A 55825-nucleotide genomic window follows, 5' to 3' on the forward strand; every position below is an offset into this window, starting at 1 on the left:
GGTGATGTGGATACATGGGTCTTGAAGCCACAGGTTGCATCGAGGAAATATGTAAACTCACCTGAAGGGTACATGCGAGATATGGATACGGAATTCAAGATTCTTGAAACAGTAATGCAACGGCTCGGTGATAACAAAGGTGCAGTTGGGAGGATAGACTTGATCTGCGAGAAGGCTGTCTGCCCTAACTGTACGGATGTGATCACCCAGTTCCATGATCGCTATCCAAAAATTCAATTGAATGTATTTACAGCGGAAAATTGAATATGCCAGTCGATAGTATGTTTAATCAGGCTAGAGCTATGGTTGCAGGGAACTATAGCTACGCGATTGATGAACTTGGTTTTCGTTCGGAACAAGCGTTTGCGTATACTCAAGATGAATCGGAGCGCCTTATGCGAAAGGACGCTCCTGGCGCTAACGCAGTTCTTCAGACTGCTATTTATATGGAAGGCATTCGTCGTGGGCTAAGGTTGTCAAGGGGAAGTCAATACGCGATTGATATGTTGGAGGTTTTGGCAGATACGTACGAAAAGTGCAGCGTTGAGCGTCTTATAGAAATCGGTGTTGATGATAAAGAATTAGAAATTATCCAGTCTGATATGGACACTGTTAGAAAAGTTTTTTTGTGATTGAAATTATCAGGCCGGGTTCAATTGATTTTATGAAGGTGGATATGTGAAAAATGGGGACAGACCCTGAGGGATCCCCACAAATCTACTCAAGGCCCAGCGCCAGATGATGCACCTCATCACGCAGGGAATTCTTTCCAACAGCGTGCGAGCAGTGTAAACGCAAAATGATTGTGTTCAACGAGGTCAGCACTCAGGGGTAAATGGGGACAGACCGCGTTTAGAAAGCACACCGAACATGTGTTCTGTCCCCGTTAATCCTGTTTGGCCGGAGAGAAAGTGATGTCTTTAAATATAGATTGGCAGCCAGGTTTTGGCGAAATAATTACGTGGTTTGCCATGGATAAAAACGGATTTGTAGCCGTTATGGTAAATAACTGTTTTGGAAAACTTCCCATGATTTTACTACAAGTGTCGGAGTTAGAGGGGAAACTTGACCGATTAAATGAATATATGTGGGAAGAATCGTCGGGGGTTGTCAGTTATCCAGAAAACAAAAGAGGACTTGCAATCCTTGATTTGTATTCAGTCTGTAGATTTGGGAGCGATAAGTCTCGGGAAGAGGTCGAGTCAGTAATTGCGGAGAGATCTGCATTTGATAAAAAGTTATCAGAGTGCTCGATTCCTTCGATAAAGGGTTTTTACGTTTATCATGCAGTGGAGGGTAGTATTCAAGGTGAGGATTACCCTGTTGGTTATAGTGGGAAAACTGAAATGGGTGATTATTTCCGCTACCTAATGCCAACTGTGTATGCGAGTATTGATGATTTTCCCGAGGAGCTAAGAGGGGTTTTGGTCGTGTCGGATGTATTGGATTTTACGTCTGATCAGATTGCTAGAAGTTGTGAGGTGGATTTATTTTTTAATCGGCTTTATAGTTGACTTTATGACAATTTAAAGGTGGTTGATCAATATCCGATAGAGGTTATGGGTGTGGCTAAAAGAGGGTGATAGTGAAAAATTTGTTTTTGAGTTTTTGATAAGGGTTTCAGGTCTGATTTTAAAAATCAATTCGCTCCCATTCTTTTGGTTATGATATTTATAGTTTGAGGTTGTTGAAGTGATTGACCTGGTTGCGCGTATAAGAAATGGGATTAAAGGTGAGGGTGTTATTTTTGAGAAATAGATCTGTCCCCATTTTTCAAACTTTGGTGAGTAAAAAGTGAAGCCCGAAAAAATAGGAGTGGGAACCTTCATTCGGGTTTCCATCCTCTGTTATCTGCTGTTTGTTGCAGTGGGTTTACTCTCCGTGTCGTTCGGAGCCATTTTCGGTTACCTGAAAGACGGAGTTTGGTTGTACAGTTATGCGAGCGTATGGCGTGTACTGAAAGGAGCTGGAGTTTACGCGATGGCGGCAGTCCTTTACCTGTTGATCAAAACGATCCACGGGATATGGATAGCCAGGCAACAGAACAAGCCTTGTGGTTAGCCGCAATCCTCTCCATGTTGATCGGGTTGGAGTAAGGTAAAGGTGACAAGTAAGGTAAAGGGAAAGGTAACAGATTTATTTTTGGCGGTAAAAGATCACAAATCTAACTGAAAATAATCTGTCACTTTTTTTATTCCCTTTTTTGTATTGTGGTGTGGTCGTCTCACATTATGTGCAGCTCATTTTTATGGAGCTAACAGAAGGGCTTTAATTATGTCATTGTCGGCAGCGATCATATCATCAGAAAAGTTGAGCACGGACGATTTTAAAACTGTGCTCCTAGAACACGGCGGGTTCGTGAGTGCCGGAATACCTTCTCGCGGTGGCGTTGTTGAGGGTGATTCAGATATTTGGCTGGCCTTGCATTCAAAAGATATTCTTGATGAGTTTTATGATGCCGAAGACCAGCAAGAATGGCAGGATGCCCTCGGGGCTACTCTGCAGACAATCATTGAAATTAACCTGGATCTTCCTGAGCACGCGAAATTAATGTGTTGAAGGTTTTCTTGAGTTTTGCGAAAGCTTGTTCCTGTATCTTGTATGACGTGGATGATGATGTACTTTCCAGTAGCTCGGTTTATGAGAAAAGCAAGAGTCTTTTTGGGTGGCTGTGAGAAAAATGTAGCGATAGAGGTCGCGCGTCCCGAAAGTGAGGTTCCATTTGCAGTTGAATGAGTATTTATGAAGTGTTCACGAATAATTAATATTTTGAGGTCAGTGTTTTCGGTAGACGTCGGGCTGAGTGAGTCGGATGCTCAGCGCATGTTGAAAAGGATGTTGAGTGATCCAGAGCAACGATTGAATATCGAAAGGGAACTCGTGTACCTTTACCAAAACGACTCTGTATCCTGGATGCTTCTACTGGATAATGAAGAGTATGTTGTCTACCCGGCAGATGACGAGACAGATGCCAAGGGATATCTGACGTCTATTCTCTGGGACCAGGTTTTCCCGGGTAATGAGATGACTGAGGAAAAATAAGCTTGCAGGTGTTATTTAACGGTTGCCGTTACGAGGCGGATTTATTGAGCGCGATACATCTCACCACTGTATCTTCATGAGGTAATCAGGAGCAGAGGTGACAGGGGTAAAAGTTACAGATCTAACCAGAGATGTAAATTTGTTCTTTCCTCCCTTTATTCATGAGCATCGATGAGTTATTGCTGAAAGGGTATATCAAGCTCATAACGTAACCTCCAAAGTTGGATTCGTGAAGATTGATAAGGTAGGCGATTTTTTAAGTAGACCGCTAAAGGTGGCAGATTTGTTTTTAGTGGAGGTTATAACTGACAGGTCAAAACTTTCTGGATTAAAATATGACTCCAATAAAGGTCACGTTTCGTTTATACCCAGTGCTGGTTCTGAAGGCGGTGGTGTTTTTTTACCTCGTCGGATTGCTTGGAAGTTTGATAGGCGGGGTTATTATCTATTGTAAACATGGAGTTTGGGATTTTAGTGGTGAGGACCTGTTGGTTTCTTTGAGGTTTTCGCTGGTCTACGGCTTTTTTGGTGGAAGCGGTATCTGGATTTTCGCAAAAATGGAGGAGATCAAAAGGCGAAAGAAGGAGAAGGTTTAAGCCTTACCGATCCGCGAGCACGATCCGAGGCTTTGCGCCTGATAATGACGCCCGTCACGCAGAGCTTTTTGAGTAAATGGGGACAGACCGCGTTTAGAAACCACTCGGGAAATATGGTCTGTCCCCTTTAACCTCTCAGGCGGTTCTGCATAGCTTAAGGTTGAAGTGATGAAAATTTTTAAGGGTAATATTGCTAAAGAGTCATTGAATTTATTTGCTTCGAACATCGGTTCCGGGGAGTTTTTTTCGTATGTAGGAAATCTTGTTTCGTTGGAGCAAACCATTTCTGTTCTAGGTTTGCTTTCTCCTGATTTTATTGAGTTTGAAGGCCATGTTTTTTGGTTGCCTAATGCTGAGCAGTTCGACACGCAAAAGTTTTCTTTAAAGGGGCTGGTTGAGATAGAAGCTGGCGTGTTGGAAAAAAGTGAATTGCGTAGAGACGTTGAGCGATACAGAAATAATTTTTCAATAAATCATTTCTTTTCAAAATGGGAAGATGCGCCGGACCGCCCCGTGTTTAAGGTCGGTCTGTCGGAAGAAGACTATCGTCTTTGTCACATGTTTGCCGAGCAGCTCACTGGATATTGGAAACGCGCATTATCAGATTTCTTTCCAGACAAGGTGTTTCAGTTTGAAATTGCTGACGATCTTCTCGATGAATATGGCGTTTGTCTGACATTCTGGCAGTTGTAGTTGTAGTTGTAGTTGTAGTTGTAGTTGTAGCCTCCAACAATTAATGGTGCGGATCACGTTTATAAAAATACTTCGAATACATTTTCTGCCACTTTTTTGTGCGGTGGGCAGGTACTTCTAGGTATTTAGAAGTGAAAGATTTTTCTTACTATGATTCGTGCCAGGAAATAAAGGAAAATGGGGGCAAAAGGTAAATGGGGACAGACCACGTTTAGAAAGCACTCGGAAAATGTGGTCTGTCCCCGTTAACCCCCGTTAACTTCAGATATAATCGAAAATAAATTCGTCCCCATTTTCGCGGAAGGACTATTGAGTGATGTGAATATGATGGTTCGAGAAATTGGGCGAGAAGAGCCTGTGCAGGTGTTTGGTATTTACTGGATAGAGAGCCAGCGCTTTTACTGGGTCATTCCTTATGATGGTTACGGTGGCCTGATGGCGCTCAGTGATAGAGAGGTCAATGTCGTTGACTCTTCTTTATCAAGTGATCTCATCCTCTGCAAGGATGGGGAGGGAGGGGACATGATTCTGCATTGGGCAGCGGAAGATTTGATTGAAGAGCTTGTCGGCCGTGATCCAGGGGCAATGGCCGAGTTCTTGGAGCGCATGAAAGGCTGATGGAAGGTAAATGGGGACAGACCACGTTTAGTAGGGCGCGGGGATGGAGCGGATCTATTTTTTGATCTGTAATGAAGTTGATTCGCAGGATGACGATCCAGTCAAGGCTCGCATCTGGAGCGACCAGATAAGGTCATAAAGGAGCTTTTATGGACTCAAAAACATACAGGCTTTTAAACGATATCCCGGAACATGCTGATTATGCTGTAGAAGCCGGAGACCTGGATCCAGAGGATATTCCTCAGGAGCGAGTTGACGCAGTGGAGAATTTGCTTTGCCGGACTCAGGACGATAATGAACGGTTTCTCGCTGCGAAGCTTTTTACCAATTGGGGATACCCAAGCGGTTTGATGGCTCTCGAGAAGTGCTTGGAAAAGCATGAAAGTATTGAGTGGACGTATAGCCATCGATTGCACGGTTATGACGATACTTATTGCCATATACTTTTTGCACTGACTCAATATTATGCCAATATGGCCGATCGGGGCCAGGCGGAGCTCGCGAGAGCTGAAGTATTTCCACTTGTTTCGAAAATAATTGTGTTAGCGAGTAGCCAACCATTTGAAATCACTGGTGCACTTGATTTTGCGAGGAGAACAGGATCTCAAGAATATCTACCTTTCATAAAAGGCCATCTTCTCTCGATAGTCGATCACTTTGATTTGCATCGATGGAAGATTTACGATGCTTTCGTATTTCTTCTAGAGTTTGACGCCGATTTTGTAGTCTCTGTATTGAAACAAAAAAACAAAATAATTGAAGACTTCAAGCCGATGCACGGTGCATAGTTACTGCAGGTCCACACGAAGAAGCAAGTCTGGAGATTATTGATTGTGGTTGCCGCTAATGAATGAATCCTATGGAGTGAAGTGCGAGCAGTGTGGAGGCAATTTGATCGTCTTCAAAGAAGGTAGTACACAGGGAGCCCGCTGTGATCAGTGTGACTGGTCGGTGGTGACAACGAATATGCCCGGCATCCAGTTGGATAGGTGCAGGTATGAACTTCGCTGTCGCGGCGACTATCGGAATCAGGCCCAGGTGAATGCTGTCTCCGAGGTGACAGGTCAAAACTATTTACTGTCGAGGATTACACTCCAGCAAGGCGATGCTCTGGTATTCAGCGGTCAGGCGCAGGAGGTTTTACAGGCTAGAAATATTCTTGTGTCGGCTGGGGTTGTTTGTGAAATTACGCCTGATTTTCCCTGGATATGAATGAATCTGGCGATGACAGCGGTTTTTCGGAGGCGGGCTATGAATCAACAACAGCAGGACTTGATGATTGACCTGGTGTCGCATCGGATCTCAACAGACAGATTTCTTGAGTCTCTATTTAAGGGTGGGGAAATTCCTGAAGATTACCTGCGTGCTGAACTGGAAACCGCGCTTGAGATGAAAGACGCTGACAGTGTGGAATGCTTGCTGATATTCGGTGCGGTGTTCGGTTTCACTCAGGATTGTGCGGATGTGTTATGCCGCTTACTCGTTGAAGACTGGCATATCAGTCACGAGAGCATCGCAAGGGAATTGAAGGTTTTCAAATTTCCTGCGGCCGTTGATTATTTATTCAGGGCAGCACTTACTTGTTATCCTTATATCGTATCCGAGCATGCACTAGGTGTTAAATGCATTCATGCTCTGCATGAGATCGGCACCGATAATGCTAAAGAGAAGTTGTGTCTGTTGGCTAAGGTTGGAAATGCTGAAATGTCAAAACTTGCGACCCGTTTGTTGGCGCGGGGATGACGTTGGTTTAAAAGTGATTGATTTCTCACGTAGGAATATACAATTTTCCAATTTGGAGTAAAACGCCCCAAATTGCTTGGGGCTTTTTTGTCATGTCAGAGAGCGGGTGTCGGTTCAGCGAAACGTCAGCACCACATCCTGATGACACGACAACGTTGACAGATTGTTTTTTTGGCGGTAAAGGTCATCGTAAATAAATCTGTCCCTTTTTACGTGAGAGACTGATCGATGTCAGCGATTTTAAGTTATAAAGAAATAATGCAGCGAATGTTTTACTACTATCCCAATTACTGCAGAACTAAAATCAGGAAGAACAAAAAGTCGGGTTTTTCCTGGGTTGAAGGGGAACTTGAAGTCGGGTATGCATTAAATGAGATGGAAGAAAGCTTTGTTACTCCAGTTGAAAATCTGATGCTCCAGACTGCCGGACTTGTGTTGTCGGCGGGAAGAGAGCCTAAGGTCGCCTTTGATTTTGCGGTTGCCCATATCAAAGGAATTATTGAGGTGTATGGGCTAGCGTTTCTTATGTCGCAGTTACCTGAACAGGATGCTTTGCAGGTCCAGTCGGACTTACAACTTTTGGACATTATTTAACGGTGCTTCAGGGCAGGTTTATTGAGGTCGATAAATTTGCCCACTTTGGAAGTGGTAATAAAAATTGATTAAAACCGCACTTTTGCTTCCGTTGATTTTCCTCATTGCAGGCTGCCATTCCAATGTCAGAGACTCTTCCCCCAGTCTTTTGAGGGATGGTGTCCAACTTCAGCAAAAAACGGCAACGCCAGATACACAACACGCCAAAGTCATCATGAAAGCGACAGGCTACACATACCCTGTCGAGTTCTCGGTTCGCCGTGCTACAGATCCCGATCGGCGAATGGAAGTGCTGGGTACTGTGGTGGATTCCGGGCGAGGCAAGGTGTTCGGCTGGATCGCCAAGCTTAACGAAGCGGCCAATAGCGCCACGTTCAAGCACTTCCCTCAGCTGGAAACTCAAGCCAATGCTGACGAACCCTTTGAGGTATCGGGGCGTTCCAACGGTATGGGCACCGGCAATACATACAGCTGCGGGCCGCTGATCAGTACCTTTACGCCGGAACGAAGCAAGGTCTACCTGGTGGAGTTTCAGTTTGGCGGGCAGGGTTGCGAGCAGCATGTTTACGATGTTAGCCGGCCGGATCAACGTGTTCTCATCGGAGCCCCACCCGTTTGAAATTAACCATTGATTTCCCTGAAAACCTGATCACTTATGATTTGCTCAAACAGCGACGAATTTCGTGCCTTTGCAAAGTTTCAACGCAATTCGAAATCTCCTTCTCGGATACAGTTCCTGAATCGTCCGGGGATCGTATCTGGCTGGAATCGTGAGGAGCTGGAACGACATGCGGTCGCCGGGGCGGGTGGTCAATACACCCACTATGCCAATAGTCTGATTACCTTAAGTAAAATTGGTGAAGACCTTTACCAGATCATTGATCTTGAAATGTTCTGCCGAAGCTTTGGTTGGTGCGCTGTTTTTCGAGGTGGACAATATGCGCCCGCCGGAAATTTCTGGACGATGAGTCCACGTAAAACTAAAACGCCCCGAACTCTATCGGGGCGTTTTCATTTACCGGGCTGAACCGGCTAAGTGTTTATCGAAACGCCGGCACCACGTCCCTGATAAACAACTCCAACGACTTCTTCTTCTCCGCATGCGGCAGACTGTTGTCACACCAGAAACTGAACTCATCCACCCCAAGTTCCTGGTAATACTTGATCCGCGGAATAATCTCCTCCGGCGTACCAATCATCGCCGTCTTGTGCAGGCTCTCCAGTTCAAACTCCGGACGCCCGGCAAACTTCTCTTCAGGGCTTGGGGCGAGGAAGCCGTTGACCGGTACTTCCTTGTTGCCAAACCACGCATCGAAGGTGCGGTAGAAACGCGAGATCGCCTTGGCGCCAACTTTCCAGCCTTCTGGGTCGTCAGCCGAGTGCACGTGGGTGTGCCGTAGCACCATCAATTGCGGACGCGGGACGTTGGGGTTGTTGTCGAGTGCGGTCTGGAACTTGTTCTTCAGGTCGACGACTTCTTCGTCACCTTTCATCAATGGCGTGACCATCACATTGCAGCCGTTGGCCACGGCGAAGTTGTGCGAGTCGGGGTCGCGGGCGGCGATCCACATCGGTGGGTTGGGCTTTTGGATCGGTTTCGGCACGCTGGTGGAGGTCGGGAATTTCCAGATGTCGCCGTCGTGGGCGTAGTCGCCTTGCCACAGGGCGCGGACCACCGGGACCATTTCGCGCAGGGCCTGGCCGCCGCTGGAGGCGGGCATGCCGCCGGCCATGCGATCGAATTCGACCTGATAGGCGCCGCGCGCCAGGCCGACTTCCATGCGTCCGTTGCTGATGACGTCGAGTAGCGCGCATTCACCGGCCACCCGCAGCGGGTGCCAGAACGGCGCGATGATGGTGCCTGCGCCCAGATGAATGGTGGTGGTTTTGGCGGCGAGGTAGGCCAGCAGCGGCATCGGGCTGGGCGAGATGGTGTATTCCATCGCGTGGTGTTCGCCGATCCACACGGTGCTGAAACCGCCGGCCTCGGCCATCAGGGTCAGTTCGGTCAGGTCTTCGAACAGTTGGCGGTGGCTGACGCTTTCGTCCCAGCGTTCCATGTGGATGAACAGGGAAAATTTCATGACGCTTCCTCGGGTCTTTTATTGTTGAGGCTACAAAACTGTGCGGGAGGGGCTTGCTCCCGAAAGCGCTGGGTCAATCGACATCTCTGGTGGCTGACACATCGCCTTCGGGAGCAAGCCCCCTCCCACGTGGATTTGTGTGGGGTTGAAGTTTTGCTCAGGCCAGAACGGGCAGGGCGCCCATCTTGCCGTGGCAGTAAACCAGCGGCCCGGTGTGCTGCTCCGGGACGATCAGGTTCTTCACCGCGCCGACCATGATCGCGTGGTCACCACCTTCGTATTCGCGCCACAACTCACATTCGATGATAGCCGTCGCGTTGGCCAGGATCGGGTTGCCCAGCTCGCTCAACGTCCACTCGATGCCCTGCGCCTTGTCCTTTCCTTTACGGGCGAAGGCATAGGCTTCGCTTTGCTGGCCGCCGGACAGGACGTGGATCGCGAAGCGCTTGTTCTTGATCAGCACAGGGTAGGAGTCGGAGCTGTAGTTGGGGCAGAACAGCACCAGGGCCGGGTCCATCGACAGTGAACTGAAGGCGCTGGCGGTGAGGCCGACGATCTGGCCGTCATCGTCCAGCGTGGTGATGACAGTGACGCCGGACGGAAACGAGCCCATGACTTGTTTGTAGATGGCAGCATCGATCATTGGACGGTCCTCGGGTGTTGTGACGCGATTTTTATGTATTTGTTGGTCTGATGGTATACCAGTATTTTTTCTTTGCAAGGGCTTTTAGGCTGAACCGATAAACGTGGTGCTTTCGTCGGAAACTCAGCATTTATTGGGCTTGTGGCTGGCCTGAAGGCCGCAGTATCAGTGAGGATGGCGGATCAGCTAGCGCCGTAAACTACGGATCAGTCTTGTGAAATGTTTGGAATACCATAATATGGTCTGCATCTGAGGGGCGGCCGCAGAGTCCCCCCGGTTTGGCTTCATACAAAGATAAGAACAGACAAACTCGAGTTCATGCATATGTCCCAGATGTCCCGGCAAGATCCGTTGATCGAGAATCACACGGTCGACTACGTCCCACTCGCGGAACGCCACGGGAAGGCCCGCGACCTTTTCACCTTATGGTTCAGCACCAACATCGCGCCACTGCCCATCGTCACCGGCGCCATGGTGGTTCAGGTGTTCCATCTCGACTTGCTTTGGGGGCTGCTGGCGATTGCGCTGGGGCACCTGATCGGCGGGGTGGTGATCGCTCTGGCGTCGGCGCAAGGCCCGCGCATGGGCATTCCGCAAATGGTCCAGAGTCGTGGCCAGTTCGGGCGTTACGGCGCACTGCTGATCGTGTTTTTTGCGGCGCTGATCTACATCGGTTTCTTCATTTCCAACATCGTGCTTGCCGGGAAATCGATTGTCGGTATTGCGCCATCGGTGCCGGCACCGCTGAGCATTTTGATCGGTGCGCTGGCGGCCACGGCGATTGGTGTGATCGGCTACAACTTCATTCACACGCTGAACCGCATCGGCACCTGGGTGATGGGCAGCGCGCTGCTCGCCGGTTTCATTTACATCTTCGCTCACGACTTGCCGGCAGACTTCCTGACGCGCGGCAGTTTCAACCTGTCGGGCTGGCTGGCAACGGTGTCGCTGGGGATCATCTGGCAGATCAGCTTCTCGCCGTACGTGTCCGACTATTCGCGTTATCTGCCGGCGGATATCGGTATCGCCAAACCGTTCTGGGCCACTTATCTGGGGGCGACGCTGGGGACGATTCTGTCGTTCAGCTTTGGCGCCGTGGCAGTACTGGCGACCCCGGAAGGCACCGAGGCGATGGCTGCGGTCAAGCAATCCACCGGGTGGCTGGGGCCGATTCTGATGGTGTTGTTTCTGCTCAACATCATCAGCCACAACGCGCTGAATCTGTACGGCGCGGTGCTGTCGATCATCACCTCGATCCAGACCTTTGCCAGTCAGTGGACGCCGAGCATCAAGCTGCGTGTGGTGTTGTCGAGCGTGGTGCTGGCGGGGTGCTGCGTGGTGGCGCTGGGTGCCTCGGCGAATTTCATTACGCAGTTCATCGGGCTGATTCTGGCGTTGCTGCTGGTGTTGGTGCCGTGGGCGTCGATCAACCTGATCGACTTCTACCTGATCAAGCGCGGCGCGTATGACATCAGCTCGATTTTTCGCGCGGACGGCGGCATTTACGGGCGCTTCAATCTGCACGCGATCATTGCCTACTTCATCGGGATCATTGTGCAGCTGCCGTTCGCCAATACCTCGTTGTATGTCGGGCCGTACGCCAATCTGGTCGATGGCGCCGACCTGTCGTGGCTGTTCGGCCTGGTGGTGACAGTGCCGTTGTATTACTGCCTCGCCACACGTGGGCAGACCCGGCAGAGCAGGGCGGCGCGGTTGAGTTATACCGACTGACCGATCATCAATAATACTGTGGCGAGGGAGCTTGCTCCCGCTGGACTGCGCAGCAGGCCCTGCTTTTCTAAATCGAAGAGCGAGGTCCGCTGCGCGGCCCGGCGGGAGCAAGCTCCCTCGTCACAAATGATGTTTCCTTAGCCCTTGTGCATTTGTGCGGTCATTCAAATTGGCCATTTCGATCCCCTTTTGGCCCATCCCCCACTGTGCCGCGACCCCGCGGTCGGCAAGAATCAAATCACAACAAAACGCTGGACCTTCCTTGCCCTTGGCTACCTTTACAGCCGCTGCCGTGTACAGAACATAAAAACCATCGATCTCACGTCGCATTCTGGGGAAACAACCATGGTCACGATGAAACGCATTCTGGGTGCCACCGTGTGTGGGCTGACGCTGCTGGCCAGCGCGGTACACGCCGAACAGCGCGAGCTGCGGGTCTACAACTGGGCGGATTACATCCTGCCGTCGGTGCCCAAGGATTTCGCCGCGAAGACCGGCATCAAAGTGACCTGGGACACCTTCGACACCAATGAATCGCTGGAGGCCAAGTTGCTCACCGGCAACTCCGGCTACGACCTGGTGGTGCCGTCGAACCAGTTCATCGACACCCAGATCAAGGCCGGCGTGTTCCAGAAACTCGACAAGTCGAAACTGCCGAACTGGAGCCACCAGGATCCGGCGCTGCTCAAGTTGCTCGACGCCAACGACCCCGGTAACCAGTACGGCGTGCCCTACATGTACGGCACGGTACTGATCGGTTTCAACCCGGCCAAAGTCAAGGCAGCGCTCGGCGACAACGCGCCGGTGGACAGCTGGGATCTGGTGTTCAAGCCGGAGAACATGGAGAAGCTCAAATCCTGCGGCGTGGCGATGCTCGATTCGCCGTCGGAAATCCTCCCGCTGGCCCTGCATTACCTCGGTCTCGATCCGAACAGCCAGAACCCGGCCGACTATGAAAAGGCCAAGGATCTGATGCTGAAGATTCGCCCGTACGTGACCTACTTCAACTCGGCCAAGTACATGACCGACATCGCCAACGGCGACATCTGCGTGGCCATTGGTTATTCCGGCAGCTTCTACCAGTTCGGTAACCGCGCGAAAGAGGCGGGCAACGGTGTGGTGGTTGACTGGCGCCTGCCGAAGGAGGGCGCGCCGATCTGGTTCGATACTTTTGCGATTCCGAAGAGCGCGAAGAATGTCGAAGAGGCGCATGAATTCCTCAACACCTTGCTCGATCCGAAAGTCATTGCGCCGATCAGCGACTTCCTCGGCTACCCGAACGTGAACAAGGATTCGATGCCGCTGGTGAACAAAGACATCACCGGCAACCCGAACCTGACGCCGACCAGCGAAGCGCTGAAAACCCTGTATGTGGTCCAGCCACTGCCGCAAAAACTCGAACGCGTACGCACGCGGGTGTGGACCAGCATCAAATCCGACAAGTAGCCGCACACCCTCTGGAGGAGTGAGCCTGCTCGCAAAGGCGCCGGACCAACATGGATGCTGAATGTGCCGGCCCCTTCGTGAGCAAGCCCACTCCCACCCTTTGATCTCGGCCAGCCCCGGATCCTCCATCCACTGACAATCACCTGTGGGAGCGGGCTTGCTCGCGAAGGCGTCGGGTCAGGCAACATGGATGCTGAATGTGCCGGCCCCTTCGTGAGCAAGCCCACTCCCACCCTTTGATCTCGGCCAGCCCCGGATCCTCCATCCACCGACTATCACCTGTGGGAGCGGGCTTGCTCGCGAAGGCGTCGGGTCAGTCAACATTGATGCTGAATGTGCCGGCCCCTTCGTGAGCAAGCCCACTCCCACCTTTTGATCTCGGCCAGCCCCGATCCTCCATCCACCGACTATCACCTGTGGGAGCGGGCTTGCTCGCGAAGGCGTCGGGTCAGTCAACATTGATGCTGAATGTGCCGGCCCCTTCGTGAGCAAGCCCACTCCCACCCTTTGATCTCGGCCAGCCCCGGATCCCCCATCCACTGACGATCACCTGTGGGAGCGGGCTTGCTCGCGAAGGCGTCGGGGCAGCCGACACCTTTATTGAATGCCGCACCGCATTGTGAGCAGGCTCACTCCTACAGGTTTTGTGGCGCGTTTTTACTCATCACCAGACTCAACAACACCGACCCCAGAATCACCCCGCCCACCACCGCCAGTGACCATTCCACCGGCATGTGAAACCAAGGCATCAGCGTCATCTTGCCGCCGATGAACACCAGCACAATCGCCAGTCCGTACTTGAGTAGATGAAAGCGGTCGGCCATGTCTGCCAGCAGGAAGTACAGCGCGCGCAGACCCATGATCGCGAAGATGTTCGAGGTGAACACGATGAAAGGGTCGGTAGTGACGGCGAAGATCGCCGGGATGCTGTCGACCGCGAACATCAGGTCGCTGGCTTCGATCAGCACCAGCACCAGGAACATCGGCGTCGCCCAGCGCACGCCGTTCTGCCGCACGAAAAAGCGTTCGCCATGAAAGCCCTGAGTGATCCGCAAATGCCCGCGCACCCAGCGCAGCAACGGGTTTTTATCGAGGTCCGGTTGTTGCTCGGCGAACATCAGCATCTTGATCCCGGTAAAGATCAGAAATGCGCCGAAGGCATACAGCAGCCACTCGAACTGCGACACCAGCCACACCCCGGCGAAGATCATCGCCGCGCGCATCACGATCGCTCCGAGCACGCCGTAGAGCAGCACCCGGCGTTGCAGTTCCGGTGGTACCGCGAAATAGCTGAAGATCATCACGAAGACGAACATGTTGTCGATCGACAGCGACTGCTCGATCAAATAACCGGTGAGGAATTCCAATGTCTTGCGCTGGGCAATCTCGGCGCCGAACTCGCCGTGCAGATACCGCCAGAGCAAACCGGCGAAGGCCATGGCCAATGCGCACCAGGCGATCACCCAACAGGACGCTTCCCGCACTGAAACGCGGTGCGCCTTGCGTCCGCCGAAGACGAACAGGTCCAGCGCAAGCATGGCGAGGACGAAGACGATAAACGCGCCCCACATCCATGGTTCGCCGATATTGATGTTGGTGGTTGGCATGGCTGGCTCCCTGGTTTTTTTTGAATTAGGGTCAGGCAGGGCCATGCTAGCGGCGAGTTTGGTTGTAAGAAAAATCGCTTATTTCTGATGGATAGTTCGGGAAAAACGAAGTGTCGTGATCAGGTAGGGGAATAGCCGCGGCGGGGATTGAGACCTTTTGCGGCCTCAATCCCGTCCGTGTTCGCTTACTTGCCGGCAGTCAGCGCCGGAGTGCGCGGTGGCACCAAGCGCTTCGAGCCAGTCGCCTCGAACGCCGAGGCCAGACGCAACAGGTTCGAGTCATCGTAGGCACGACCGGCGAAGGTCAGGCCGACCGGCATGCCGATGTCGGCCATGATGCCCATCGGCACGGTGACGGTCGGAACGCCGAGGTGACGGATCGCCAGGTTGCCGTTGGCGACCCAGATGCCGTTGCTCCAGGCGATGTCTGCCGATTCCGGATTGATATCGGCATCCGCTGGGCCAACGTCGGCGTTGGTCGGGAACAGCACCGCGTCGAGTTTCAGCGTATCCATCCAGTCTTCCAGATCGAGCTTGCGGGTCTTTTCCAGGCCGCGCAGGCCGTCTGGCAGGGTCGGGATCTGGTCCCACGGGGTGATGCCGCGTTGGGCCATGCGTACGTATTCGTCCATGCCGGCGGCCAGGTCGCCCTCACGGTTGGGCAGGGTGCCCGGGTCGTGCGGGAAGATCTTCGGTCCGTCGACATCGGCCAGGCGATTGAGCTTCGGATCGCCGTTGGCGCGCAGGAAATCATCGAAGGCCCAGGCCGACAAGTCCCACAGTTCATGATGCAGGAACTCCTTGGAGACGATGCCGCGATTGAACACGGTCGGTGCGCCCGGACGATCGCCTTCGCAGTTGGAAACCAGCGGGAAGTCTACTTCGATGACTTCGGCGCCGGCCGCTTCCAGCGCGGCGCGGGCCTGTTTCCACAAGTCGATCACCGAAGCGCGGGTGTTGATCCGCTGCCCGGTCGGTCCGCCAATACCCGGCGCTTCGCTGGTGCCAGCTTCAGGATCGGCGTTGATGTACATCTTCGGCACGCCGAGGCGTTTGCCGGCCAGTGCATCGGACTTCACGGCCAGCTCGGCGTAGGAGGCCGGGCGCACCGAGTCAACGCTCGGGATCGGCACCCACGGCTGCAGGCGCCACAGATCGCCACGGGTGTCAGGGTCTTCAGCGACTACCACGTCGAGCACTTCGAGCAGGTCGGCCATGGTTCGGGCGTACGGCACCACCACGTCCATGGTCGGCGTCAGCGGCCAGTTGCCGCGCACCGAAATCACCCCGCGTGACGGCGTGTAGGCGCACAAACCGTTGTTCGACGCCGGGCCGCGACCACTCGACCAGGTTTCTTCCGCCAGACCGAAGGCCGAGAAGCTCGCAGCGGTGGCGGTGCCGGCACCGTTGGACGAGCCGGAGGCAAACGGCGCGGTCAGGTAGGCCGCGTTGTACGGACTTTCGGCACGGCCATAGACGCCACGTTGCATGCCGCCATTGGCCATCGGCGGCATATTGGTCTTGCCCAGGCAGATCGCTCCGGCGGCACGCAGGCGTTCGATGGTGAAGGCGTCGCGATGCGCCACCAGATCGGCGAATGCCGGGCTGCCGGAAGCCGCGGTCAGACCCTTGACCAGATAGCTGTCCTTGGCGGTGTAAGGGATGCCGTCGAGCGGGCCGAGGGTTTCGCCCTTGGCGCGGCGTGCATCGGACGCCTGGGCCTCTGCCAGTGCTTCGGGATTGCGTACGACCACGGCGTTCAGTGCAGTGGCGGTGTTCGGGCCGTCATAGGCGTCGATCCGGGCCAGATAGGCCTGCACCAGTTCAACCGCGGTGGTCTGGCCGGCTTCGAGCGCCGCGCGTAATTGAGCAATGGAGACTTCAGTGACTTCGATCATGCTGTTACCGCCGACAGGTTCGCTAAAGGGGTGGGTCATTATGGTTATGGTCGAAACGCATAGAGAATTTCGTATGGACGAAACTGTACCCTGAACTTTGCCGAATGGCATGTGCTAATTCGATAAATATCGACAAAACTCAACGAAAAAATTCTCCCGGTGTCTCGCCAAACTGTTGCCGGAACGCAGCGATGAAGGCCGAGGTCGAGTCATAACCGCAGGCCAGAGCCACGTCGGTGACCCGTTCGCCACGTTCCAGCGGGGTCAGTGCGCCGAGCAACCGCAAGCGCTGACGCCAGGCACGGAAGGTCAGGCCGGTGTCACGTAAAAACAGGCGGCTGAGGGTTTTTTCGGTGACGCCGAATTTGTCGCTCCAATGGTGCAGCGTGGTCTGCTGTTCCGGATGTTGCTCCAGGCTTTGATAGATCTGTCGCAGACGGCTGTCCTGGGGCAGTGGCAGCATCAGGTCGATCTGCGGCGCCTCGGCCAGTTGATCGAGGATCACCTGGGCCAACCGGCCATGCGCGCCGCGCTCGTCGTACTCCACCGGGACCAGACTGAACGCGCGAATCAGCTCGCGCAACAGGTCGCTGACGCCCAACACATGACAACGTTCAAGCGCCCAGCCGGCCACGCTGCAGTCGATGTACAGGCTGCGCATTTCCGTGTGCGGCGAGCTGAACACACGGTGCGGTACGCCCGCCGGAATCCACACCGCGCGCTCCGGTGGGGCAACGAAGCGTCCAGCGCCGGTCTGCACTTCGAGCACGCCCTGAATCGCGTACGACAATTGCACCCACGGGTGACTGTGGCGCCGGGTCAGTGCACGATTGGGCAGCGATTCGGTGCGCCCGTATAGCGGACGCGGCAGGCTGGGCAGTCCGGGAATGCTGCGCCGGAAGCTTTTCTCATGTCCTTTAGGCGGCATCTGTTGGCTCTTCGGCGTTAGTCGGTAATTCCCACTCACGTTAGAGTCGCAATCACGTACTGGCAACCCCCGGATGAGCAAACCATGACCCGCCCAAGATTCCTGCCCGACAACTTCACCCTGACCCTGATCAGCGTCGTGCTGCTGGCCAGTTTCCTGCCGGCCAGCGGGCAGGTCGCGGTGGGGTTTGGCTGGCTGACCAACATTGCCATCGCGCTGCTGTTCTTCCTCCACGGCGCCAAACTGTCGCGTGAATCAATCATCGCCGGTGCCGGCCACTGGCGCCTGCATCTGCTGGTGTTCGGCCTGACCTTTGTGCTGTTCCCGATCCTCGGCCTGGCATTGAAACCGCTGCTGTCTCCGCTGATCGGCGACAAGCTGTACATGGGCATGCTCTACCTCTGCGCGTTGCCCGCCACCGTGCAGTCGGCGATTGCCTTCACCTCGCTGGCCCGGGGCAATATTCCGGCAGCGATCTGCAGTGCGGCGGCCTCGAGCCTGTTCGGGATCTTCCTCACGCCGTTACTGGTCACCCTGCTGTTGAACGTACACGGCGATGGTGGCTCGACCCTCGATGCGATCCTGAAGATCAGCGTGCAACTGCTGCTGCCGTTCATTGCCGGGCAGATCGCTCGCCGCTGGATCGGTGCGTGGGTCGGACGCAACAAGAACTGGCTGAAGTTTGTCGATCAGGGTTCGATTTTGCTGGTGGTTTACAGCGCGTTCAGCGAGGCGGTCAACGAAGGCATCTGGCATCAGATTCCGGTGGTCGATCTGCTGGGGTTGGTGGTGGTCTGCTGCATCCTGCTGGCGCTGGTGCTGCTGGCGTCGACCCTGCTGGGCAAGGCATTCGGCTTCAGTCAGGAGGATCGCATAACCATTCTGTTCTGCGGCTCGAAGAAGAGTCTGGCCACCGGCGTGCCGATGGCGCAGGTGTTGTTTGCCGGCAGCACCATCGGCGTGTTGATTCTGCCGCTGATGCTGTTCCACCAGATTCAGCTGATGGTCTGTGCGGTGCTGGCGCAGCGTTATGCCAAGCGGCCGGAATCGGTGCCGGAGTTGATGGCACAAGTTGATCCATAAACACTGCTTCCCTGTAGGAGCTGCCGAAGGCTGCGATCTTTTGACTTTCAAGATCAAAAGATCGCAGCCTTCGGCAGCTCCTACAGTGGATTTTGTTGTGTCAATCCTGCGTAACGTGTTTCGGCCCGGCCAGTGCCCAGGCAATCAGGCCAAACAACGGCACGAACACGATGGCGATAATCCACACGCCTTTGTTGCTGCCTTTACCGGCGCTTTTGCGCACCCGGTTGATCGCCCACAATTCAATGAGCACAAGAACGACGGCGAGTACGATCCAGACGGGTTCAATTTGCATGGGCTACCTCCTGATGGTCTTTCAGTTAGGTGAGCCTCGGCGCGCAGGGTTCATTTAAATTGCGCCACTGCCTCCCGAATACTTCACCGCCGCGGCTGCCCGCGACGGCACATTGAGTGTGCGCAACAACGACGACACATGGATGCGCACGGTGAACGGCGAAATATCCAGTTCCCGAGCGATTTCCTTGTTGGTCTTGCCTTGGGCGATCAGCCGCAACACATCCTGCTGACGCGGGGTGAGGGCGGTGCCGGTCTCCAGCGGCAACAGCCCGGAAGGCGCAAACCTGACCAGCACTTCGCCTTCACGAATCGCCAGAATCGCCTGGCCGATCTCATCCGGGGCGATGTTCTTGCCGATGAAACCGTCGATGCCGGCCGCCATCACTTCACCGATCAGCGCCTCGTCGTCGACCATCGACACCACGATCAGCGTGGTGCGCGGCAGTTTTCGGCGCAGGTCGGCGAGTTGGCTGATGCAGGTCAGGCCAGGGAAGCGCAGGTCGAGAATCAACGTGTCCGGCTCGTTGCCACCGGGCAGCAAGGCCAGCACGGCGTCGAGGTCCCCGGCTTCTTCGATAGTCGCTTCGGGCAGCAGGCGCTGCACGGTGCGCAGCATGGCCTCGCGAAACATCGGGTGATCGTCGGCTATGATGATGCGGCATGTCATGGCGTGACCCTCCCTGGATCAGTGTTGTTTATGGCATGCACCATAGCACCGCGCGCCAGGGTCGCCTGTCGATTGGTGTTGAATCTGACGACTGTTGCACAAGGACGTTGCCCATGAAGTTCGAGAAAAACACCGAACTCGACCAGGCCAATCTGCGGATCATCATCGCCAGCATTGCCATGGTTTACATCGGCGTGCTCGGTGTTTTGCCGGGTCAGCGCTTCGATACTTATCTGCCGGTAGTGACTTACATCTTCGTGTTTCTGCTGGTGTCGGTCGGCTTGCGCCAAGCCATTGCGCGCTGGCCCGGGCATTACCCGGCGCGGCGGATTTTCGGCATGGTCCACGATTACACCGGCACCTGTTTCGGCCTGGTGCTCGGCGGTGAAGCGGCGTTGCCGCTGTATGCAGTAATCATCTGGGTCAATCTGGGCAACGGCATGCGCTACGGCTCGCGCTATCTGGCGATTGCCACCGGTCTGGCGCTGGTGGCGCTGCTGGCGGTGTATCGCTTGACGCCGGTGTGGCAGGCGCAACCGTTCATGGTGTTGATGTTGATGCTCACCAGCACGGTGATCCCGTTCTACGCGCACTTGCTGCTGGAGCGCACGCGCAAGGCGTCGGAAGAAGCCGTCGCGGCCAATCTGGAAAAGTCGCGGTTTCTCGCCCAGGCCAGTCACGATCTGCGTCAACCGATTCACTCCATCGGTCTGTTCACGGCGTGCCTGCGCGAGTCGCGGCTGGGCGAGCAGGAGCGGCAACTGGTCGACAACATCGACCGTTCGTTGCTCAACGTCTCGCAGTTGTTCCGTTCGATTCTCGACCTTTACACCCTCGACAACGGGCGCATCCTGCCGAGATTGCAGGTGTTCAATCTCGGCGAGTGGCTGGCCGATCTGATCCGCCAGAACGCCGAGGCCGCGCGCTGGGCCGGCGTGGAGTTGCGCCTGCGCCCTTGCAAACACTGGGTGCAGAGCGATCCGGCGGTGCTCGCGACCCTGGTGCAAAACGTGCTCTCCAACTGCTTCAAGTACGGCGCGCAACGCCCGGTGCTGATCGGCGTGCGCAAACGCGGCGCCGGGCTGGCCATCGTGATTTATGACCGCGGCAACGGCATTGCCGAGGAGCACCTGCCGAGGGTCTTCGAGGAGTTTTATCGGGTGCGTCAGGTGCGCGACAAAGACGTGGAAGGCGTCGGCCTCGGGCTGTCGATCGTCAAGCGTCTGGGGCAGTTGATCGGCGTCGATGTTGCGTTGCGCTCGCAGCTTGGGCGCGGCACGGCGGTCACGCTGTATGGCTTGCCGCTGGCCATGGCACCCCAGTTGCCGGTCAATCGTGACGATGTGCGGCAGGTCGGCCTGTTGACCGGGCTGAAGGTGTGTCTGGTGGAAGATGACCGCAACGTGCTGCTGGCGACGTCCGCGCTGCTGGAGCGCTGGGGCTGCGTGGTGCAGGGCGAGTTGAGCGGACAGGGTCTGGTCACCGATTGCGACATCATCGTCGCCGATTACGATCTGGGAACGCATTCCACGGGTATCGAGTGCATTGACGCTGTGCGGCGCCAGCGTGGTTTTGCGGTGCCGGCGATGATCATCACCGGGCACGACATCGAGAAAATACAGGCGGCCTTGCACGACCGCCAAATTGCCATCCTGTCCAAACCGGTACGCCCGGCCGAGCTGCGCGCGACCTTGCGAACCCTGCGCGACCGGCAAACCGAGCCGGTCGCGCAGGTCTGATTTCAACGCTTGCAGAGGTAGTCCTGAGTGATGGTGGTTTGCAGGCAGTTGAACTGGCCCATGGTGCGGCAGATATTTTTCTCCGAACCGGTCACCTCGGCGTTCTTGTAGCCCCAGGTCTTGCAGCGCTCCATCGCGACAGTCAGGCCTTGCGCGGCGTTGGTCTGGCCGCTTTCAAACTGGCCCAATTCATAGGAGACCTGGACGACACCGTCGTTCTTGCTGCCGCCGGTGGCTTCCCACTGTTTGGGCGTGGCGCAGCCGCTCAGGGCGAGGGCGGTGAGGGTGAGAGTTGCGATCAGGGTTTTCATGATGGAACGTAGTCCTTTACCGGGGATGAGGGATTACTGGAACGGAATCGGCGAGGCGCCTTTCGGCAGGCACGACAGTGGCGGGCTCATGATGCCCATGCTCGCCACGGCGACAATCGCGCCGCTGGGCAACTCGCAGTTGTATTCGCCGGCCGGGGTGTAGGCGGTGTAGTAGGTGAGGGTGCTGTCGCTGCGGATGTTGTCGATTTTCGACACCGGTTTACCGATGACGGTCTGGGCGCGCTCTTTCATGCTGGCTTCGGTGGGTTTGGCGGTCTGGCAGCCGCTGGCGCCAAGCAGCAGAGCGCTGACGATGGCCACTCTGCAGAGGTTGGAATGCAGTTTCATGGTGTTTCTTCCTTGGTGTTGTTCTGATTTCCAGGCACAACGATCCCGCGCACTGCACAGCGGCAATGTTGGGGAGCATCGGGGGTTGCGAGGGAATATAACGCCGGGTGGCGGGCCGGTCGATTAGCACAAATGTGCTAGTGCGACCCGAGGCGATAGTCGTTTAGCTTCCTTGCAGGCCGGTGCAAAAAAGGAAATCAGTCTAAAAACACTGAGGCGGATCTTGTGGCTTTTGCTAGGCTCAAGGATGTAGGCGAAGACGCAGACTGATGCGCAAGCGGATAGCAAGGGGACGTGGGGCGCGTTCCGAAGGGTACACGGTTAGAAAGATCTCCGCGCTGAGATCCAGCCCTTATGCCGTGTGAGGCAGCAAAGCGCCGCTCTTTTTCCATGGTTGCTTTTGTACTGTGAGAGGCCCGATAAACCTTGTAAGCCAGAGACCAGCACTGGCCGCCTACTCGAACACCAAAGCCCGCATTGCTGCGGGCTTTGTCGTTGTTACGGCATCAGATTTTGGTCAGCGCGTACGCCAGATCGGCGCGCAGGTCTTCGAGGTCTTCGACACCCACCGACAGACGCACCAGGCCATCGCCGATTCCGAGTTTGGCGCGGGTTTCAGCGGGAATGGTCGCGTGAGTCATGATCGCCGGGTGCTCGATCAGGCTTTCGACGCCGCCGAGGCTTTCGGCCAGGGCGAAGATCTTCACGTTTTCCAGAAAGCGCCGTGCGCCCTCCAGATCACTGTTCAGATCCACCGAAATCATCCCGCCAAAACCGTGCATCTGCCGCTTGGCCAGCTCATGTTGCGGGTGCGACGGCAGGCCCGGGTAGTAGACGCGTTTGACCTGCGGTTGCTGCTCCAGCCACTTGGCCAGTTCCAGCGCGTTGCTGCAGTGACGTTCCATGCGCAGCGCCAGGGTTTTTACCCCGCGCAGGGTCAGGAATGCGTCGAACGGCCCGGAAATCGCGCCGACCGCGTTCTGCAGGAAGCCGAGTTTTTCCGCCAGTTCAGGGTTTTGCCCAACCACCGCGATACCACCGATCACGTCGGAGTGACCGTTCAGGTACTTGGTGGTCGAGTGCAGCACGATGTCGAAACCCAGTTCCAGCGGGCGCTGAATGTACGGGCTGGCAAAGGTGTTGTCGGCGACGCTGATGATCCCGCGTGCACGGCAGATGCGCGCAATCGCGGCCAGATCCGACAGGCTCAGCAGCGGGTTGGTCGGTGACTCGACAATCACCAGGCGTGTGTCGTCCTGCAGCGCCGCTTCGAACGCAGACAGGTCAGTCAGATCGACGTAGCTGAAACGATGCCCGGCACTGCGCTGGCGCACCTTGTCGAACAGGCGGAACGTGCCGCCGTACAGGTCATTGCCGGAGATCACGTGCGATCCGGCATCGATCAGTTCGAGGACAGTGGAAATCGTCGCCAGCCCGGAAGCGAAAGCGAAGGCGCGGGTGCCACCTTCCAGATCCGCCACACAGCGCTCCAGCGCAAAGCGCGTCGGGTTGTGCGAGCGCCCGTAGTCGAAGCCCTTGTGCACGCCGGGGCTGTCTTGCAGGTACGTCGAGTTGGCGTAGATCGGCGGCATCAGCGCACCGGTGGTCGGGTCAGGCTCTTGCCCGGCGTGGATCACCCGGGTCGCGAAGCCTTGGGATTTATCGTCGTGCTGACTCATGCGAGGGATCTCCGTAATTGGTTGAGCATGTCGGTGCGGGTGATCAGGCCGTGGAAGCCCGAGGCGTCGGCGATGATCGCCACCAGGCCGCGACTGAGTACCGATTCCAGCTCAGAAAGGGGCGCTCCGGGGGCGAGGGTTTGCAGTTTGTCGGTCATCACGCTGGAGACCGACTGACTGAAGCGCGCGGCGTCTTCGTGCACGGGCAGCAGGATGTCCGATTCGTCGATCACGCCGACCAGTTGTTTGCCTTCAACCAGCACCGGCAACTGCGAGACATCCGCCAGACGCATGCGCTGGAACGCCGTCAGCAAGGTGTCGTCAGGGCCGACGCTGATCACGCGGCCATCTTCGAAACGTCGGGCGATCAGATCGCGCAGGTCGCCATAGCGTTTGCGCTGCAACAGGCCCTGATCGGTCATCCACTGGTCGTTGTAGACCTTCGACAGATAACGCGTACCGGTGTCGCAGACGAAGCTGACCACGCGTTTCGGCTCGGTCTGTTCGCGGCAGTAACGCAGCGCGGCGGCGAGCAGGGTGCCGGTCGACGAGCCACCGAGAATGCCTTCGGCGCGCAGCAACTGGCGCGCGTGGTCGAAGCTTTCTTCATCGCTGATCGAGTAGGCGTGGCGCACGCTGCTGAGGTCGGTGATCGACGGAATGAAATCCTCGCCGATGCCTTCTACCGCCCACGAACCGGGGGTCGGCATCGTACCGTCACGGCTGTACTGAGCCATTACCGAACCGACCGGGTCGGCGAGGACCATTTCCAGATCCGGTTGTACGCGTTTGAAGAAGCGACTCAGGCCGGTCAGAGTGCCGGAGGAACCGACACCGACCACGATCGCGTCCAGATCATGCTCGGTCTGCGCCCAGATCTCCGGCGCGGTGCTGCACTCGTGTGCCAGCGGGTTGGCAGGGTTGTTGAACTGGTCGGCGAAGAACGCGCCGGGAATGTCTTTTGCCAGTCGTGCGGCCACGTCCTGGTAATACTCGGGGTGGCCCTTGCCGACGTCCGAGCGGGTGATGTGCACTTCGGCGCCCATGGCTTTCAAGTGCAGGACTTTCTCGGTGGACATTTTGTCCGGGACTACCAGCACCACGCGGTAGCCTTTGGCGCGGCCGACCAGTGCCAGGCCCAGACCGGTATTGCCGGCGGTGGCCTCGACGATGGTGCCGCCCGGTTGCAGGCGGCCGTCGCGTTCAGCGGCATCGATCATCGCCAGACCGACGCGGTCCTTGATCGAGCCGCCGGGGTTTTGTGATTCCAGTTTGAGAAACAGTGTGCAGAGGCCGGTATCGAAGCGGGTAACTTGTACCAGCGGCGTATTGCCGATCAGCCCAAGTACGGCAGGGCGTGAATCCTTTGACATTTCTTCACCTCTTGTAGTGGTGTTGATCGCGTTCCATTCGCGGGGAAAAGCTCGCGTGCAACATAGGCGCAGACATGATCTGTCGCAACCTTTAGTCAGCCGCCGATACAGCCATTTCGATCTAACCATAGAACAGAATCGAAGCCAGCAAAGGCTGGGTTCCAGAGGGTTTACATCAAGGCGCCATTGAGTATTCAAAGGGCGTCGTAACCGTCCTCCACAGCTTGATCTGCGGACGAATATCCTGCAGGGCAAACGGTGTTTTCAGCGATCACATTGCTGATAGCTGATCATGAGAGAAACTTGTGATGATCAAGATTAAAATGAGTTTGTCTCACTAGCGCTCGATCCCGACAATGGCCGCCATCAACAAGACATTGGAGTTGTTTGTCATGGCACTGGCCCATTCCCTCGGATTTCCGCGCATCGGTCGCGACCGCGAACTGAAAAAAGCGCAAGAGGCGTTCTGGAAAGGAGAACTGAACGAGGCCGGCCTGCGTGAAGTGGGTCGCGAGTTGCGCAAGGCCCACTGGGCGTTGCAGAAGAACGCCGGGATCGAGCTGCTGCCGGTGGGGGATTTCGCCTGGTACGACCAGGTGCTGACCCACTCACTGATGTTCGGAGTGATCCCCGAGCGTTTCCGTCCGCACGATGGCAAGGCCAGCCTGCAGACCTTGTTCGGCATGGCCCGTGGCGTCAGCGACAGCTGCTGCGGTGGTGCGCACGCGCAGGAAATGACCAAGTGGTTCGACACCAACTACCACTATCTGGTCCCGGAATTCAGCGTCGATCAACAGTTCCAGCTCGGTTGGGAACAGTTGTTCGAAGAAGTCGAAGAGGCCCGTGCCCTCGGCCATAACGTCAAACCGGTGATCATCGGCCCACTGACTTATTTGTGGCTGGGCAAGGCCAAAGGCGCCGGGTTCGACAAGCTGGAACTGCTTGATCGCCTGCTGCCGCTGTACGGGCAGATTTTCGCGCGGCTTGCCGCCCTCGGCGTGGAATGGGTGCAGATCGACGAGCCGATTCTGGTGCTCGATCTGCCGCAGGAGTGGAAGAACGCTTTCGAGCGTGCCTACAACCAGATCCAGCGTGATCCGCTGAAGAAACTGCTCGCCACCTACTTCGGTGGTCTGGAAGAAAACCTCGGTCTGGCCGCCAATCTGCCGGTCGATGGCCTGCACATCGATCTGGTGCGTGCAGCGGAACAGTATCCGACCATCCTTGATCGCCTGCCGGCCTACAAAGTGCTGTCGCTGGGTGTGGTCAACGGCCGCAACGTCTGGCGCTGCGACCTGGAACATGCGCTGGCGACTTTGCAGCATGCACATGAGCGTCTGGGTGATCGCCTGTGGGTCGCGCCGTCCTGCTCGTTGCTGCACAGCCCGGTGGATCTGGGCCGCGAAGACAAACTCGACGCGGAGCTGAAAAGCTGGCTGGCGTTTGCCGTGCAGAAGTGCGAGGAAGTCGCGGTGCTGGCGCAGGCGGTCAACGAGCCGGAAGCGCCGAAAGTGCTGCGCGCCCTGGCCCAAAGTCGCTCGGTACAGACCAGCCGCGCCGCCTCGCCACGCATTCATAAACCGGCGGTGCAGGCCCGTGTGGCGGCCATTACGGCGCAGGACAGTCAGCGCCAATCGCCATTTACCCAGCGCATTGCCCAGCAACGCGCCGGTCTTGATCTGCCGCTGTTTCCGACCACAACTATCGGTTCGTTCCCGCAAACCGCGTCGATCCGTCTGGCGCGGCAGTCGTTCAAGCAAGGCAAGCTGAGCGAAGCCGAATACACCGAAGCCATGTACAGCGAAATCCGCCACGCCGTGCAAATCCAGGAACAGCTGGGCCTTGATGTGCTGGTGCATGGTGAAGCCGAGCGCAACGACATGGTCGAGTACTTCGCCGAGCAACTCGACGGCTACGCGTTCACCCGTTTTGGCTGGGTACAGAGCTACGGTTCGCGCTGCGTGAAACCAGCGGTGATCTTCGGTGATTTGAGCCGTCCGCAAGCCATGACCGTGGAGTGGATTCGCTACGCCCAGGGCCTGACCGGCAAGGTCATGAAAGGCATGCTGACGGGACCTGTGACCATGCTGATGTGGTCGTTCCCGCGCGAAGATGTGTCCCGTGAAGTGCAGGCGCGGCAACTGGCGCTGGCGCTCCGTGACGAAGTGGTGGATCTGGAAGCCGCCGGGATCAGGATCGTGCAGATCGACGAAGCCGCATTCCGCGAAGGTCTGCCGCTGCGCCGCGCGCAATGGCAGCACTATCTGGACTGGGCAACCGAAGCGTTCCGCCTGTGTGCCTCCGGTGTACGCGACGAAACGCAGATCCACACGCACATGTGCTACAGCGAATTCAATGATGTGATCGAGTCCATCGCCGCCATGGACGCCGACGTGATCACCATCGAAACCTCGCGCTCGGACATGGAACTGCTGGAGGCGTTCGAGGCCTTCGACTACCCGAACGAGATCGGCCCGGGTGTCTACGACATCCACTCGCCACGGGTGCCGGATGCTTCGGAAATGGCCAACCTGCTGCGCAAGGCGGCGCAGCGGATTCCGGCGGAGCGGTTGTGGGTCAATCCGGATTGCGGCTTGAAAACCCGTGGCTGGCCGGAGACCGAAGCGGCGTTGGTGCACATGGTTGCCGCTGCCCGCCAGTTGCGCAAAGAACTGGCGTAAAGCGCTAACTCCGTCTCTGTGGGAGCGGGCTTGCTCGCGAAAGCGGAGTGTCAGCTAAATAATTTTCGACTGACACTCCGCCTTCGCGAGCAAGCCCGCTCCCACACTGGAGTGTGTAGGGTGTCAGTGCCGGCTCATCAAGCCGTGCAACACACCGAGGCGCAGCCCCGGTTCCGACGGCACCATCTGCGAAATGCCAAACACCTTGAACGCCGCCAGCATCAGCACCAGCCCACCGGGCAAAATGCTCTGGCGATGCGGCTGCAGACCGGCGAGTTTCAACTGCTGCACGTTCTTCACCTTCAGCAGCAACAGCGACAAACGCAACAACCCGCCATAGGTAATGCCGTCCTGACCGAAATCGTTCAAGCGATTGGCTTTAAGCACCTTCGCCAGCATCCGCGCCGTGCCGGAGGAACCAATGGTCTGTTGCCAGCCCTGAGCGCGATAGCGGCGGGCGACTTTCTCGAATTGCAGGATCGCCACGCGCTCGGCCTCCTGCAGCGCACCGGGCGCAATCCGTCCGTCAGGGAAATAGCGTGCACCCAGAGTGCCGCTGCCGATGGCGATGCTTTCGGTGAGCAGCGGCTGCGAACCCTGGCCGAGAATCAGCTCGGTGGAACCACCGCCGATGTCGACTACCAGGCGCATGTCTTCAGCGCCCGGCAGGGTATGGGCGACGCCGGCATAGACCAGTCGCGCCTCTTCATGGCCGGAGATGACGTCGATGCGAAAGCCCAGATGACGTTCGGCACTGTGCAGAAACAATTGTGCATTGTCGGCCTCGCGCACCGCGCTGGTCGCCACTGCCCGCACCTTGCCGGCCTCGAACCCGCGCAGTTTCTTGCCGAACCGCGCCAGCGCCTGCCAGCCCCGATCCAGCGCCATTTCGTCCAGTGCACCGCCGTCGAAGCCCTCGGCCAACCGCACCGGTTCACGCAGGGTTTTGACCTCCTGAATCATGAAACCCTTACGACTGCGCACCGACTGGCCGATCATCATCCGAAACGCATTCGAACCCAGGTCGATGGCGGCAAACAGCGAGGCGTCTTCTTTCATGGGAATCCCTGCAAAGCATCCGTCGAAGGCTCAAGACGGTTTGCGAGGATTCTGCGGTGCGGTTGATGACATCCTGATGACGGGGCAGGGGCGGTTCAGTGAATTATTGACTGTCATGACACTGTCATTATCCGACGACTATCCTGACCCCAATACATCGCGTGTTCTTAAAGTTTTTGCTGCCTCTTTGGGCAGCTTTTTTTTGCCCGCGATTTGGCAATCCCACGCAAGGTTTGCAATCGTGGGCGTCGTCTGGCTAATATACGATCCATATACACTTCGTATCGGAATCGGATATGGGCATCGTAAAGATTTCAGAAGACATGCACGAGAACCTGCGCATCTCCAGCAACGCGCTCAGCCGCTCGATCAACGCGCAGGCCGAGCACTGGATGCGCATCGGCATGCTCGCCGAGCTGCACCCCAACCTCGACCACAGTGCCATTTGCCGCTTGCTGATCCGCGCCGAACAGAACGGCGGGCTGGATCTGCATCAACTGACTCAGGAAGCCGTCAGCGCATGAGAAATCAGATCAAGATCAATACCCCCGCCGAAATCGCCCAGTCCCGTGCTGCCGGCAAGCTGGCCGCCGAAGTGCTGGCGATGCTGGTGCCGCACGTCAAGGCCGGGGTGACGACCGATGAGCTGGATCGGTTGTGCAACGATTACATCGTCAACGTGCAGAAAGCCATTCCGGCCAACGTCGGTTATCACGGTTTCCCGAAAACCGTCTGCGCCTCGGTCAACGACGTGGTGTGCCACGGCATCCCCTCGGGCACGCCGCTGAAGGATGGCGACATCGTCAACCTCGACATCGCGGTAATCAAGGATGGCTGGTTCGGCGACACCAGCCGCATGTACGTGGTCGGCGAGGCGACGCCTGAAGCACAACACCTGATCAAAACCACCTACGACGCCATGTGTGCCGGCATCCGCATGGTGCGTCCAGGCGCGACACTGGGCGACATCGGTCATGCGATCCAGAGCCTGGCGGAGAGCGAAGGTTTCAGCGTGGTGCGCGAGTATTGCGGGCATGGCATTGGCAAGGTGTATCACGATGAGCCGCAGATCCTGCATTACGGCTTTCCCAATCAGGGCATGAAGCTCAAGGCGGGGATGATCTTCACCGTCGAACCCATGCTCAACGCCGGCAAGCGCCATGTGAAGAACATGCCGGACGGCTGGACGGTGCTGACCAAGGATGGCTCGCTGTCGGCGCAGTGGGAGCATATGGTCGCGGTGACGGAGACCGGCTTCGAAATCCTGACGGCGTGGCCTGACGAAATTGAAGGTTTCACCCCGATCGCCTGAACACCACCAACCCCCTGTGGGAGCGAGCCTGCTCGCGAAGAGGCCGTGTCAGCCAATATAAGTGTTGAATGACACATCGCCTTCGCGAGCAGGCTCGCTCCCACAGTTGAAATGCAATCCTATGTAGGAGCTGTCAGTGGGCGCCGGCGGCTTTGTTGAGGTCGCTGTCGGTCCATTCGGTGTAGACGCAGGCGTCCGCCGTCGCCCAGCGCACCCGCACCGGATCGCCAGCCTTGAGCGGTATGCCCGCCGCCGACAGCGCTTTAACCGTCATCGAAGTACCGCCCGACGTCACCACGCTGCAGGTCTGGCTTTCACCAAGAAACAGCACCTCCACGACCTTGGCCGACACCTCATTCCAACCCGCTGCCAGCGGCTCCTCGCTCGCCTGCTGCACGCTCAGCGCCACAGCTTTTTCCGGCCGCACCATCAGCAGCACATCCTGCTCGGTGTGCAAGCCGGCAGTCAGGCGAATCGACAACGACTGCCCCTCAAAGCTCGCCGCCGCATTGCCTTGGGCCTTGAGCTTGAGGAAGTTCGAGTTGCCGAGGAACGACGCGACAAACGCATTCGGCGGATTCTGATACAGGTCATAACCGCTGCCCAGACCAACAATCTTGCCGTGACTGAAAATCGCGATGCGCTGCGACAGACGCATGGCCTCTTCCTGATCGTGGGTGACGTAGACGATGGTGATGCCCAGGCGCCGATGCAGCTGGCGCAGTTCATCCTGCAAGTCTTCACGCAGTTTTTTATCCAGCGCGCCGAGCGGTTCGTCCATCAGCAGGATGCGTGGCTCATAGACCAGCGCCCGGGCGATGGCGACGCGTTGCTGTTGTCCGCCAGACAACTGCGAAGGGCGGCGATGGGCGAACTGTTCGAGCTGCACCAGTTTCAGCATCGCATCGACGCGCTTGTCACGTTCGGCGGCAGCGAGTTTGCGAATCGCCAACGGGAAAGCGATGTTGTCGCGCACCGACAGATGCGGGAACAGCGAATAACGCTGGAACACCATGCCGATGTCGCGTTTGTGCGGCGGCACGTTGACCAGCGACTGACCGTTGACCAGGATCTCGCCGCTGCTCGGCGTTTCGAACCCGGCGAGCATCGACAGCGTGGTGCTTTTGCCCGAGCCGCTGGAGCCGAGGAAGGTCAGGAACTCGCCGTCCTTGATGTCCAGCGAGATGTTGTCGACGGCGGCAAAGTCGCCGTAGTGCTTGTTCAGATTGCGCAGGCTGACCAGGGGTTTGTCGTTCTGCTGGGATGCGTCTTTGATCACGGCACTCATGTCGTACTCCTGGGCGCTCAAGCGCTGATTTCGTTGCGCCGGCGCAGCGCGGCGGCGATCACCATGACCAACACCGACAGGCCGATCAGCAGCGTCGAAGCGACGGCGATCACCGGGGTCAGGTCCTGGCGCAGAGTGGTCCACATTTTCACGGGAAGGGTTTGCAGGGTCGGGCTGGCCATCATCACGCTGAGCACCACTTCGTCCCACGAAACCAGAAAGGCGAAGAGGGCGCCGGCGACCATGCCCGGACGGATCGCCGGAAAGGTCACCTTGAACACCGCTTGCAGGCGTGAGGCGCCGCAGATCACCGCCGCGTCTTCAATCGACTGATCGAACAGCTTCAGCGAGTTGATGATCGAGATGATGGTGAACGGCAGCGCGACGATCACATGGCTGACGACGAAGGCGAACAGGGTCCCGGTGTAACCGAGCTTGAGGAACAACGCGTACACCGCCACCGCGATGATCACCAGCGGCACGATCATCGGCAGGGTGAACAGACCGTAAAGCATTTCCCGACCGGGGAAGCGTCCGCGCACCAGAGCAAACGCGGTTGGCAGACCGAGGGCCACGGCGCAGATCGTGGTCAGCACGGCAACCTTGAGGCTGGCCGCAGCGGCGTTCATCCAGTCGGCGTTGGAGAAGAACTGGCCGTACCATTTCAGCGTCCAGCCCGGCGGCGGGAACACCAGCCACTGCGACGAGCCGAACGACAGCAGGACGATGAACACGATCGGCAACAGCAGGAACAAACCGATCAGCCCGGTGGTTGCATACAAGCCGAAGCGCATCCGCCGGCTCATGGCATTGGGAGTCAGGAGCATCTCGGCTTACCTCGCGTTGCTGGCGCCAACCGGGGATTCCGGCTGAAGCTTCAGGTAGAAGTAGAACAGCACCAGGGTGATCGCGATCAGCAATGCGGCACCGGCACTGGCCAGGCCCCAGTTGAGGAACGATTGCACCTGCTGAATGATGAACTCCGGCAGCATCATGTTCTGCGCCCCACCCAGCAGCGCCGGGGTGACGTAGTACCCGAGCGACATCACGAACACCATCAACCCACCGGACGCCAGACCCGGCCGGCACAGCGGCAGGAACACCCGGAAGAAGTTGGTCCACGGACTGGCGCCGCAGATCGAGCCGGCCTGCAGGATCATCGGGTCGATGGCCTGCATGGTCGCCTGCAACGGCAGGACGATGAACGGGATCATGATGTAGCTCATGCCGATCACCACGCCGGTCAGGTTGTGCACCATTTCCAGCGGCTGATCGATGATGCCCAGCGCCATCAGCGCCTTGTTGATCAGGCCCGAGGCTTGCAGCAGCACCAGCCACGAATAGGTGCGGGCGAGCAGGCTGGTCCACATCGACAGCAGCACGATGTTGAGAATCCAGCGGCCCCAGCCGCGCGGTACCAGGGTGATCGCCCAGGCCAGCGGAAAGCCCAGCAACAGGCTGAAAATCGTTACCAGCCCGGCCACCGAAAAGGTGTTGAGCAGCACCCGCGCATACGCCGAGTTGGCGAACAGTTGTTCGTAGTTGCCAAGGCCGGGGGTCGGTTCAAGCACGCCGCGCAACAGCAGGCCAATCAATGGCGCGAGAAAGAACAGGCCGAGGAACAGCAGTGCCGGCACGAGGTTGCCGGCGCCGCGCCAGCGTTGTCTGAGGGACGGGGCTTGCGCCATTGCACTCGCCTTGCCTGTGGCCGGACCGGCAGCGCTCGTGGCGCTCCCGGTGGCAGTGGAGGGACGGGACGCGGTGGCCGCCATTTTCATTTGACCAGCCATTCGTTCCACCGTGTCGCGATGGCTTGACCGTTCTTGGCCCAGTACGCGAAATCAAGAGTGATCTGATCCTTAGCGTAGGCAGTCGGCAGGTTCGGGGCCAGCACCGAGTCCAGGCGCGCCACGCTGTCGACGTTGACCGGGGCGTAGGCGGTCAGGTTGGAGAAGTCGGCCTGGCCTTTGGCACTGCTGGCGTTGGCCAGAAACTTCATCGCCGCGTCCTTGTTTTTCGAGCCTTTTGGAATCACCAGAATGTCGGCCATGACCAGGTTCTGTTTCCAGCTCACGCCGACGGGTGCGCCGTCTTCCTGCAGGGCGTGAATGCGGCCGTTCCAGAACTGGCCCATGCTCGCTTCACCGGAGGCCAGCAGTTGCTGCGACTGCGCGCCGCCGCCCCACCAGACGATGTCTTTCTTGATGGTGTCGAGTTTCTTGAAGGCGCGATCAAGGTCCAGCGGGTAGAGCTTGTCGGCCGGCACGCCGTCGGCCAGCAGCGCCAGTTCGAGCACGCCGGGGCTTGGCCATTTGTACAGGGCGCGTTTGCCGGGGTAGGTCTTGGTGTCGAACAGCGCGGTCCAGTCTTGCGGCTTGGCCGCGCCGAGCTTGCCCTCGTTGTAGCCGAGGACGAAGGAGAAGAAGAACGAGCCGACGCCGTAATCGCTGACGAAACGCGGGTCGATCTTGTCGCGCTGAATGACTTTGAAGTCGAGGGGTTCGAGCAGGCCTTCGGCCGCGGCGCGCAGGGCGAAATCGGCTTCGACATCGACCACGTCCCACTGCACGTTGCCGCTTTCGACCATGGCTTTGAGTTTGCCGTAGTCGGTCGGGCCGTCCTGCACCACGGTGATGCCACTGGCCTTGCTGAACGGATCGGCCCAGGCCTGTTTCTGCGCATCCTGGGTGCTACCGCCCCAGCTGACGAAGTTCACGCTTTCGGCGGCCATTGCAGCCTGGCCGGTCACGCTCAGCAGTCCCGCAAAAAGGATTGCGGTTGCAGCTTTGTTCAACACCATTTTCACGCCCTCATTGTTGTGTTTTTGAGCGGGCTTGCGTTGTTGCCCGCCTGTCGGGAGCAGTAGCCGGACGGTTTTTCAGGTTATCCGGTCTATGGAATATCATATTATGGTATTCCAAACTTTGTGCAAGCACTTTGCCTTACCGGTTATCTGGCGGAGCCATTTTTTGTCGTTCGAGGAAATGGGGCTGAAACGCAAAACCCATTGTGGGAGCGGGCTTGCTCGCGAATGCGTTGGGTCATTCAACATTGATGTCGACTGATACGGAGCCTTCGGGAGCAAGCCCCCTCCCACAGGGGAACGTGGTGTTCTGTGGAGTTATTCGCTGAAGGGGATACTCTCCACCACTTCCAGGTCATACCCGGTCAGCCCCGCATACTTCAGCGGCGGCCCCAAATGGCGCAGCTTGCCCACCCCAAGATTCTGCAGAATCTGCGCCCCGGTACCGACTTCGGAGTAAATCCGCGATTGCGAACGACTGAACTGTCGCGGCGGCTGGGTCAATTGCGGCACGCGCTCCAGCAGCGCCTGTGACGATTCATGATTGGCCAACACCACCACAACCCCGTGCCCTTCAGCCGCGACCCGTTGCAGCGCCGCCCACAGCGTCCAGTTGCTCGGCCCGCTGTATTCGGCGCCGACCAGATCACGCAGCGGATCGATCACATGCACGCGCACCAGCGTCGGCTCTTCGCGACGCAGATCGCCCATGACCATCGCCATGTGCACGCCGCCCTCGATGCGGTCTTCAAAGGTGATCAGGCGGAACGTGCCATGCACTGTCGGCAGTTCACGCTCGCCGATGCGTTCAATGGTGTGCTCGGTGCTCAGACGGTAGTGGATCAGGTCAGCGATGGTGCCGATCCTGATCCCGTGCTTACGCGCAAACACTTCCAGATCGGGCCGGCGAGCCATGGTGCCGTCATCGTTCATCACCTCGACGATCACCGAGGCCGGGGTGAAACCGGCGAGGCGGGCCAAGTCGCAACCGGCCTCGGTGTGACCGGCGCGGGTCAGCACCCCACCTTCTTTGGCGCGCAGCGGGAAGATGTGCCCGGGCTGCACCAGGTCTTCAGCACGGGCGTCTTTCGCCACCGCGGCAGCGACCGTTCGCGCGCGGTCAGCCGCAGAGATGCCGGTGGTGACGCCGACTGCCGCTTCAATCGACACGGTAAACGCGGTACTGAACACGCTGCCGTTGCTCGGCACCATTTGCTCAAGGCCCAGGCGCTGGCAGTGCTCGTCGGTCAGCGTCAGGCAAATCAGCCCGCGCGCCTCACGCGCCATGAAGCTGATCGTCTCGGGTGTGCAGCAGTCGGCGGCCAGCAGCAGGTCGCCTTCATTTTCCCGATCTTCGTCATCGACCAGCAGGACCATTTTGCCGAGGCGATAATCTTCGAGGATTTCTTCGATGCTGTTGAAGGCCATGCTGGACTCTCAGGGTTTGTTGGAAATATATTGGTATACCATAATACAAAATCAGCAAAGAGGTCACTATGAAGGCGTACTGGATTGCCCACGTGGATGTCGACAATGCCGAGCACTACAGCCAATACACCCAGCGCGCACCGAAGGCGTTTGCCGAATTCGGCGCGAAGTTTCTGGCCCGGGGCGGGCGCAGCCAGGCGCTGGAGGGCAGGGCTACGCCTCAGCGTAGCGTGGTGATCGAGTTCGAGAGCTACGAGCAGGCGCTGGCGTGCTACCACTCGGCGGCGTATCAGGAGGCGAAAAGTTATCGCGAGGAATGGGCGAGGGCGGAGATCGTCATTGTCGAGGGCATTGCTCCCCTTTAAGCAACATCGCAAATCCCCTGTGGGAGCGGGCTTGCTCGCGAAGGCGTCGTGTCAGTCGATAGAAATGTTGAATGATTGACCGCATTCGCGAGCAAGCCCGCTCCCACAGGGGAAACGGTGATCCTCAGCGCATGAAGTGGATTTTCCCGCTGTCATCATTGCCCATATAGATCCCATACACCCCGGCCTGACGCTCTTCGATATAGCGCTCGAGGATCTGCCGGATCGCCGGGTAATAGATCTTGTCCCACGGAATGTCCTCGGGGGCGAAGAATTTGTAGTCCAGGGTTTCCGGGCCGAACTGGCCGGTGATCTCCAGCGCGAGGGCGCGGAAGATGATGTACACCTCGCTGATCTTCGGCACGCTGAAAATCGAATAGGGCGAGACGATTTCCGCGCGCACGCCGCTTTCTTCCCAGACTTCACGCAGCGCCGCCTGCTCGGTGGTCTCGCCGCTTTCCATGAAGCCGGCCGGCAGCGTCCAGGTGCCCGGACGCGGGGGGATCGCCCGTTGGCACAAGAGGTATTTGCCGTCCTGCTCGATGATGCAGCCGGCGATGATCTTCGGATTGACGTAGTGGATATAGCCGCAGCCGCGGCACATCAGGCGCTCGTGCGTATCGCCCGGCGGTACCTGCTGACCGAGGTCAGGGCCACCGCATTTCGGGCAAAAGCTCGGGCTGAACATGTCAGTGACCTATGCGCGGTTCTTTCAGCGCGATCGGCAGGGTGATGTTAGGCGTCGCGCCAGTCTCTTCCTGTTTGCGCTTGAGGTAATCGAGGGCCACGGCGGCCGCCGCGCGCACGTGATCGACGCAGGCCTGATGCGCCGCCAGCGCATCACCGCTCTTGATCGCCTCGACCATTTTTTCCATTTCCTGATTACTCGCGCCGCGACGGTTTTCCTGGGACACCGAAGTCGCCCGCAGGTAGCTGATGCGTGCCTGCAACTGGCGCAATTGAGTGGCCGCAACATGGTTGCCCGAGCCTTCGAGCAGCACGTCGTAGAAGCCCTGCACCGAGTCGATCACCTGTTGCAGTTCGCCGTCCTTGAGTGCCTTGCGGTTCTCGTCGAGGGCTTTTTCCAGGGCCTTGATGTCCTTGGCCTTGGCGCGCAGGGTGAACAGCTGGACGATCAGGCCTTCGAGCACGCAGCGCAGCTCGTAGATGTCGACCGCATCGGCGAGGGTGATGATCGCCACCCGTGGGCCTTTGGCATCGGCGAACTCGACCAGACCTTCGGACTCCAGGTGACGCAAGGCTTCGCGAACGGAGGTGCGGCTGACACCGAGGCGATCGCACAGATCGCGCTCCACCAGACGATCGCCGGGCATGAGCTGGAAATTCATGATCGCGCTACGCAGTTTATCCAGCACGATTTCGCGCAGGGTAACGGGGTTGCGATTGACCTTGAAGCTGTCGTCGAGTGGCTGGCGTTTCATGGGGTCCGCTCTTTACTGTGGCTGTCCATGCCAGACGGGCATCAAAACAGCCGAGGGGTTAACTGGAGGCCTCGGCGTCGGCTTCGGCGAAGGCTTCACGGGCGAGCCGGAAACTGTCCACGGCTGCCGGGACGCCGCAATAAATACCGACCTGAAGCAGAATTTCGCGTATTTGCTCACGACTCAGGCCGTTACGCAAGGCGCCGCGCACATGCAGCTTGAGTTCGTGCGGGCGGTTGAGCGCCGAGATCATCGCCAGGTTGATCATGCTGCGCTCCTTGAGCGACAAACCCTCACGCCCCCAGACATGGCCCCAGCAGTATTCGGTGACCATTTCCTGCAACGGGCGGGTGAAGTCGTCGGCGTTCTCTATTGAACGCTGCACGTAGGCTTCGCCCAGCACCTGGGTGCGGATCTTCAGACCTTTTTCGTACTTTTCGTTACTCATCATTCCTCCTGTCACCCTGGATCTCCTTGTGGGAGCGGGCTTGCTCGCGAAGGCGTCGTGTCAGTCGACATCAATGTTGAATGATCCACCGCATTCGCGAGCAAGCCCGCTCCCACATTGGCATTTGGGTGTGTTAATCAGGCCAGGGTTGGCAACGGCCCGAGCTTGCCCTTGTGATAAATCATCGGCGTCACCGGTTGCTCGGGCAGGATCAGGTTCTTCACCGCGCCGACAATGATCGCGTGATCACCACCGTCGTATTCACGCCACAATTCGCACTCGATGATCGCCGTGGCCTTGGCGAGGATCGGGTTACCGAGTTCGCTCAAATGCCACTCGATGTGCTTGGCCTTGTCCTTGCCTTTACCGGCGAAGGCGTAGGCCTCGGCGGTCTGGTCGGCGGACAGCAAATGGATCGCGAATTTCTTGCTGTCGCGCAGCACCGGGTAGGTGTCGGAAGCGTAGTTGGGGCAGAACAGCACCAGCGCCGGATCAATCGACAGCGCGCTGAAGGCGCTGGCGGTGATGCCGACGATGGCGCCCTCCGGGTCGAGGGTGGTGACCACCGTGACCCCGGACGGAAACGAGCTCATGACGTCTTTGTAAATGCCGGGTTCGATCATGTCGCAGGACTCCTAGCGCATCACAAACGGATCAGGCATCGGGGCCTGAGAGAGATTGATCCACACCGTTTTCAGTTCGGTGTAGGCCAGCACCGAATCGATGCCGCTTTCGCGTCCATAGCCACTGTTCTTGAAGCCGCCGATCGGCGCCATCGCCGACACTGCACGGTAGGTATTGACCCAGATGATCCCCGAACGCACGTCGCGCGCCAGGCGATGGGCACGGCCCAGATCGCGGGTCCAGATGCCGGCGGCGAGGCCGAACTGCGAGTCGTTGGCGATTGCCAGCGCCTCGGCCTCGTCTTTAAAGCGAATCACTGAAGCCACCGGGCCGAAGACCTCTTCCTGCATGATCTTCATCGAGTTGCGGTCGCACTCGAACAGCGTCGGCTCGTAGAACCAGCCGTCACCCAGATCCGCCGGACGCTTGCCGCCGGTGCGCAAACGCGCGCCTTCAGCGATGGCATCGGCCACCAGCCCTTCAACCACCGCCAATTGCTGCGCGGTGGCCATCGGGCCCATTTCGCTGTGGTCTTCCTGCGGGTTGCCGATGCGGATGCGCTGGGCGCGTTCGACCAGGCGGTTGACGAACTCGTCGTAGATTTCGTCCTGCACCAACAAACGTGAGCCGGACACGCAGCTCTGGCCCGAGGCCGCATAGATCCCGGCAATCGCGCCGTTGATCGCGCTGTCCAGATCGGCGTCGGCGAAGATGATGTTCGGCGACTTGCCACCGAGTTCCAGCGACAGCTTGGCGAAGTTCTCGGCGCTGCTGCGCACCACGTGCCGGGCGGTGGCCGCGCCGCCGGTGAAGGCGATCTTGCGGATCAGCGGATGGCGGGTGAGGGCGGCGCCGGTGCTCGGGCCGTAACCGGTGACAACGTTGACCACGCCCGGCGGAATCCCGGCTTCGAGGGCCAGACGCGCCAGCTCAAGGATGGTCGCCGAAGCGTGTTCGGACGGCTTGATCACGATGGTGTTGCCGGCGGCGAGGGCCGGGGCCAGTTTGATCGCGGTCAGGTACAGCGGGCTGTTCCACGGAATGATCGCAGCGACCACACCCATCGCTTCGTGCACGGTGTAGGCAAACAGGTCGGGCTTGTCCAGCGGCAGGGTGCCGCCTTCGAGCTTGTCGGCCAAGCCTGCGGTGTAATGGAAGAACTCCGGCAGATAGCCGACCTGACCGCGGGTTTCGCGGATCAGTTTGCCGTTGTCGCGGCTTTCCAGCTGCGCCAGTTGTTCCTTGTTTTCCGCGATCAGGTCACCGAGACGCCGCAGCAGCTTGCCGCGCGCGGTGGCGGTGAGGCCGCGCCAGGCCGGGCTGTCGAAAGCCGTCTGCGCCGCTTGTACGGCGCGTTCGACATCAGCTTCATCGGCGTCAGGCAGTTCGGCCCAGGCTTGCGCGCTGGCCGGGTTGAGGCTTTCGAAAGTCTTGCCGGAGAGGGCGTCGACCCATTCTCCGCCGATGCACATCTGGAAGCGTGCGAGTGTCATGCAACGATCCCCTTTATATGGTTTTGTCGGGAGTGTGCGTATTCGAGAAATTCCAGCAGCGTCTGGTTGACCAGGCGCGGCGACTCTACCGGCATCATATGCCGTTGCTCGGGCAGCACCGCAACCTTCGCGCCGGGAATGCGTCGGGCCAGTTGCTCGGCCATTTCCGGGGTGGACCCGGGGTCGAGTTCGCCGGTGGCGATCAGCGTCGGTGCCTGAATACTGCCCAGGTCGTCGGCGCGGTACATGTCCTGGGTCGCGAACAATTCGTAGGTGGTCAGGTAACCCTGCGGATCGTTGCCGGCCAGGGTCTGGCGAATGGCCGCGATCTGCGCCGGGTTGGCCGCCTGATATTCACGGCTGAACCAGCGTGACAGCGCCGCTTCGGCGTTGGCATCCGGCCCGTGTTCAGCCGCCTGCGCGGTCCGGGCGATGACCCCGGCACGCTGTTCTTCGCTGCGGTTGAACACGCTGTTCAGTACCACCAGGCTTTGCAGGCGCTCCGGGTAGTGCAGGGCAAACGCCCGCGCCACCAAACCGCCCATGGAGAAACCGATCACCGCTGCCTGGGGCAGATTCAGGTGATCGAGCAGCTCCAGCAACTGATCGGCATAACCGAGCAGGCCGGTGCCGCTGGCCGGGCGCGGGCTCGCGCCATGGCCGAGCATGTCGTAGGCGATCACCCGGTATTGGGCAGACAGGCCAACGATCTGGCCGCCCCACATTTCTTTATTCAGGCCCACGCCGTGGATCAAGACCACGGGCTGGCCTTGGCCGGTCGCCAGGTAACTGGTACCAGCCGGGGTGAGTTCAGCGGTGAGCCGAATCATGGAGCGCTCCTGCAATGCCTTTTTATTGTGATTACTGGGCTTTTTCGGCGGCCAGTTCTTCCAGATCGATGTAGCGGTTGCCGATGCGCGGGTGCAGGCGGCCACCGTCGGCGCACCCGAGCACCACCACGATTTCGTCGGCACGCGGCGCGTCTTCGATCTGCATTTCCAGAGTGATGTAGTGCGAACGCTGGCCTTCGTCGTCCTTGTGCATCATCGGGATCTGAATCGAAGTGCCCGGGCCGCCGCGCTTGTTGGTGAAGCTCAGGTAGCTCTTGGCCTTGACCGCTTCGCGGTAGTGATTGCCGAAGCGCAGGGTATGGATCACCGCCGAGGCGTGTTCGATTTCGCCGTCGGCGCCGACCACTGCAGCCTTGCCGTAAGCCTCGATCTTCTCCGCACCGCCGATGATGCCCACCAGGCGCTCGACCATCAGCGCGCCGAGGTCGGAGCAGTTGGCGCGGATCTGCGGTTTCAGATCCTCAACGAAACCGTTGCCGACCCACGGGTTTTTCATGACCACGGCCAGCCCGACCATGGTCACTGGCTTGTCAGAGGCCTTGCCGCCTTCGATGAAGGTTTCTTCGACATAGCTGACGATCTTGCGAATTTCGAAACTCATGAGCTGCTCCGTAGGGGGATTAAGAGTGTCTGTGCGTCTGATGGTATACCATAATACCGATCGTGCAAGTCCCCCACGCAAGATTTGCCGCATCCATCCGGCGAATGGCGGTGTATTCATCCGCCAGCCCCAATCTCACAAACACCATTGCACCCTGTGGGAGGGGGCTTGCTCCCGAAAGCGGTGGATCAGTCGACATCTCTGGTGCCTGACACATCGCCTTCGGGAGCAAGCCCCCTCCCACAGTGGAAATCACCGCTGACAGGAGGCCCATCCGGTTAACAAAAGATAACGTGGCGCCGATTGTCAGACGTTTCCAAAGCCCGATAGGATGAGCCAGCTTCCCAAGGCGCTCTGGACTGCGGGTTTCACGGCTATGCTTGTGACCTGTCAGTCACCACGAGCACCCTTGCGGCGCCCTAAGGCCGAATGGCCTAACAATAATAAATAGGGGAAGGTCTATGAGTCGTTGCCGCCCGCCGGCGTTTCGCAACACCGCGTTGCTGGCCACAGCACTCACCCTGCTGGGCTGTGCTGCCTTGTCGGCACCCGTGCTGGCCGCTGAAGCGCCAGCCGACGGGGTGTATTCCACCGAATCGGCCAAAGCCGCAAAAAGCCTGATGCTCGATGTCGTCCACGCCGGCACCCGGTTGGTGGCGGTGGGGGATCGCGGGCACATTCTCTATTCCGACGATCAGGGCAAGACCTGGACCCAGGCCAAGGTGCCGACCCGGCAACTGCTGACGGCGGTGTATTTCGTCGACGACAAGCACGGCTGGGCGGTCGGCCACGACGCGCAGATCCTCGCCAGCGAAGACGGCGGCCTGACCTGGAACAAACAGTTCGAAGACCTCAAGCGCGAAGCGCCGCTGCTCGACGTCTGGTTCCAGGACGTCAACCACGGTGTGGCGGTCGGTGCCTACGGCGCCCTGCTGGAAACCACCGACGGCGGCAAGAACTGGCAAGACGTCAGTGACCGCCTCGACAACCAGGACCAGTTCCACCTCAACGCCATCGCCGCCGTCAAGGACGCCGGGCTGTTCATCGTCGGCGAGCAGGGCAGCATGTTCCGTTCCCCGGACTGGGGCCAGACCTGGGAAAAGCTCCAGGGCCCGTATCAAGGCTCGCTGTTCGGTGTGATCGGCACCGCACAACCCCAGACTCTTCTGGCGTATGGCCTGCGCGGCAACCTCTATCGCTCCAGCGACTTCGGCAGCACCTGGCAGCAGGTTGAACTCAAGGCCGCGCGCGGTGCGCTGGAGTTCGGTCTGTCCGGCGCGACCCTGCTTGCCGACGGCTCGATCGTGATCGTCGGCAACGGCGGCTCGGTCATCAGCAGCAGCGATAACGGCGAAACCTTCAGCGTGTTCAACCGCCCGGACCGCATCTCGCTGTCCTCGGTGACGGCGGCCGGCGACGGTAATCTGATTCTTACAGGGCAGGGCGGCGTGCACACCACGCAGCCAAACGGCGCCGAGATTAATAATAAGAAGGCGGGGCTATGACTTCCTTGAGCAATCATCATCAGGACAAGGCGACGTTCCTCGAACGTCTGATTTTCAACAACCGCCCGGCCGTGATCCTGATCTGCCTGGTGGTCAGCATCTTCCTGTTCTGGCAGGCCACGCTGATCCGGCCGTCCACCAGTTTCGAAAAAATGATTCCGCTCAAGCATCCGTTCATCGAGAAGATGATGGAGCACCGCAACGACCTGGCGAACCTGGGCAACACCGTGCGCATTTCGGTGGAAGCCACCGACGGCGACATCTTCTCCAAGGAGTACATGGAGACCCTGCGCCAGATCAACGACGAGGTGTTCTACATCTCCGGCGTCGACCGTTCCGGCCTCAAGTCGCTGTGGAGCCCGAGCGTACGCTGGACCGAAGTGACCGAAGAAGGCTTTGCCGGTGGTGAAGTGATCCCGCAGAGCTACGACGGCTCGCCGGAAAGCCTCGACATGTTGCGTAACAACGTACTCAAGTCCGGGCAGGTCGGGCGTCTGGTGGCCAACGACTTCAAGTCGAGTATCGTCGACATCCCGCTGCTGGAGTCCTACCCGGACCCGCAGGATCAGGGCAAGCTGCTCGCGCTGGACTATCGCCAGTTCTCCCATGAACTGGAGGACAAGATCCGCAACAAGTTCGAAGCGCAGAACCCCAACGTCAAGATTCATATCGTCGGTTTCGCCAAGAAGGTCGGTGACCTGATCGACGGTCTGGTGATGGTGGTGATGTTCTTCGGCATCGCCTTCGTCATCACCCTGATCCTGCTGCTGTGGTTCACCAACTGCCTGCGCAGTACCGTGGCGGTGTTGAGCACCACACTGGTGGCGGTGGTCTGGCAGCTCGGGCTGATGCACTTCTTCGGTTTCGGACTCGATCCGTATTCGATGCTGGTGCCGTTCCTGATCTTCGCCATCGGCATTTCCCACGGCGTGCAGAAGATCAACGGCATCGCCCTGCAATCCAGCGAAGCCGATAACGCCCTGACGGCGGCGCGGCGCACTTTCCGGCAACTGTTCCTGCCGGGGATGATCGCGATTCTTGCCGACGCCGTGGGCTTCATCACGCTGCTGATCATCGACATCGGGGTGATCCGCGAACTGGCGATCGGCGCCTCCATCGGCGTGGCGGTGATCGTGTTCACCAACCTGATCCTGCTGCCGGTGGCGATTTCCTATGTCGGCATCAGCAAACGCGCGATTGCCAAGAGCAAGAAGGACGCTAATCGCGAACATCCGTTCTGGCGTTTCCTGTCGAACTTCGCCAGCCCGAAAGTCGCACCGATCTCCATCGCTCTGGCGCTGATCGCTTTCGGCGGCGGCCTCTGGTACAGCCAGAACCTGAAAATCGGCGACCTCGATCAAGGTGCGCCGGAGCTGCGCCCGGACTCGCGCTACAACAAGGACAACAATTTCATCATCAACAACTATTCCACCAGTTCCGATGTGCTGGTGGTGATGGTCAAGACCGCCACCGAAGGCTGCTCGCGCTACGAAGCCATGGCGCCGATCGATGAGCTGATGTGGAAGATGCAGAACACCGAGGGCGTGCAGTCGGCGATCTCGCTGGTGACCGTGTCCAAGCAGATGATCAAAGGCATGAACGAGGGCAACCTGAAATGGGAAACCCTGTCGCGCAACCCGGATGTGCTGAACAACTCGATCGCCCGCGCTGACGGCCTGTACAACAACAGCTGTTCGCTGGCGCCGGTGCTGATCTTCCTCAACGACCACAAGGCCGAAACCCTCGACCGTGCGGTACACGCGGTGCAGGAATTCGCCAAGGCCAACAACAAGGACGGCCTGGAATTCATCCTCGCCGCCGGTAACGCCGGGATCGAGGCGGCCACCAACGAAGTGATCAAACAGGCCGAACTGACCATCCTGATCCTGGTGTACATCTGCGTCGCGGTGATGTGCATGATCACCTTCCGTTCATGGGCGGCGACCCTGTGCATCGTCCTGCCGCTGGTCCTGACCTCGGTGCTGGGCAACGCGCTGATGGCGTTCATGGGCATCGGCGTCAAGGTCGCGACCCTGCCGGTGGTGGCGCTGGGCGTGGGGATTGGCGTGGACTACGGGATCTACATCTACAGCCGTCTGGAAAGTTTCCTGCGCGCCGGGCTGCCGTTGCAGGAAGCCTATTACCAGACCCTGAAATCCACCGGTAAAGCGGTGCTGTTCACCGGTCTGTGCCTGGCCATCGGCGTGTGTACCTGGATCTTCTCGGCGATCAAGTTCCAGGCCGACATGGGCCTGATGCTGACCTTCATGTTGCTGTGGAACATGTTCGGTGCGCTGTGGCTGCTGCCGGCCCTGGCGAAGTTCCTGATCAAGCCGGAGAAAATGGCGGGGCAGAAGGGCAATTCGTTGTTCTCCCACTGATCCGAATGCCGAAACAACAAAGCCGCAACCCGAGGGTTGCGGTTTTTTTTATCCAGTAAACATCACACAATCCAAAATGTGGGAGCGGGCTTGCTCGCGAAAGCGGTGTGCCAGTCATAACATGCTTTGCTGACACTCCGCATTCGCGAGCAAGCCCGCTCCCACAGGAAATTTTGGGTGTGTCAGGAAAGTTCGGTGCCGAGCACAGCACTCAACGCACTACGCGCATCATCCAGCTGCACCAGCGTCGCGTGGCGGGCACCTAGCGCATCACGGTTTTCGATGGCGGTAAGAATCGCCTTGTGCCGTGGCAGCGCCAGCTCATGCAGATTCGGCCGCTGGTTGGAATGCTTCAACGCCTCGGCAATCGCCACCGAAAGCATGTTGCACAGGTTCGCCAGCAGATCGTTATGGGTCGCGTCGGCGATGCGGCTGTGGAAGTCCAGGTCCGGTTGCAGCAGGGCTTCCGGGGTCGGTGCGGCTTCCATGCGCTGATAGGCTTCGCCGATGGCGGCGATGTCTGCCTCGGTCGCGTGCTGAGCGGCGAGGGCGGCAGCGGCCGGTTCGATGATGCTGCGCACACTGGTCAGTACATTGAAGAATTCATTCTGCGGGCTGCTTTGCATCAGCCAGTGCAGCACGTCCGGATCGAGCATGTGCCATTCACGTCGGGCCTTGACCACCGTGCCGACACGCGGTTTGGAGTACACCAGTCCCTTGGCCACCAGCACTCGCGTGGCTTCACGCAACACCGGGCGGCTGACCGCGTATTCCTCGCACAACAGCGCTTCGGCGGGCAGTTTGTCGTCGGGCAAAAAACGTCCGGAGACGATCTGCATGCCCAGTTCCTGGACAATGCGCGAGTGCATGCTTTTGCGGTCGGAAGGTTTGCGGTAATCCATGGGGAACGGCGCGATCCTGAGCGATGGAGATGCCGCGCATCATAGCAGGCACGACACTGTATTGAGGCAGACACAGTAGCCAAATGTGGGAGCGGGCTTGCTCGCGAAGAGGGAGTGTCAGCCAAATATATGGCACTGACACACCCTCTTCGCGAGCAAGCCCGCTCCCACAGTGGGAATGCATTCCAAGGTAGGAGCTGCCGCAGGCTGCGATCTTTTGCTGTTAATGGGAATGGCGGGGGACTTCAGCACCTCGGCAGCCGACCAGGAAATCAAAGTCACAACCCTGATCCGCCTGCAGCACATGGTCGATGTACAACTGACGATAGCCGCCGACCAACAGCTGCTGCGGTGGCTGCAGATCTGCCATGCGCGCCGCCAGTTCGGCATCTGGAATGTCCAGATGCAAACGCCCGCTGGCGCAATCCAGCTCGATCCAGTCGCCTTCCTGCACCACCGCCAACGGCCCGCCGGCCGCCGCTTCCGGGGCGACGTGCAACACCACCGTGCCGTACGCGGTGCCGCTCATCCGCGCATCAGAAATGCGCACCATATCGGTCACACCCTGCGCCAGCAGCTTGGCCGGCAAGCCCATGTTGCCGACCTCGGCCATGCCCGGATAACCCTTTGGCCCGCAGTTCTTCATCACCAGAATCGAATCTTTATCGACATCCAGTTCCGGATCATTGATCCGCGCCTTGTACATATCGAAGTTTTCAAACACCACCGCGCGACCCCGATGCTGCATCAATTCAGGCGTGGCGGCGGACGGTTTGAGCACCGCACCCAGCGGCGCCAGATTACCGCGCAACACGCAGATACCGCCGTCGGCGCGGATCGGATTGTCGAGGGTTCGGATCACTTCGTCCTCGCCATAGATCGGCGCGTCTTTCACGTTCTCGCTCAGCGTCTTGCCATTCACGGTCAGGGCATTCGGATTGGGAATCAGATTGGCCTCGCCGAGACGCCGCAGCACCGCCGGCAAGCCCCCGGCGTAGTAAAACTCTTCCATCAGGAAACGCCCGGACGGTTGCAGGTCGACGATGGTCGGCATGCCGCGCCCGATGCGCGTCCAGTCGTCCAGATCCAGTTCGACGCCGATGCGACCGGCGATGGCTTTCAGGTGAATCACTGCGTTGGTCGAACCGCCAATGGCCGCGTTGACCCGAATGGCGTTTTCAAAGGCTTCCTTGGTCAGGATCTTCGACAGTCGCAAGTCTTCGCGCACCATCTCCACCGCGCGCATGCCGGACATGTGCGCCAACACGTAACGCCGCGCATCGACTGCCGGAATCGCCGCGTTGTGCGGCAACGACGTGCCCAGTGCTTCGGCCATGCAAGCCATGGTCGACGCGGTGCCCATGGTGTTGCAGGTGCCCGCCGAGCGTGACATGCCGCCCTCGGCCGCGAGGAAATCGTCGATGGTGATAGTGCCGGCCTTGACCTGTTCGCTGAGCTGCCAGACCACCGTGCCGGAGCCGATGTCCTTGCCCTTGTGCTTGCCGTTGAGCATCGGCCCGCCGGTGACGACGATCGCCGGCACATCGCAACTGGCCGCGCCCATCAGCAGCGCCGGAGTGGTTTTGTCGCAGCCGGTCAGCAGCACCACGCCGTCAATCGGGTTGCCGCGAATCGCTTCTTCGACGTCCATGCTCGCCAGGTTGCGAGTGAGCATGGCGGTCGGGCGCAGGTTCGACTCGCCATTGGAGAACACCGGGAATTCCACCGGAAAGCCGCCAGCCTCGATCACCCCGCGTTTGACGTGCTCCGCAATCTGGCGGAAATGCGCGTTGCACGGGGTCAGTTCCGACCATGTGTTGCAGATGCCGATGATCGGCTTGCCGTGAAACTGGTGGTCGGCGATGCCCTGATTCTTCATCCAGCTGCGGTACATGAAGCCGTTCTTGTCGGCCGTGCCAAACCATTGGGCCGAGCGCAGGGTGGGTTTCTTCTCAGACATGATCGGTTCTCTTATTGTAAGACTATTGTTTGCGAGTCATGGCTAAACATAAGCGCAAAATCGCCGCTTTGGAAGTGTTGTTGGGTAATTAGTATTACTATATAGTCGTTTTCGGTGGAGGGATTGGCCCTGGCGGTTTTCCGCGAGAGGCGTCCCCCGAGGTTCTATAAAAACAACAATCGGAGACCGATCCCATGAGCCAGGAACTGCGGCTTGTCCGGCGCATCACGCTGAAACTGATTCCCTTCCTGATCCTGCTGTACCTGATCGCCTATGTGGATCGCTCGGCCGTCGGCTTCGCCAAGCTGCACATGGGCGCCGACATCGGCATCGGTGACGCAGCCTATGGTCTCGGTGCCGGGCTGTTTTTCATTGGCTACTTTCTTCTCGAAATCCCCAGCAACCTGATGCTCGAACGCTTCGGTGCGCGGCGCTGGTTTGCGCGGATCATGATCACCTGGGGCGCAATCACCATCGGCATGGCGTTCGTCCAGGGCCCGCACAGTTTCTACGTCATGCGCTTTCTGCTCGGCGCGGCGGAGGCGGGGTTCTTCCCCGGCGTTCTCTACTACATCACCCAATGGTTCCCGGTGCGCCATCGCGGCAAGATCCTCGGCCTGTTCATCCTCTCTCAACCGATCGCGATGATGATCACCGGCCCGGTATCCGGCGGCTTGCTGGGCATGGACGGCATCCTCGGTCTACACGGTTGGCAATGGCTGTTCATCGTCATCGGCACCCCGGCGATCCTCCTGACCTGGCCGGTATTGCGCTGGCTGCCCGACGGCCCGCAGAACGTGAAGTGGATGGATCAGGCCGAGAAAGACTGGCTGACCGGCGAACTGAAAAAGGATCTTCAGGAATACGGCCAGACCCGTCACGGCAACCCGCTGCATGCGCTCAAAGACAAACGCGTGTTGCTGCTGGCGCTGTTTTACCTGCCGGTGACCCTGAGCATTTATGGCCTCGGCCTGTGGCTGCCGACGCTGATCAAACAGTTCGGCGGCAGCGATCTGGTGACTGGTTTTGTCTCGGCGGTGCCGTACATCTTCGGCATCGTCGGTCTGCTGATCGTGCCGCGCAGTTCCGACCGCATGAACGATCGCTACGGCCACCTCGCGGTGCTCTATGTGCTGGGCGCGCTGGGCCTGTTCTTCAGCGCGTGGCTGACCCTGCCGGTGGCGCAATTGGCGGCGCTGTGTCTTGTGGCGTTCGCGCTGTTTTCCTGCACGGCGGTGTTCTGGACCTTGCCGGGGCGGTTCTTTGCCGGCGCGAGTGCAGCGGCGGGGATCGCCCTGATCAACTCGGTGGGCAACCTCGGCGGCTATATCGGGCCGTTCGTGATCGGGGCGTTGAAGGAGTACACCGGGAATCTGGCTTCGGGGTTGTATTTCCTGTCGGGGGTGATGGTGTTCGGATTGATCCTCACAGCCATCGTCTACCGCGTGCTCGAGCGCAAACACGCGCTGCCGGCCGAGCAATTTGCCGCCAGCGCACGCGGTGCCACCCGAACCTGAATCGGCAGAACAACATGGAACCCATGTGGGAGCGGGCTTGCTCGCGAATGCGGTGGGTCAGCCACCATCATCGTTGAATGACACACCGCTTTCGCGAGCAAGCCCGCTCCCACAATGGATTGGCGTCGAACTCAAGACTGGTTTACAGGAGAGGACATATGCATCTGGTTCAATTCGAATTGATTAACGGCGAGCGCCGCGTCGGCGTGGTCGACAACGGTCTGGTCCGCGAAGTGCAGGACGCCCGCAGCGTACGCGATCTGGCGTTGGCCGCGATCGAGGGCGGCAGCACCCTTGAACAGCAAGTGCAGAGCCACGGCCTCGGCATCGATCACGACTACGCTGAGTTGCTGAACACCCGGCGCATCCTGCCACCGCTGGACCATCCCGATCCTGCGCACCTGCTGGTCAGCGGTACCGGCCTCACGCATCTGGGCAGCGCCTCGGCGCGGGACAAGATGCATCAACAGGCCGGCGATGAAGCGCAAATGACCGACACCATGCGCATCTTCAAATGGGGCGTGGAGGGTGGCAAACCGGCAGCGGGGCAGGCGGGTGTGCAACCGGAATGGTTTTACAAGGGCGACGGCAGCATCGTCGTGCGTCCGGGCGAGGCCTTCCCGTTGCCGCCGTTTGCCGAGGATGCCGGCGAGGAACCGGAAATGGCCGGGCTCTACGTCATTGGCCACGACGGCAAGCCCTGGCGCCTCGGTTTCGCGGTGGGCAACGAGTTCTCCGACCACGTCATGGAGCGCAAGAACTACCTGTACCTGGCCCACTCGAAACTGCGCAGTTGCAGCTACGGCCCGGAACTGCGCACCGGCGAATTGCCGCAGCATCTGGCCGGCACCAGCCGCATCCTGCGTGACGGTGAAGTGCTGTGGCAGAACGAATTCCTCAGCGGCGAAGCCAACATGTGCCACAGCCTCGCCAACCTCGAATACCACCATTTCAAATACCGCCAGTTCCTGCGTCCCGGCGACGTGCACATTCACTTTTTCGGCACCGCGACCCTGTCGTTCGCCGATGGCATCCGCACCCAACCGGGCGACGTGTTCGAAATCAGCCAAGCCGAATTCGGCGCACCGCTGGTCAACGGCATCGCGCCGGCAGAAGCGGCTTTTCAACCGGACAGCATCGGCACCCTTTAAGGAGCTCCCATGACTCAGATTCTCGGTCACAACTACATCGGCGGTCAGCGCAGTGCCGCGGGCAACGTCAAACTGCACAGCGTCGACGCGACTACCGGCGAACACCTGCCGTACGATTTCATTCAGGCGACTGAAACCGAAGTCGATGCCGCCGCCAAAGCCGCCGCCGCAGCGTACCCGGCCTATCGCAGCCTCAGCGCTGAACGCCGCGCGCAATTTCTCGACGCGATTGCCGATGAGCTGGATGCGTTGGGTGATGATTTCGTGGCCGTGGTCTGTCGTGAAACCGCGTTGCCGGCGGGGCGGATTCAGGGCGAGCGCGGGCGTACCAGCGGCCAGATGCGCCTGTTCGCCAAAGTCCTGCGGCGCGGTGATTTCTACGGCGCGCGAATCGATCTGCCACTGCCGGATCGCCAGCCGTTGCCGCGCCCCGATCTGCGCCAGTACCGCATCGGCCTCGGCCCGGTGGCGGTGTTTGGCGCGAGCAACTTTCCGCTGGCGTTTTCCACTGCGGGTGGCGATACCGCTGCCGCGCTGGCCGCTGGTTGCCCGGTGGTGTTCAAGGCCCACAGCGGACACATGGCAACTGCTGAACTTGTCGCCGATGCACTGATTCGCGCCGCCGAAAAAACTGCGATGCCCATCGGTGTGTTCAACATGATTTACGGCGGCGGTGTGGGCGAGTGGCTGGTCAAGCATCCGGCGATTCAGGCCGTCGGGTTCACCGGTTCGCTCAAGGGCGGTCGGGCACTGTGCGACATGGCGGCGGCGCGGCCGCAACCGATCCCGGTGTTCGCCGAGATGTCGAGCATCAACCCGGTGATCGTCTTGCCGCAGGCGCTGGCCACGCGTTCGGAATCGATCGCCCGCGACCTGACCGCCTCGGTGGTGCAGGGCTGTGGTCAGTTCTGCACCAATCCCGGTTTGGTCATTGGTATTCGTTCGCCGCAGTTCAGCGCCTTCGTCCAGCAAGTGGCCGGGCTGATTGGCGATCAACCGGCGCAGACCATGCTCAACGCCGGCACCCTCGGCAGCTACGGCAAAGGCTTGCAGAAACTCTTGGCGCATTCCGGCATTGGGCATTTGGCAGGTCAGCCGCAGCAGGGCAATCAGGCGCAGCCGCAGTTGTTCAGGGCCGATGTCAGCCTGTTGATCAACAGCGATGAAGTCTTGCAGGAGGAAGTGTTCGGCCCGACCACGGTGATCGTCGAAGTGGCGGACAAGGCCGAGCTCAGCGCGGCGCTGCAGGGCCTGCACGGCCAACTGACGGCGACGATGATCGGCGAGCAGACCGACTTCGAGCGCTTCCCGGAGCTGACGCCGTTACTTGAACAGAAGGTCGGGCGGATCCTGCTCAATGGTTATCCGACCGGGGTCGAGGTGTGTGACTCGATGGTGCATGGCGGGCCGTATCCGGCGACGTCCGACTCGCGCGGCACGTCGGTGGGGACGCTGGCGATCGATCGCTTCCTGCGCCCGGTGTGCTTCCAGAATTACCCCGACAGTTTGCTGCCGGAACCGCTGAAGAATGGCAATCCGCTGCGCATCCAGCGTCTGGTGGATGGCAAGCCCTCACGCGACGCCTTCTAACCCACACCGCAAATCCCCTGTAGGAGTGAGCCTGCTCGCGATAGCGGTTTCACATTCGACATCTTGGTTGGATGACACACCGCCATCGCGAGCAGGCTCACTCCTACAAGGGCCGGGCACGACAATGAGCTATCATTGGCCCTTTCCCCCCTAAGAAAGACTGTTTGCCATGACTGCCCAAACACTTCTCAACGCCCTCGAACACTGCGGCATGGTCGAAATCGATGGATTGCATGCCTTCGAATTCGCCCTCGACGAAGACGACAACCTGCACATCGAATGTATCGATGGCCGCACGGCCAAGCATTGGGAGTTCACCCCGGCGCAGGTTACAGCGGCGACGTTTGATGAAGACCTGCAGAGCTGGCTGATCATTGGCTACGCCAGCGACACCAAAACCACCGGCGAGCACCGTCTGGTCTGCCTCGGTGATGTAGTCAGCAGCAGCGATGACGAGGATGAAACTGATGAACATGCGTAAATTCTGGCCGCTGCTGATGGCCGGCAGCGTCGGTGCGATGGGCCTTTCCAGTGCCAGCGCCGAGAACTATCAATTGCTGGTCGGCTCCTACACGGCGGGTACCAGCCAGGGCATCTACCGGATGAATTTCGACAGTGCCACCGGCCAGATCGCTGCCAAGCCGCTGCAAGTGGTGAAGAGCGAAAACCCGTCATGGCTGACCCTGTCCAAAGACCAGCATCGGCTGTTCGTGGTCAACGAAAACGGCCCCGGCCAGAAAGACCCGGTCGGTCGCGTCAGCAGCTATTCGATTGATCCGAAGACCCACGCCCTGACCCTGATCAATCAGGTGCAGAGCCTGGGTAACGAACCGACCCACTCAAGCCTCAGCGGCGACGTCAGCCACCTGTTCGTCAGCAACTATTCGGTGATGGAAGATCCGGGTGGCACCCTCGCGGTGTTGCCGGTCGGTGCCGATGGCAAGCTCAAACCGGTGGTGCAGATGAGCGCGCACCCGGCGAGCCGGGTCAACCCCGAGCGTCAGGCGTCGAACCACGTGCACTCGACCGTTTCCTCACCGGATGGCCGCTACGTGTTCTCCAACGATCTCGGTGCGGACAAGGTCTTCATCTACAAATTTGACCCGAAGGCCAACCCGGACCTGCCGCTGACCCCGGCAAAAACCGCTTTGATCAGTTTGCCGGCCGGCAGCGGCCCGCGTCATTTGCTGTTCAGTGCTGACGGTAAACATGCCTGGCTGACCATGGAAATGAGCGCACAGGTGGCGGTGTTCGACTACAACGACGGCGTGCTGACCCAGACGCAACTGGTCGATCTGGCTGCCGGCCAACCGACTTCGGACAAGGCCGGTGCGGCGCTGCATGCCTCGGCGGATGGCAAATTCCTCTACGTCAGCAACCGTGGCACGGCCAATCAGTTGGTGGTGTTCAGCATCGACCCGGCGACCGGTCAGCTCAAGGAGCTGCAAAAACGCTCGGTGGAAGGCGATCACCCGCGTGAGTTCAGCCTCGATCCGAGTGGCAAATTCCTGCTGATCGCCAACCAGAAGAGCAACGAAATTGTTGTCGTCGAGCGCGATGCCAAGACCGGTCTGCTTGGCAAAACCGTGCAAAAACTACCGATGGACGCCCCGAGCGACCTGAAGTTTCTAGTGCGACAATAAGCCACAGGCCCCGGTTTACGGGGCCTGTCTCTTTGTATTAATCGCGCTGATATCCGGTAATGCTACAAAGCATTTCAAGCGATCAACCCTCGAGCGTTAAGTTTGCTTCACGGCCCAACCGGGCAAAGCAAGCCAACCGAACACGAGGGTTACCGCCATGAACTTCAATCTCTTCTCCGTTATCGCCGCTTCCGCCATCTCCGCCACCGTTGCATTGCCAGCCAGTGCCAACGCTGAAGTCAGCAGCAAAAAATCCCACACCCAGAGCTACACCCAGAAATACCTGCAACAGAGCGCCAACTTCTACGCTGCGCTGGATCACAAAGCCCAACACTGAACGTCTGATTTGGCACCGCTCCCTGTAGGAGCTGCCGAAGGCTGCGATCTTTTGATCTTCAACGTCAAAAGATCGCAGCCTTCGGCAGCTCCTACACGTATGCGTGATCGAAAAATCTGCGCTCGATAGGTTTTCTCCAACGCTGAGATAGAAGGCCTAAATAATCAACCAAGCTGATGGTTACTATGGGAAACCCTGAGTGGTTACCGCGGCTTTTTTGATCGATCCTGACGGCACTGAAACATGCCCACGGAGAACATCATGGCCAGTTCAATCATCACCTCAGCCAAGCGCGGCGCCTACCTGGCCATCGGTCTTTACCTGGCCCTGGTGCTGTTTGTCAGCATCGCCGCGCAAACCCAACACAGCTTCGACGCACCGATTCAGGTCGCACACCCCGGCATCCAGTTTGAACACCGCGCAGACGTGCTGGTTGATCGTGCTGAACTCGCAGGAGTGGGCGGAGCATGAAAGGTTACAGACTCTGGGTCATCGCCGGATTGGCACTGATGACCAATGGCGCCGCGTTACTTGGCTTCGGTCAAGGCTCGGTCGGCGCGCTGGCACGGGCCATAGAGGCCAATCACAGCATTGCGCATAACATCGAACGGGCCAACTCGCAGGGGCTGCTGGCCGGCAACCCACCGGTAAAAGTCTCGGCAGATTTTCTCGGCCCTTTCGAAGTGGATTGCATGGCACTCGGCATGTGCAACGCACTCGCTTAGACAACACGAACCACTGTGGCGAGGGAGCTTGCTCCCGCTGGGTTGCGAAGCAGCCCCAAATGCGGCGATCGCCTATTTCTGATGATCCGTGTTGAATGGTTTTGCGACTGCTGCGCAGCCGAGCGGGACGGTGCGACGACTCGACAAGCTCCCTCGCCACAGGGGTTCGGCAAGCAAGAAGAGAAAGTTACTTCTTCATGATCGCCGTGAACAGCTCGGACTCAAGAAAGCCCTGCAACCACACCTGCAACCGCACATAAGGCGTCTGCGCAAACCACTCGCGATCCACATGCGCAAACTGCCGAACGAACGGCAGCAGCGCGATATCCGCAAGACACGGATGATCACTCAGCAAATAATCCCGACCTTCAAGCAACCCATCCAGCCTCTGCAAAAACAACGCGCCCTCAGCCCGATAAACCTCCATCGGCTGCTCGGGATAGCGCTCGGCGTATTTGTAGCGATTCAGATGCAGCTTGAATGCCTGATCGTTGGCTTCGATCAACTCGGCAATCCGTGAATCGCCGCCCAGCAACCAGTTGTCAGGATCATTCTGTGCCAACGCCCAGCGCATGATCTCCAGGCTCTCATCGATCACT

General features: G+C 58.6%; 58 protein-coding genes and 1 pseudogene (1 of these 59 cut by a window edge). 31 read left to right on the forward strand and 28 right to left on the reverse strand.

Annotated elements, in window-relative coordinates:
• The 12 genes from LCH64_RS00005 to LCH64_RS00060 form a co-directional block, all read left to right on the forward strand.
• Nucleotides 1-264: deaminase domain-containing protein (locus tag LCH64_RS00005; RefSeq protein WP_226499101.1), on the forward strand; the 264-nt coding region annotated here is incomplete at its 5' end.
• Between the two features lie 2 nt (nt 265-266).
• Nucleotides 267-632: a hypothetical protein gene (locus LCH64_RS00010; protein ID WP_226499102.1), complete on the forward strand. Its 366-nt coding sequence runs from the start codon at nt 267-269 to the stop codon at nt 630-632.
• Nucleotides 633-914: 282 nt separating this feature from the next.
• The gene (locus tag LCH64_RS00015; protein ID WP_003225773.1) at nt 915-1514 is read left to right on the forward strand and encodes a hypothetical protein; all 600 of its coding nucleotides are present in this window, start codon (nt 915-917) and stop codon (nt 1512-1514) included.
• A gap of 760 nt (nt 1515-2274) precedes the next feature.
• On the forward strand, nt 2275-2559 hold the full coding sequence (locus LCH64_RS00020; RefSeq protein WP_003225769.1) for a hypothetical protein: 285 nt from the start codon (nt 2275-2277) through the stop codon (nt 2557-2559).
• Nucleotides 2560-3377: 818 nt separating this feature from the next.
• On the forward strand, nt 3378-3638 hold the full coding sequence (locus LCH64_RS00025; protein WP_201137375.1) for a hypothetical protein: 261 nt from the start codon (nt 3378-3380) through the stop codon (nt 3636-3638).
• Between the two features lie 168 nt (nt 3639-3806).
• Nucleotides 3807-4331: a hypothetical protein gene (locus tag LCH64_RS00030; RefSeq protein WP_226499103.1), complete on the forward strand. Its 525-nt coding sequence runs from the start codon at nt 3807-3809 to the stop codon at nt 4329-4331.
• 318 nt (nt 4332-4649) lie between these two features.
• Entirely contained in the window at nt 4650-4949 is a 300-nt protein-coding gene (locus LCH64_RS00035; protein WP_226499450.1) for a hypothetical protein, read from the forward strand.
• A gap of 149 nt (nt 4950-5098) precedes the next feature.
• Nucleotides 5099-5737, forward strand: coding sequence for a hypothetical protein (locus LCH64_RS00040; RefSeq protein WP_226499104.1), 639 nt, complete (start codon nt 5099-5101; stop codon nt 5735-5737).
• A 463-nt stretch (nt 5738-6200) separates the two neighbouring features.
• Nucleotides 6201-6692: a hypothetical protein gene (locus LCH64_RS00045; RefSeq protein ID WP_226499105.1), complete on the forward strand. Its 492-nt coding sequence runs from the start codon at nt 6201-6203 to the stop codon at nt 6690-6692.
• A gap of 228 nt (nt 6693-6920) precedes the next feature.
• Complete coding sequence (locus LCH64_RS00050; protein ID WP_226499106.1) at nt 6921-7286, forward strand: hypothetical protein; 366 nt, start codon at nt 6921-6923, stop codon at nt 7284-7286.
• A gap of 64 nt (nt 7287-7350) precedes the next feature.
• Nucleotides 7351-7905: a hypothetical protein gene (locus LCH64_RS00055; protein ID WP_226499107.1), complete on the forward strand. Its 555-nt coding sequence runs from the start codon at nt 7351-7353 to the stop codon at nt 7903-7905.
• Nucleotides 7906-7941: 36 nt separating this feature from the next.
• A complete protein-coding gene (locus LCH64_RS00060; RefSeq protein WP_226499108.1) occupies nt 7942-8313 on the forward strand; it encodes a hypothetical protein in 372 nt (123 codons plus the stop codon).
• Nucleotides 8314-8326: 13 nt separating this feature from the next.
• On the opposite strand, the gene LCH64_RS00065 is transcribed toward LCH64_RS00060, so the two are convergent.
• Nucleotides 8327-9370, reverse strand: a complete 1044-nt coding sequence (locus LCH64_RS00065) for an LLM class flavin-dependent oxidoreductase (protein WP_226499109.1) — start codon at nt 9368-9370, stop codon at nt 8327-8329.
• Between the two features lie 157 nt (nt 9371-9527).
• On the reverse strand, nt 9528-10013 hold the full coding sequence (locus tag LCH64_RS00070; protein WP_003225754.1) for a flavin reductase family protein: 486 nt from the start codon (nt 10011-10013) through the stop codon (nt 9528-9530).
• Between the two features lie 324 nt (nt 10014-10337).
• Between LCH64_RS00070 and LCH64_RS00075 the strand changes: the two genes are divergently transcribed.
• Nucleotides 10338-11744 carry a cytosine permease gene (locus LCH64_RS00075; protein WP_226499110.1) on the forward strand — a complete coding sequence of 469 codons (1407 nt, stop codon included), beginning with the start codon at nt 10338-10340 and terminating at the stop codon, nt 11742-11744.
• Nucleotides 11745-11864: 120 nt separating this feature from the next.
• Here the strand turns inward: LCH64_RS00075 and LCH64_RS00080 are convergent, their stop codons facing one another.
• The gene (locus LCH64_RS00080; protein WP_226499111.1) at nt 11865-12074 is read right to left on the reverse strand and encodes a hypothetical protein; all 210 of its coding nucleotides are present in this window, start codon (nt 12072-12074) and stop codon (nt 11865-11867) included.
• A 15-nt stretch (nt 12075-12089) separates the two neighbouring features.
• Here LCH64_RS00080 and LCH64_RS00085 point away from each other — a divergent pair, with 15 nt between their 5' ends.
• Complete coding sequence (locus tag LCH64_RS00085; RefSeq protein WP_003225750.1) at nt 12090-13190, forward strand: polyamine ABC transporter substrate-binding protein; 1101 nt, start codon at nt 12090-12092, stop codon at nt 13188-13190.
• A 635-nt stretch (nt 13191-13825) separates the two neighbouring features.
• Here the strand turns inward: LCH64_RS00085 and LCH64_RS00090 are convergent.
• From LCH64_RS00090 to LCH64_RS00100, 3 genes are all read right to left on the reverse strand, one after another.
• On the reverse strand, nt 13826-14797 hold the full coding sequence (locus LCH64_RS00090) for a TerC family protein (protein WP_226499112.1): 972 nt from the start codon (nt 14795-14797) through the stop codon (nt 13826-13828).
• A gap of 185 nt (nt 14798-14982) precedes the next feature.
• Nucleotides 14983-16695 carry an amidase gene (locus LCH64_RS00095; protein WP_226499113.1) on the reverse strand — a complete coding sequence of 571 codons (1713 nt, stop codon included), beginning with the start codon at nt 16693-16695 and terminating at the stop codon, nt 14983-14985.
• 139 nt (nt 16696-16834) lie between these two features.
• Nucleotides 16835-17623, reverse strand: coding sequence for a helix-turn-helix transcriptional regulator (locus tag LCH64_RS00100; protein WP_103483296.1), 789 nt, complete (start codon nt 17621-17623; stop codon nt 16835-16837).
• An 84-nt stretch (nt 17624-17707) separates the two neighbouring features.
• On the opposite strand from LCH64_RS00100, the gene LCH64_RS00105 reads away from it, so the two are divergent.
• A complete protein-coding gene (locus tag LCH64_RS00105; protein ID WP_103483297.1) occupies nt 17708-18706 on the forward strand; it encodes a bile acid:sodium symporter family protein in 999 nt (332 codons plus the stop codon).
• Between the two features lie 100 nt (nt 18707-18806).
• On the opposite strand, the gene LCH64_RS00110 is transcribed toward LCH64_RS00105, so the two are convergent.
• Nucleotides 18807-19001 (reverse strand): PLDc N-terminal domain-containing protein, encoded by a 195-nt coding sequence (locus tag LCH64_RS00110; protein WP_003225742.1) that lies wholly within the window; start codon nt 18999-19001, stop codon nt 18807-18809.
• Nucleotides 19002-19055: 54 nt separating this feature from the next.
• The gene (locus LCH64_RS00115) at nt 19056-19670 is read right to left on the reverse strand and encodes a response regulator transcription factor (RefSeq protein ID WP_226499114.1); all 615 of its coding nucleotides are present in this window, start codon (nt 19668-19670) and stop codon (nt 19056-19058) included.
• A gap of 113 nt (nt 19671-19783) precedes the next feature.
• On the opposite strand from LCH64_RS00115, the gene LCH64_RS00120 reads away from it, so the two are divergent.
• Entirely contained in the window at nt 19784-21409 is a 1626-nt protein-coding gene (locus LCH64_RS00120; RefSeq protein ID WP_226499115.1) for a hybrid sensor histidine kinase/response regulator, read from the forward strand.
• A 2-nt stretch (nt 21410-21411) separates the two neighbouring features.
• On the opposite strand, the gene yecR is transcribed toward LCH64_RS00120, so the two are convergent.
• The 4 genes from yecR to LCH64_RS00140 all read right to left on the reverse strand — a co-directional run bounded on the left by yecR (nt 21412) and on the right by LCH64_RS00140 (nt 25120).
• Nucleotides 21412-21720, reverse strand: coding sequence for a YecR family lipoprotein (yecR, locus tag LCH64_RS00125; protein ID WP_003225737.1), 309 nt, complete (start codon nt 21718-21720; stop codon nt 21412-21414).
• A 33-nt stretch (nt 21721-21753) separates the two neighbouring features.
• Nucleotides 21754-22068 (reverse strand): hypothetical protein, encoded by a 315-nt coding sequence (locus LCH64_RS00130; protein WP_003225735.1) that lies wholly within the window; start codon nt 22066-22068, stop codon nt 21754-21756.
• A gap of 506 nt (nt 22069-22574) precedes the next feature.
• Nucleotides 22575-23747 (reverse strand): cystathionine gamma-synthase, encoded by a 1173-nt coding sequence (locus LCH64_RS00135; protein ID WP_226499116.1) that lies wholly within the window; start codon nt 23745-23747, stop codon nt 22575-22577.
• On the reverse strand, nt 23744-25120 hold the full coding sequence (locus tag LCH64_RS00140) for a cystathionine beta-synthase (protein ID WP_003225732.1): 1377 nt from the start codon (nt 25118-25120) through the stop codon (nt 23744-23746). Before LCH64_RS00140 ends, LCH64_RS00135 begins: the two co-directional genes overlap by 4 nt.
• Before the next feature lie 392 nt (nt 25121-25512).
• Between LCH64_RS00140 and metE the strand changes: the two genes are divergently transcribed.
• Nucleotides 25513-27801 (forward strand): 5-methyltetrahydropteroyltriglutamate--homocysteine S-methyltransferase, encoded by a 2289-nt coding sequence (metE, locus tag LCH64_RS00145; RefSeq protein WP_226499452.1) that lies wholly within the window; start codon nt 25513-25515, stop codon nt 27799-27801.
• Nucleotides 27802-27924: 123 nt separating this feature from the next.
• Here metE and LCH64_RS00150 read toward each other — a convergent pair whose 3' ends face one another.
• On the reverse strand, nt 27925-28860 hold the full coding sequence (locus LCH64_RS00150; protein ID WP_003225729.1) for a Ppx/GppA family phosphatase: 936 nt from the start codon (nt 28858-28860) through the stop codon (nt 27925-27927).
• 296 nt (nt 28861-29156) lie between these two features.
• On the opposite strand from LCH64_RS00150, the gene LCH64_RS00155 reads away from it, so the two are divergent.
• Together LCH64_RS00155 and map are read left to right on the forward strand one after the other, a co-directional pair.
• Complete coding sequence (locus LCH64_RS00155; protein WP_003225727.1) at nt 29157-29384, forward strand: ParD-like family protein; 228 nt, start codon at nt 29157-29159, stop codon at nt 29382-29384.
• Nucleotides 29381-30172 carry a type I methionyl aminopeptidase gene (gene map, locus LCH64_RS00160; RefSeq protein WP_226499117.1) on the forward strand — a complete coding sequence of 264 codons (792 nt, stop codon included), beginning with the start codon at nt 29381-29383 and terminating at the stop codon, nt 30170-30172. Before LCH64_RS00155 ends, map begins: the two co-directional genes overlap by 4 nt.
• 133 nt (nt 30173-30305) lie before the next feature.
• On the opposite strand, the gene LCH64_RS00165 is transcribed toward map, so the two are convergent.
• From LCH64_RS00165 to ribBA, 5 genes are all read right to left on the reverse strand, one after another.
• Nucleotides 30306-31460 carry an ABC transporter ATP-binding protein gene (locus LCH64_RS00165; RefSeq protein WP_226499118.1) on the reverse strand — a complete coding sequence of 385 codons (1155 nt, stop codon included), beginning with the start codon at nt 31458-31460 and terminating at the stop codon, nt 30306-30308.
• A gap of 17 nt (nt 31461-31477) precedes the next feature.
• Entirely contained in the window at nt 31478-32287 is an 810-nt protein-coding gene (locus LCH64_RS00170) for an ABC transporter permease (RefSeq protein WP_003225722.1), read from the reverse strand.
• A 6-nt stretch (nt 32288-32293) separates the two neighbouring features.
• The gene (locus tag LCH64_RS00175; protein ID WP_226499453.1) at nt 32294-33238 is read right to left on the reverse strand and encodes an ABC transporter permease; all 945 of its coding nucleotides are present in this window, start codon (nt 33236-33238) and stop codon (nt 32294-32296) included.
• Nucleotides 33235-34260, reverse strand: coding sequence for an ABC transporter substrate-binding protein (locus tag LCH64_RS00180; RefSeq protein WP_003225720.1), 1026 nt, complete (start codon nt 34258-34260; stop codon nt 33235-33237). The genes LCH64_RS00175 and LCH64_RS00180 overlap by 4 nt, the downstream gene beginning before the upstream one ends.
• A gap of 321 nt (nt 34261-34581) precedes the next feature.
• Nucleotides 34582-35691, reverse strand: coding sequence for a bifunctional 3,4-dihydroxy-2-butanone-4-phosphate synthase/GTP cyclohydrolase II (gene ribBA / locus LCH64_RS00185; RefSeq protein WP_226499119.1), 1110 nt, complete (start codon nt 35689-35691; stop codon nt 34582-34584).
• Between the two features lie 68 nt (nt 35692-35759).
• Between ribBA and LCH64_RS00190 the strand changes: the two genes are divergently transcribed.
• Complete coding sequence (locus LCH64_RS00190) at nt 35760-36056, forward strand: DUF1330 domain-containing protein (RefSeq protein WP_226499120.1); 297 nt, start codon at nt 35760-35762, stop codon at nt 36054-36056.
• A 124-nt stretch (nt 36057-36180) separates the two neighbouring features.
• On the opposite strand, the gene LCH64_RS00195 is transcribed toward LCH64_RS00190, so the two are convergent.
• Genes LCH64_RS00195 through LCH64_RS00205 form a run of 3 tightly spaced genes read right to left on the reverse strand, consistent with a single transcriptional unit; the run spans nt 36181 to nt 37946 of the window.
• Nucleotides 36181-36744, reverse strand: a complete 564-nt coding sequence (locus LCH64_RS00195) for an NUDIX hydrolase (RefSeq protein WP_226499121.1) — start codon at nt 36742-36744, stop codon at nt 36181-36183.
• Nucleotide 36745: 1 nt separating this feature from the next.
• The gene (locus tag LCH64_RS00200; protein WP_045122494.1) at nt 36746-37498 is read right to left on the reverse strand and encodes a GntR family transcriptional regulator; all 753 of its coding nucleotides are present in this window, start codon (nt 37496-37498) and stop codon (nt 36746-36748) included.
• A gap of 58 nt (nt 37499-37556) precedes the next feature.
• Nucleotides 37557-37946 (reverse strand): carboxymuconolactone decarboxylase family protein, encoded by a 390-nt coding sequence (locus tag LCH64_RS00205; protein ID WP_007968634.1) that lies wholly within the window; start codon nt 37944-37946, stop codon nt 37557-37559.
• Here LCH64_RS00205 and LCH64_RS00210 point away from each other — a divergent pair.
• Nucleotides 37945-38061, forward strand: a pseudogene (locus LCH64_RS00210) (metal ABC transporter ATP-binding protein); the annotation flags it as partial. The gene LCH64_RS00205 and the pseudogene LCH64_RS00210 overlap by 2 nt on opposite strands.
• A gap of 22 nt (nt 38062-38083) precedes the next feature.
• Here the strand turns inward: LCH64_RS00210 and LCH64_RS00215 are convergent.
• The 4 genes from LCH64_RS00215 to LCH64_RS00230 are packed head-to-tail and all read right to left on the reverse strand — an operon-like array spanning nt 38084 to nt 41515.
• Nucleotides 38084-38569: a flavin reductase family protein gene (locus LCH64_RS00215; RefSeq protein WP_003225715.1), complete on the reverse strand. Its 486-nt coding sequence runs from the start codon at nt 38567-38569 to the stop codon at nt 38084-38086.
• A gap of 12 nt (nt 38570-38581) precedes the next feature.
• Nucleotides 38582-40063 carry an aldehyde dehydrogenase gene (locus tag LCH64_RS00220; protein WP_134786603.1) on the reverse strand — a complete coding sequence of 494 codons (1482 nt, stop codon included), beginning with the start codon at nt 40061-40063 and terminating at the stop codon, nt 38582-38584.
• On the reverse strand, nt 40060-40893 hold the full coding sequence (locus LCH64_RS00225; protein ID WP_103484453.1) for an alpha/beta fold hydrolase: 834 nt from the start codon (nt 40891-40893) through the stop codon (nt 40060-40062). Before LCH64_RS00225 ends, LCH64_RS00220 begins: the two co-directional genes overlap by 4 nt.
• 31 nt (nt 40894-40924) lie before the next feature.
• Nucleotides 40925-41515, reverse strand: a complete 591-nt coding sequence (locus LCH64_RS00230) for an amino acid synthesis family protein (protein ID WP_226499122.1) — start codon at nt 41513-41515, stop codon at nt 40925-40927.
• Nucleotides 41516-41976: 461 nt separating this feature from the next.
• On the opposite strand from LCH64_RS00230, the gene LCH64_RS00235 reads away from it, so the two are divergent.
• Both LCH64_RS00235 and LCH64_RS00240 read left to right on the forward strand, forming a co-directional pair.
• Entirely contained in the window at nt 41977-43020 is a 1044-nt protein-coding gene (locus LCH64_RS00235; RefSeq protein WP_226499123.1) for a YCF48-related protein, read from the forward strand.
• A complete protein-coding gene (locus tag LCH64_RS00240; protein WP_103484454.1) occupies nt 43017-45401 on the forward strand; it encodes an RND family transporter in 2385 nt (794 codons plus the stop codon). Before LCH64_RS00235 ends, LCH64_RS00240 begins: the two co-directional genes overlap by 4 nt.
• 182 nt (nt 45402-45583) lie before the next feature.
• Here the strand turns inward: LCH64_RS00240 and LCH64_RS00245 are convergent, their stop codons facing one another.
• Nucleotides 45584-46303 (reverse strand): FadR/GntR family transcriptional regulator, encoded by a 720-nt coding sequence (locus LCH64_RS00245; RefSeq protein ID WP_007968622.1) that lies wholly within the window; start codon nt 46301-46303, stop codon nt 45584-45586.
• Nucleotides 46304-46526: 223 nt separating this feature from the next.
• Entirely contained in the window at nt 46527-48263 is a 1737-nt protein-coding gene (locus LCH64_RS00250; RefSeq protein ID WP_003225709.1) for an IlvD/Edd family dehydratase, read from the reverse strand.
• Nucleotides 48264-48457: 194 nt separating this feature from the next.
• On the opposite strand from LCH64_RS00250, the gene LCH64_RS00255 reads away from it, so the two are divergent.
• From LCH64_RS00255 to LCH64_RS00290, 8 genes are all read left to right on the forward strand, one after another.
• The gene (locus LCH64_RS00255; RefSeq protein ID WP_226499124.1) at nt 48458-49780 is read left to right on the forward strand and encodes an MFS transporter; all 1323 of its coding nucleotides are present in this window, start codon (nt 48458-48460) and stop codon (nt 49778-49780) included.
• Nucleotides 49781-49938: 158 nt separating this feature from the next.
• The gene (gene araD1 / locus LCH64_RS00260; RefSeq protein ID WP_226499125.1) at nt 49939-50931 is read left to right on the forward strand and encodes an AraD1 family protein; all 993 of its coding nucleotides are present in this window, start codon (nt 49939-49941) and stop codon (nt 50929-50931) included.
• 9 nt (nt 50932-50940) lie between these two features.
• Entirely contained in the window at nt 50941-52521 is a 1581-nt protein-coding gene (locus LCH64_RS00265) for an aldehyde dehydrogenase (NADP(+)) (protein WP_226499126.1), read from the forward strand.
• Between the two features lie 169 nt (nt 52522-52690).
• On the forward strand, nt 52691-53002 hold the full coding sequence (locus tag LCH64_RS00270; RefSeq protein WP_103522086.1) for a DUF5629 family protein: 312 nt from the start codon (nt 52691-52693) through the stop codon (nt 53000-53002).
• Entirely contained in the window at nt 52989-54164 is a 1176-nt protein-coding gene (locus LCH64_RS00275) for a lactonase family protein (protein WP_226499127.1), read from the forward strand. The genes LCH64_RS00270 and LCH64_RS00275 overlap by 14 nt, the downstream gene beginning before the upstream one ends.
• A 157-nt stretch (nt 54165-54321) precedes the next feature.
• Nucleotides 54322-54501, forward strand: coding sequence for a hypothetical protein (locus tag LCH64_RS00280; RefSeq protein ID WP_003225702.1), 180 nt, complete (start codon nt 54322-54324; stop codon nt 54499-54501).
• Nucleotides 54502-54762: 261 nt separating this feature from the next.
• Nucleotides 54763-54972 carry a hypothetical protein gene (locus tag LCH64_RS00285; RefSeq protein ID WP_027613086.1) on the forward strand — a complete coding sequence of 70 codons (210 nt, stop codon included), beginning with the start codon at nt 54763-54765 and terminating at the stop codon, nt 54970-54972.
• Entirely contained in the window at nt 54969-55226 is a 258-nt protein-coding gene (locus LCH64_RS00290) for a hypothetical protein (protein WP_226499128.1), read from the forward strand. The genes LCH64_RS00285 and LCH64_RS00290 overlap by 4 nt, the downstream gene beginning before the upstream one ends.
• A 187-nt stretch (nt 55227-55413) precedes the next feature.
• On the opposite strand, the gene LCH64_RS00295 is transcribed toward LCH64_RS00290, so the two are convergent.
• Nucleotides 55414-55825: the 3' portion of a glutathione S-transferase gene (locus LCH64_RS00295; RefSeq protein WP_226499129.1), read on the reverse strand. Its footprint extends 173 nt past the window's final position; 412 of the gene's 585 nt are visible here — the last part of the coding sequence; its start codon lies off the right edge, out of view; it ends in the stop codon at nt 55414-55416.

Origin of the sequence: Pseudomonas sp. MWU16-30322, from assembly GCF_020515535.1 — a bacterium.
GTDB lineage: Bacteria > Pseudomonadota > Gammaproteobacteria > Pseudomonadales > Pseudomonadaceae > Aquipseudomonas > Aquipseudomonas fluorescens_H.

Coding starts and splice junctions, on each gene's coding strand:
- LCH64_RS00130 (WP_003225735.1), bottom strand. CDS start 22,068: ATGAAACTGCATTCCAACCTCTGCAGAGTGGCCATCGTCAGCGCTCTG.
- LCH64_RS00085 (WP_003225750.1), top strand. CDS start 12,090: ATGGTCACGATGAAACGCATTCTGGGTGCCACCGTGTGTGGGCTGACG.
- LCH64_RS00205 (WP_007968634.1), bottom strand. CDS start 37,946: ATGAGTAACGAAAAGTACGAAAAAGGTCTGAAGATCCGCACCCAGGTG.
- LCH64_RS00290 (WP_226499128.1), top strand. CDS start 54,969: ATGAAAGGTTACAGACTCTGGGTCATCGCCGGATTGGCACTGATGACC.
- LCH64_RS00110 (WP_003225742.1), bottom strand. CDS start 19,001: ATGCAAATTGAACCCGTCTGGATCGTACTCGCCGTCGTTCTTGTGCTC.
- araD1 (WP_226499125.1), top strand. CDS start 49,939: ATGCATCTGGTTCAATTCGAATTGATTAACGGCGAGCGCCGCGTCGGC.
- LCH64_RS00075 (WP_226499110.1), top strand. CDS start 10,338: ATGTCCCAGATGTCCCGGCAAGATCCGTTGATCGAGAATCACACGGTC.
- LCH64_RS00060 (WP_226499108.1), top strand. CDS start 7,942: ATGATTTGCTCAAACAGCGACGAATTTCGTGCCTTTGCAAAGTTTCAA.
- LCH64_RS00105 (WP_103483297.1), top strand. CDS start 17,708: ATGACCCGCCCAAGATTCCTGCCCGACAACTTCACCCTGACCCTGATC.
- LCH64_RS00115 (WP_226499114.1), bottom strand. CDS start 19,670: ATGACATGCCGCATCATCATAGCCGACGATCACCCGATGTTTCGCGAG.
- LCH64_RS00190 (WP_226499120.1), top strand. CDS start 35,760: ATGAAGGCGTACTGGATTGCCCACGTGGATGTCGACAATGCCGAGCAC.
- LCH64_RS00090 (WP_226499112.1), bottom strand. CDS start 14,797: ATGCCAACCACCAACATCAATATCGGCGAACCATGGATGTGGGGCGCG.
- LCH64_RS00215 (WP_003225715.1), bottom strand. CDS start 38,569: ATGATCGAACCCGGCATTTACAAAGACGTCATGAGCTCGTTTCCGTCC.
- LCH64_RS00140 (WP_003225732.1), bottom strand. CDS start 25,120: ATGTCAAAGGATTCACGCCCTGCCGTACTTGGGCTGATCGGCAATACG.
- LCH64_RS00265 (WP_226499126.1), top strand. CDS start 50,941: ATGACTCAGATTCTCGGTCACAACTACATCGGCGGTCAGCGCAGTGCC.
- LCH64_RS00285 (WP_027613086.1), top strand. CDS start 54,763: ATGGCCAGTTCAATCATCACCTCAGCCAAGCGCGGCGCCTACCTGGCC.
- LCH64_RS00240 (WP_103484454.1), top strand. CDS start 43,017: ATGACTTCCTTGAGCAATCATCATCAGGACAAGGCGACGTTCCTCGAA.
- LCH64_RS00225 (WP_103484453.1), bottom strand. CDS start 40,893: ATGATTCGGCTCACCGCTGAACTCACCCCGGCTGGTACCAGTTACCTG.
- LCH64_RS00070 (WP_003225754.1), bottom strand. CDS start 10,013: ATGATCGATGCTGCCATCTACAAACAAGTCATGGGCTCGTTTCCGTCC.
- LCH64_RS00155 (WP_003225727.1), top strand. CDS start 29,157: ATGGGCATCGTAAAGATTTCAGAAGACATGCACGAGAACCTGCGCATC.
- LCH64_RS00050 (WP_226499106.1), top strand. CDS start 6,921: ATGTCAGCGATTTTAAGTTATAAAGAAATAATGCAGCGAATGTTTTAC.
- LCH64_RS00040 (WP_226499104.1), top strand. CDS start 5,099: ATGGACTCAAAAACATACAGGCTTTTAAACGATATCCCGGAACATGCT.
- LCH64_RS00045 (WP_226499105.1), top strand. CDS start 6,201: ATGAATCAACAACAGCAGGACTTGATGATTGACCTGGTGTCGCATCGG.
- LCH64_RS00250 (WP_003225709.1), bottom strand. CDS start 48,263: ATGTCTGAGAAGAAACCCACCCTGCGCTCGGCCCAATGGTTTGGCACG.
- LCH64_RS00020 (WP_003225769.1), top strand. CDS start 2,275: ATGTCATTGTCGGCAGCGATCATATCATCAGAAAAGTTGAGCACGGAC.
- LCH64_RS00180 (WP_003225720.1), bottom strand. CDS start 34,260: ATGGTGTTGAACAAAGCTGCAACCGCAATCCTTTTTGCGGGACTGCTG.
- LCH64_RS00195 (WP_226499121.1), bottom strand. CDS start 36,744: ATGTTCAGCCCGAGCTTTTGCCCGAAATGCGGTGGCCCTGACCTCGGT.
- LCH64_RS00230 (WP_226499122.1), bottom strand. CDS start 41,515: ATGAGTTTCGAAATTCGCAAGATCGTCAGCTATGTCGAAGAAACCTTC.
- LCH64_RS00200 (WP_045122494.1), bottom strand. CDS start 37,498: ATGAAACGCCAGCCACTCGACGACAGCTTCAAGGTCAATCGCAACCCC.
- LCH64_RS00165 (WP_226499118.1), bottom strand. CDS start 31,460: ATGAGTGCCGTGATCAAAGACGCATCCCAGCAGAACGACAAACCCCTG.
- metE (WP_226499452.1), top strand. CDS start 25,513: ATGGCACTGGCCCATTCCCTCGGATTTCCGCGCATCGGTCGCGACCGC.
- LCH64_RS00150 (WP_003225729.1), bottom strand. CDS start 28,860: ATGAAAGAAGACGCCTCGCTGTTTGCCGCCATCGACCTGGGTTCGAAT.
- LCH64_RS00220 (WP_134786603.1), bottom strand. CDS start 40,063: ATGACACTCGCACGCTTCCAGATGTGCATCGGCGGAGAATGGGTCGAC.
- LCH64_RS00095 (WP_226499113.1), bottom strand. CDS start 16,695: ATGATCGAAGTCACTGAAGTCTCCATTGCTCAATTACGCGCGGCGCTC.
- LCH64_RS00135 (WP_226499116.1), bottom strand. CDS start 23,747: ATGAGTCAGCACGACGATAAATCCCAAGGCTTCGCGACCCGGGTGATC.
- LCH64_RS00270 (WP_103522086.1), top strand. CDS start 52,691: ATGACTGCCCAAACACTTCTCAACGCCCTCGAACACTGCGGCATGGTC.
- LCH64_RS00080 (WP_226499111.1), bottom strand. CDS start 12,074: ATGCGACGTGAGATCGATGGTTTTTATGTTCTGTACACGGCAGCGGCT.
- LCH64_RS00245 (WP_007968622.1), bottom strand. CDS start 46,303: ATGGATTACCGCAAACCTTCCGACCGCAAAAGCATGCACTCGCGCATT.
- LCH64_RS00025 (WP_201137375.1), top strand. CDS start 3,378: ATGACTCCAATAAAGGTCACGTTTCGTTTATACCCAGTGCTGGTTCTG.
- LCH64_RS00100 (WP_103483296.1), bottom strand. CDS start 17,623: ATGCCGCCTAAAGGACATGAGAAAAGCTTCCGGCGCAGCATTCCCGGA.
- LCH64_RS00255 (WP_226499124.1), top strand. CDS start 48,458: ATGAGCCAGGAACTGCGGCTTGTCCGGCGCATCACGCTGAAACTGATT.
- LCH64_RS00275 (WP_226499127.1), top strand. CDS start 52,989: ATGAACATGCGTAAATTCTGGCCGCTGCTGATGGCCGGCAGCGTCGGT.
- LCH64_RS00010 (WP_226499102.1), top strand. CDS start 267: ATGCCAGTCGATAGTATGTTTAATCAGGCTAGAGCTATGGTTGCAGGG.
- LCH64_RS00015 (WP_003225773.1), top strand. CDS start 915: ATGTCTTTAAATATAGATTGGCAGCCAGGTTTTGGCGAAATAATTACG.
- LCH64_RS00280 (WP_003225702.1), top strand. CDS start 54,322: ATGAACTTCAATCTCTTCTCCGTTATCGCCGCTTCCGCCATCTCCGCC.
- LCH64_RS00030 (WP_226499103.1), top strand. CDS start 3,807: ATGAAAATTTTTAAGGGTAATATTGCTAAAGAGTCATTGAATTTATTT.
- ribBA (WP_226499119.1), bottom strand. CDS start 35,691: ATGGCCTTCAACAGCATCGAAGAAATCCTCGAAGATTATCGCCTCGGC.
- LCH64_RS00170 (WP_003225722.1), bottom strand. CDS start 32,287: ATGCTCCTGACTCCCAATGCCATGAGCCGGCGGATGCGCTTCGGCTTG.
- map (WP_226499117.1), top strand. CDS start 29,381: ATGAGAAATCAGATCAAGATCAATACCCCCGCCGAAATCGCCCAGTCC.
- LCH64_RS00235 (WP_226499123.1), top strand. CDS start 41,977: ATGAGTCGTTGCCGCCCGCCGGCGTTTCGCAACACCGCGTTGCTGGCC.
- LCH64_RS00120 (WP_226499115.1), top strand. CDS start 19,784: ATGAAGTTCGAGAAAAACACCGAACTCGACCAGGCCAATCTGCGGATC.
- LCH64_RS00065 (WP_226499109.1), bottom strand. CDS start 9,370: ATGAAATTTTCCCTGTTCATCCACATGGAACGCTGGGACGAAAGCGTC.
- LCH64_RS00175 (WP_226499453.1), bottom strand. CDS start 33,238: ATGAAAATGGCGGCCACCGCGTCCCGTCCCTCCACTGCCACCGGGAGC.
- yecR (WP_003225737.1), bottom strand. CDS start 21,720: ATGAAAACCCTGATCGCAACTCTCACCCTCACCGCCCTCGCCCTGAGC.